The organism is Chloroflexus sp. (genome assembly GCF_034434295.1).
Taxonomy (GTDB): Bacteria; Chloroflexota; Chloroflexia; order Chloroflexales; family Chloroflexaceae; genus Chloroflexus.
This window is the reverse complement of the sequence record NZ_DAOTZQ010000077.1, coordinates 1-57,671: the sequence shown is the minus strand read 5'-3', so window position 1 is coordinate 57,671 and position 57,671 is coordinate 1. Positions and strand designations below refer to the sequence as shown.

The window sequence follows — 57,671 nt, the reverse complement described above, 5'->3', positions numbered from 1 at the left end:
GGTGCGAGGTGAAGGGTCGCGCGTATGGGATCAAGACGGTAACGAGTACATCGATGGTCTGTCCGGTCTGTTTACAGTCAATGTCGGTTATGGTCGCCGGGAAATCATTGAGGCGATCAGTGCGCAACTGAGCGAGATTGCTTACGTCAGTCCTTTCAGCTTCCCCAGTCTACCTTTAATTGACGTATCGGCGCGTCTGGCTTCGATCAGTCCCACCGGCCCCCGCTCACGAGTATTTTTGACTACCGGGGGTTCAGATGCAGTGGAGACTGCGTTAAAGCTGGCCAAAGCGTACCAGCGCCGTCGCGGGTTTGCCGACCGCACCAAGATTATTGCCCGTCGCGTGAGCTATCACGGTACCTCAATGGGTGCGCTATCGGTCAACGGTGTCACCTCCATCCGTAACGGTTTTGGTCCGCTGGTGCCGGGGGCACGTCATGCGCCACTTCCCTATCGTTTTCGCTGCGACTATTGTGCCACACACAGTGGCTGTCGTGGTGTCTGTGTCGATGAAGTCGAGCGCCTGATCGAGTTTGAAGGCCCTGAAACAATTGCCGCCATTATTATGGAACCGGTGCAAAATAGTGGCGGTGCAATTGTCTCGCCTCCGGGCTATCTACAACGCATTCGTCAGATTTGCGATCACTACGGTATCGTCATGATTGTTGATGAAGTGATCTGCGGTTTTGGCCGGGTGGGCGATTGGTTTGGTTCAACAGCGATGGGGGTCAGGCCCGACATCATCACCTGCGCCAAAGGCATCACTAGCGGCTACGCTCCGCTCGGTGCGGCCATTGTCTGTGACACGCTTGCCGATGTCTTCGTTTCCGATAATGAAGCAGATAAGTTTATGCACGGTATCACCTTTGGGGGGCACGCTGCCAGTTGTGCGGCAGCACTCGCCAACCTGGACATTATCGAACGGGAACATCTGCTGGAGCGGTCGCGCGAAATGGGAGCCTACCTGATGCAGGAGCTAACCGCTGCCGTTGGCGATCATCCCAACGTAGGCGAGGTGCGCGGGATGGGCATGTTTATGGCTGTTGAGCTGGTGCGCGATCGGGCTACCCGCGAGTCACTGGCCGAGGAGCGGTTGATGAGCTGGCTGAGTGATCAATTGAAGCAGCGCGGCCTGATCTGTCGGGCTGATGATCGGCTCGAACCGGTGATCCAACTGGCGCCGCCGTTGATCCTCACCCGTGAAGAAGCTGATCGCTGCGTCAGCATCGTCGCCGAGTCCGTCCATGTCCTCGGTCGTCGATTGGGAAGCGTCCCAACAGTCATCTCGCTCAACGTAACAACACCGGTAGAACCACCGACGGCGGTGGCGGCTGATTAGAAAGAGCAGGAAAGGTGCGATGCATCGCCACCTGCATCGCACCTTCTTTCATCCGACAACCGTTGTCTGCCGGGTGGCAACCTCTCGCGTCAACAGGCCAATCTGCTGCAATAATACCGGTGTATCTACAAACCCCAGATTGACATGGCGTACCACACCACGGGCATCGAGCACTACGGTCGCCGGTGCAGTGAGAATACCCAGTTGCGTCACGATCTGGGGATAGTCTGCGGCCTGCAAGATACAGATAGTGATCTGATCGTTTACAGCATCGGCCAGCCTGGCTAACGCCGGCGATTGTCGGAAATAACACTCACGGCAACCGGGTGTGGTAAAAGCAACCACTGCCGGCTTCCCCGTTGGCACCAATCCGGCGAAGGGTGTCTTCTGACCGAGGGATCGTACCGTGTATGCCAGCCAGTAACGCACCCCTGCCCACACCAGCAGTACCGCAAGCGTCACAACCCCAATGATCAGTAGCCGTTCAACCAGCACTCAAATACCTCACCGGTCGTCTATTTCAGAATACCCAACTGCCGCAACTGAAAGAAGATAAAGCATCCGACGCAGAAACCGAAGATCAGATTCACCGCTGCCAGCACAGCGACCAGCAGCGCCAGACTCCAGCCAACAACCTCCGCACCCAACCACAGGCTCAACGTAGCCAGCAGCAGCACGCCAGCCCCAACACCTTGCGCAAAGCGGTGAGGTGCTGCATCTTCCTCGTGCAGGTCAGGACGCAACCAGCCCAGGGGTCGCAGGATATCACGGTATAGACGCTGGAACAATGCCAGTGCAGGATGGATCACACCAAGAGCAAGGACAACCGCAAGGAACGCAATCAACCAGTGTTGATTGGTAACGAAGGCAGTCAGAACAAGCACGATGATCGCCGCCTGGTTAAAACGAAGGGCAGTGCGGTCGAAGAGAGCAGGTGGTGAGGAGAAAGCTTTCGCAGACATTGTTGACTTCCTTGCGCAATTTTTCAAGATACCTGCGATTAATCTTACATAAAGCGATAGATTTTGTCAAGATTATTGATCGCAGAAAATAAATCATGATTGGGTCAGGACTAGAATCTATTTCAAAAAACGTCTACCAGAAGTTATCTCATTCCTGACCGCCTCATCGTAACGGGCACATCCAGTATCCCCATGACCAGGAGAGTCAGCAGCGTGCCCCGCGCCGGAGCGTGCGCACGGCTGCTGCGGCAGCCATGCTGCCGCACGCCCAACCCTGCGACACGCGCATAACGAGCGGGCAAGGCAACCCATCCAGCGCGTGATGGCACGACCGGCTCTGCGCTCTGCCAACGGGCCAGGAGCCGGCGAGGCTGTCGTTGGTGATTGGCAAGCGTGCATGCGATTGTGCGACAGTCTAGGAGCACGATAGCACAGCTTTTATGAAATGAGTTCTCAAGGGGACGGCTTCCAGACTAGCCTCTATTGCGTTACACAGCACGGTGACGGTATGGAAGTTGTATCATGGTAAAGATGATGCGACCGCATATAGCGACTATTGGTAGCCGGAACCGTATTGACAGGGACAGACTACCCGGTCATAACAGGAATCATACAGGAATGACTGCGGGATTGCCTGCACCATCCTGCACGATGGATGTGGACGCTATATTTTCACACGCCACATCCCGCACCATGGGCATCACTGTGTGTCAGGAGAATACGCTGTACAGCGACCACTGTGGTATAGTGTGCATACGGATACGTGTACTGTAAGGAGAGAGAACCTGTGATCGGCCTTGAGAAAATCGGTACTCGACATATAATAAAGCGACAGAACTTACCGGTTCTGTCGCTCTTTTGGTAGCGGCGGCAGGATTCGAACCTGCGACCTTCGGGTTATGAGCCCGACGAGCTGCCACTGCTCCACGCCGCGTCAGCATCTAATACTATAGCAGATTAGAATGCCTATGTCAAGAGGTTTTTCGCTACAAAGTGTTGTTGTGCCTGCCGAAACTCCGGCTCAAATCGCCCTCATTCGTGACCTCTTCTGCGAGTATGCCGCCGGATTGCCAATCGACTTAGCGTATCAAGGTTTTGATACCGAACTGGCAAGCCTTCCCGGAGCTTATGCTCCACCGCACGGACGACTGCTACTGGCTATGGTTGATGAGACCGCAGCCGGCTGCGTGGCGCTACGTCCACTGAGCGATACCATCTGTGAGCTAAAACGGCTCTATGTGCGACCGGCGTTTCGCCACTTGGGATTAGGGCGACACCTGACAAGCTATATGCTCAATGAAGCATCTACCATTGGCTACGAGTATATGCGCCTTGATACCCTCCCTTCAATGCACAGTGCAATACACCTTTACGAGTCGCTCGGTTTCGTGCGCTGTGCGCCGTACTACCCGACACCAATCGCCGATACGGTCTTTATGGAACGGCGGCTGGCAGACAGAGCTACAGACGGTGAGTAGTCTCTGCGTTGCCAGCCACGTCAATGGAATTGTTCCTTCCATTCACCTACCGCACCGAACGGTAACCATCGGCCACTCCTCGCGGTGACAGTACCAGTTGCCAGAGCTGGCTGGCCCGTGCCATAAAGCTACCGGCGCTCATCAGCAGATAGAGGCGCCACATCCGGTAGAAGCGCTCGTTGTAACGGGTAGACAATTGTGGCCATGCCCGCTCGAAATTGGCGTGCCATGCCTTTAGCGTGGTCACATAGTTGATTCCAAAGTTATGCCAGTCTTCCAGCACAAAGAGACCCTCGAACGCTGCTGTGATCAGGCGCGGTGAGGGCAGCATCGAGTTGGGAAAGATGTAGCGCTCAATCCAGGCATCACGGCCCTGGTATGCAACGTTGGTGCCAATCGTGTGGAGCAGAAGCAGTCCATCATCGGCCAGGCAGCGCCGTGCGACCTGCATAAAGGTGCGGTAGTTGCGGTATCCAACATGCTCGAACATGCCAACGGAAATGATGCGATCAAACGTTCCGCGTGTCTGCCGGTAATCTTCTAACCTGATCTCAACCGGTAAACCGCGACATCGTTCACTCGCCAGCGCAGCCTGTTCTTTTGATACGGTGATGCCGACTACCTGTACCCCATAACGCTCAGCCAGATACTGCGCAGTACCTCCCCAACCACAGCCGATATCGAGCACGCGCATCCCTGGCTGAAGGTCGAGTTTACGGGCAATCAGGTCGAGTTTAGCCTCCTGTGCTTCATCGAGCGTGCGCACCCCACTATCCCAGTAGGCACAACTGTAAATCATACGCCGATCAAGCATCGCCTCGTAGAGATCGTTGCCAATATCGTAGTGGTGCTCTCCAATCACGAACGCACCTTTGCCACGCTGCCGATTTATAAACCGACTGTCAAACCAGAGAGGGATGCGTGCCAGCCAACCGATTGTCTGGGGTGCCTGCACACGCAACAGACGACGAATACACTCGTCAATTGCCTCACAATCCCACCAGCCGTCCATGTACGCTTCGCCCAACCCCAGTGAACCATGGAGCAGGCAGCGAAGGTATAACCGTTCATCGTGAACCTGAATGTCCCACGGTTGCGTGCCATTGACCGTAATGCCGGCAGCAGCAAGCAGTTTGAGCGCGTATGATCGCGCCAGTTTGTGCAGTCTGTCGTTCGTTGATCGAGGGATTTGCGGATTCGTTGTTATTGAAGCCAGTTCATGTTTTGCCATATGTGTTCCCCCCTGTCTAAGCTTTGCAAAACAATTGAACACACTTCATAACCTTGCTTGCCTCATATTCACCTAAAATACTATTTCATCACTTGTCACCCTCTTGAAAGAGCAGTATACTGCTTGCAAAGAAAACGATTGCACATGTGCAGGTTTACTATTATGAAACAACACGAAGCTCGTTCACATTTGCCACATCAGCTTATCCATGACGTGTACGTGCTGCTCGACGATGGTGACCGGCGGGCATTGTCACACGTCAATTTGACTCCACTCGAGTTTAATTTGTTGCTCCAGTTAGACCTTGAGCAGGGGCAACGACTGACTGATGTTGGCGCCAAACTGCTCTGTGTTAAGAGCACCATTACGCGGTTGGTGGATCGCCTCGAACGCGACGGTTTAGTCAAGCGCAATCCCGATCCTGATGATCGGCGGGCACAGCGGCTGATCCTGACGCCACGCGGGGCCGCAGTGCGTGCCGAGGCACTGGCAATGCACAATGCTGCTGTCGAACGCCGGATGGGCTTGCTCGATGAGCAGGAACAGGAGCAGTTGACGCGACTACTGCTCAAGTTGCGCGATGGATTGGCCGCCGATCTGGCTGCCCAGCAGACTGTTGAAGCTGAGTCATAATATTTGCCATACATCGTGCGCACCTTTGCCTGGGTCTGAACGGTATCTTTTATAGTACCGCGTTTTTGACAACAGGCAAAGCGATGAATCTGATTCGACTCGCAATCGGTTGGCTGGTCGGGATTGGCCTGGCAGGTTCGTTCAATGTTCCGCTGCCCTGGTGGCTGATTGTGGCTACCGTCGCGCTGGTAGGGATACCGTTTGCCCGCAGCTCTCAACGCTGGCTGGCACTCTCGGTGTTGTGCTTCGCGTTGGGAGGTGTTCGTTTTCATGTTGCTCAACCTCTGCTCGGCCCGCAGCATATCGAGCGTTGGGCCGGTACAGACCGGCTCACGCTGGTTGGTTATGTGGCAGAGGAACCCCGCCGTGATGATCGGGGTCAGCAACTTGTTCTCGAAGTCACCCATACCCGCACTTCTGAACAGTTCGTGATGACGGAAGGACGGGTGCTGGTGCGGGTACCGCCGTATCCACCCTACTATCCGGGTGACCGGCTCTGGCTGGAAGGCGAGCTGAGCAGGCCGGCTACTGCGCAGCGGGTAGGGGAATTTGACTACCGGGCCTACCTGGCACGGCGCAACATCTTCGTACTCATGCATCGTCCCACAGCGATCCGGCAACTCGACAAGCCGGTCACGAAGTGGGGGGTAAAACAAATCAGTCAGTTCCGTGAACATTGTCGGCAGATTATCTTGCGCCTCTTACCCGAACCCCAGGCAGCGCTGGCAATTGGGATTTTGCTCGGTATTCAGGCCGGGTTACCAGAAACCACCCGCACTGCTTTCGCAGCGACCGGAACATCGCATATTCTGGTTGTCTCAGGCTGGAATTTCAGCATTGCCGCAGCAGCGCTGGCAGCCCTGGCCCGATTGTTGCGCCTTCCGCCCTGGCCTGCCTTCTGGCTGAGCCTGACCATCATGTGGATATATGCCGGTTTCACCGGTGCTTCAGCAGCCGTTGTACGGGCGGCAATGATGGCGAGTCTTGCGCTCTTGGCCCGCACTGCCGAGCGGCAGAGTGAACCCTGGCGCTTGTTGCTGGCTGCATGCTGGCTGTTAACCCTGATCAATCCGCAAACCCTATGGGATTTAGGCTTCCAGTTGTCGGCGCTGGCTACGGCCAGTCTGTTCGCATTTGGTAAACCGGTTGATCACTGGCTGGATACGATACACTGGCCACGTCATCCGGTGGTTGATGCGATGCGCGAGGCACTCGGTGCAACCCTGGCTGCCCAGGTCTTAACCCTGCCACTGATGCTCTACCACTTCGGGAATCTCTCGCTCATCGCTCCGCTGGCCAACATTGTGATCGTACCGGTTGTTCCTTTTGCGATGTTACTCGGTGGTTGTGCCCTTCTCGGTGGTCTGGTCTGGCTACCGTTGGGTCAGTGGCTGGCGCTGTGTGCCTGGCTCCCACTGAGCTGGATCAACAGCGTCGCGATGTTGCTGGCAGAGCCGGCGTGGGCCGTTGTCCGTCTCCCAGCGTTTCCACTTTGGCTATTAGTAACCATGTATGTCGTGATTGCCGGTGTCTGGTGGCGATGGGTACGGGATAATGGGCAGGTAAGCGCTATGGCTGTCAGATCATCCGTGGACTGATGCTACCTGCAATACTTACGGACATGAGAGGTTTCAGCCCTTAATGCATGCGACATCCCCTGGGAGCGTGAGCCTCTGGCGCGCTCATCAGTGGCACGGGATTCCAGCCCGCGTGCAGGCATCATCTCCACCACCGTCAGGTGCTGGCCGTGGCCGCTGGTACACAGGCACGAACCTGGTGCAACGACATCTCCACGCAGGTATTGCATTTATTCCTGACCGACTCGATGATCGAAACAAGCACATCCATCATCCCCGTGACCAGGATGGGTAACGGTGTGCCACGCGCCGGATCATAAGCACGGCTGGCGCGGCAGCATGGCTGCCGCACTCCAAACCCTACGACACGCATATGATCTGCGCGTAAGGCAACCCATCCAGCACGTGATAGCACGGCTGGAGCTGCGCATTGTCACCGGGTCAATCGCCCACAACAGCATCTATGGCGATCATACCCTCTGATACACCCTTGGTTGATACCAGTTGCAGGTAATGCATAGCCCGGCGGGGGCGGTTGAGGGTGGGGCATGTTGCGTACCTGTGTCATCCTATCTCCTATCTCCTCCCCTCTCACAGTATGTTATGATAAAGAAGGTAACATTCACAGCAGAACGAGGTTTATTATGGCCCAGATTGCCCCCTACGGTAGTTGGCGCTCGCCAATCTCCGCTGAAATGCTCGTCGCCAGACAAGTGAGCCTGAACTGGCCCGCTATCGATGGTTCCGATATCTATTGGATTGAGGGTCGGCCCCAGGAGGGCGGACGCAATGTCCTGGTACGTCGCACTGCCGACGGTGTGGTCAGCGATGTTACACCACCAGACATGAATGTACGCACACTGGTGCACGAGTATGGCGGAGCCAGCTATACGGTCGATCAGGGCGAGGTGTTTTTCGTCGAATTTCGCGACCAACTGCTCTACCGCCAGCGTCCCGGCGAGCTGCCGGTTGCGGTAGGTACTCCCGATGGGCTACGCTTTGCCGAGATGCAGGTTGATCGCCGACGCAACCGCATCATTGCTATTGGCGAAGATCATCGCAGTACCGGCGAAGCCCAGAACTATCTGGTGGCAGTTGATCTGAATAGTGGCGCGATCACTCCTCTCCATACCGGACGTGATTTCGTTGCCGCACCCCGACTCAGTTCCGATGGCAACTGGCTGGCCTGGTTAGCCTGGGATCATCCCAATATGCCCTGGGATGCCGCTGAGCTGTGGGTGGCGCCTATCCTGGAGGATGGTAGTCTCGGTTCGGCTCGTCAACTGGCTGGCGGCGCTGGTGATTCGTGCTTTCAGCCAGAATGGACGACCGACGGTCATGTGCTGGTGGTCGCCGAGCGAACTGGCTGGTGGAACCTGTATCGGCTCGATCTTGCCGGCAACGCAACACCACTGTACCCGCTTGATGCCGAATTTGGTCAACCACTCTGGCAGCCGGGCATGCGTACCTATGTCCCTCTGGCTGATGGACGGATTCTGGCGACGTATTGCCGGCAGAGTCGCTGGTATATGATCATCATTGAGCGCGATGGTGGTGTCCATCCCATCGATCTGCCGGTGTCGGTCATTAACATTGTCAATGGCACCGGTGAGCGTGTGGTGTTTACCGGCAGCTCACCAACCACACCAACGACCCTGTTCCTGCTTGACCTGAGCGATCAGACGCTATTGCCGCTGCGGCGCAGTGGTGAATTGCCGGTTGACCCGGCTTATCTCTCACTGCCAGAGGTCATCAGCTTTCCAAGTACCGGTGGTCGCACTGCTTACGGCATCTTCTACCCACCGCACAACCCCGATTTTGTCGCGCCAGAAGGCGAATTGCCACCCCTGCTGGTTATGATCCACGGCGGGCCGACCGCTGCTGCTCAACCAACTCTCCGCCTATCGATCCAGTACTGGACAAGTCGGGGCATTGGGGTGTTGGATGTGAATTATGGTGGAAGTACCGGCTTTGGCCGCGCTTATCGTGAGCTACTCGATGGGGCGTGGGGGATCGTTGATGTAGAGGATTGTATTGCCGGTGCCCAATTTCTCGCTGCCACCGGGCGGGCTGATCCTAACCGACTGCTGATCACCGGAGGGAGTGCCGGTGGGTTTACTGTACTGGCCGCGCTTGCCTTCCACAAGGTCTTCCGCGCTGGTGCCAGCCATTTCGGCGTGGCCGATCTGGCAGCGTTGGCTCGCGACACGCACAAGTTCGAGTCGCGTTATCTCGACCGTCTGGTTGGTCCTTATCCAGAGCGCACAGATCTCTACGAGGCACGCTCACCGCTCACTCACGCCGATCAAATTACCAGTCCGGTGATCTTCTTTCAGGGGTTAGAAGATAAGGTTGTTCCACCAGCCCAATCGGAAATGATGTACGAGGCATTACGTTCACGGGGAGTCTACACCGAATATGTCCCCTTCCCCGGCGAACAACACGGTTTTCGTAAGGCCGAAAACATCATCACCGCCATCGAGCGCGAATTGGCCTTCTACGGCAATGTGTTGGGATTCACTCCGGCGTAGTAGTTGACACCTCTCTTATGCAACCGCAGAGCGAGATGACGGTTTCCTCATCTCGCTCCTCTTCATTGCGAACCGGTTGCGTGCTATACTTAGACCATCAATACATCAGAATTGGGAGTAGAGCCTTGAGTACGGAGCCAGCCGCCTTACTTGAGCGTGCCACAGCTATCGTTACCGCGCAATTGAACGAACTGCGCGAGCTATATCACGCTGCGCTGCATCAACACGAAGACATACGGCGGCGTGTCCAGCAACTCTCGCGTCAGCTTGACGAAGCCGTGATTCAGGAACGCTTCGCTCGTGAACGCGGCATGTCAACCGTCGCGGCAACTGCCCGCGTTAATCAGGTACGAGCGGAACACGCAGCAGCGGCAGCTACCGAAGCCGAATTACGGCGTGCCATGCGCCAGCTCGATCAGCTCATTCGTCAGATTGAGATGAGTAGCACGACGTTGACGCGCAATGCCGAAGGTGTCGCTGCCGATCCCTGGGTGCAGGCATTGCGTGCTCAGATTATCAAAGGCCGTGAAGAAGAGCGTATTCGACTGGCGCGTGAAGTTCACGATGGCCCGGCTCAGGTACTGGCAAATGCGCTGATGGGAGTAGAGGTGTGTCAGAACCTGCTCCAGGAACAACACCTCGACCGGTTAGGCTCAATTTTGAGCCAGTTGGGTGACAGTGTGCGTGAAGGGTTGCGCGAGGTGCGCAGCTTTATCGCTGACCTGCGACCGGGTAAACTCGAAGAGCAAGGGCTGGTCGCCGCACTTCATGAATATATTCGGCGCTACCGCGACACGGTGAGTAATGCCGTTCACTTTGAAGCCGACCCGCTGCCGCGACTATCAGCCGAAGCCGAGATCGTGCTCTACCGTATCGTGCAGGAAGCGCTGCAAAATGCCCGCAAACATGCTCGCGGTACTCCGGTACGGGTCACCCTTACCGCACGCAACGGCCAGTTACAGCTCATCATCCGCGATGAAGGGCCAGGGTTTGATCTGCGCGAAGTGATCCGGCGGGCTGGTCGTGAAAGCTGGGGGCTGACTAGCATGCGCGAGCGCGCTGAACTCATCGGCGCGCAACTGACAGTTACGACCCGTCACGGTGCGGGAACTGAGGTTCATGTGAAAATGCCATTATCTACTGTGCGTTAATTCGTGATTTCTATTCGTTTTACACTACGGAGAAGGCATAGAAACATGCTGCTCGGATTACAGTAATCGCAACAGCAACACCGTGTACGTATAACAGGGACCAACATCATTAAGGAGTCGTGTGTGACAGCACCGTCAAAGGTAAAGGTATTGATCATTGATGACCATCCGCTCTTCCGTCAGGGTATTCGCTGGAGTCTGGAGAGTGCTCACGATATTGAGGTCGTAGCAGAAGCCGAAAACGGTCAGGAAGCGATCAAGCTGACCGAACGGTTCTTTCCCGATGTCGTCCTGGTTGATATTAATCTGCCCGGTTTGAATGGCCTGGAAGTAGCCCGTGTGATCAAGCGACGTGAACCGCGTACCGGCATTATTGTGTTGAGTGTTTACGAAGATGAAGAGCAACTCTTTCAGGCTATCAAGGTTGGAGCAGCAGCCTTCACCTCCAAAGACATCAGTCCTGAAGAGCTTGTTCACATGATTCGCGAAGTGGCGCGCGGTCGCTACCTGATCAACGACGCTGTTCTGGCCCATCCTAACGTCGCTGCACGAGTGCTACACCAGTTCCGCGAACTGGCGGCAACCGATGAAGAAGACGGTGCAAGCCTGTTTGCACCGCTTACGTCACGCGAGATCGAAATTCTTGACTGTATTGCCCGTGGTCTCTCAAACAAAGAGATCGCCAGCGAACTAAGCATCAGTAGTCAGACGGTGAAGAACCACATTACCTCCATCCTTGCCAAACTCCAGGTCAATGATCGCACGATGGCAGTGATTGTTGCGATCAAGAAGGGATGGATCAAAATGGGGTATTCGCAATCGTCTGAGGGGTGATGGTGGGATTAGGGTTGGTCGTTGGGTTGGGGAGCATAACCGCAGCATTATAATGCTGATCTACCTGAATAACTGTTGTGCATTCGATTGTGAGTGTCAATGAGCAGCCCTGAGAGAAAATATCTGCTCAACCTGATGTAGAGCGTAAAATGTAGGGGCACGGTATGCCGTGCCCCTACTACTACAAGATACACAATGTCGATACCCATCGAACCAATGTTACAATATCCACCAGCAAACCGATGACAAAAGATACAAAGCAAACCTTCCGGTAGTATAGTTCACGTTCTGAACGTGTCGTGTACGTTTCATTCATCCGCAGCGTGACCTGTTAGAACTTATTTCAAAAAACATCGACGAGAATCTATCTCATTTCATTACTGACAGACTCTATGATCGTGACGAGCACACACAGTATTCGCGTACCCGGCAGGGTCAACGGCGTGCTACAGGCTGGATCATGAGCACGGCTGCTGTGGCAGCCATGCTGCCGCACTCCACAGTGCGCAATACGCGCATGACGAGCGGGAAGGCAACCGATTCAGCGTGTGATGGCACCGGAGATGATGTCAGCCCTCCTCGCTGCCATACCGGCAGCCTGGGAGTAGGATGCTCTTGTTGGCAATTGGCAAGCGTTCACGCGCCTGTGCGACCGCCTGGGAGCATGACAGCACAGCTTTATGAAATAAGTTCTACAATCACTACAGGGAGGCCACATGACAGTTTTGCAACCCCAGGGCTTTCTCGCCGTCCCAACCACCGGAAATGGACCTGGCGTATTGGTGCTGCATGCCTGGTGGGGCTTAAATGACACCATCAAGATGTACTGTACACAACTTGCCGGGGCCGGTTTCGTGGCCTTCGCCCCAGACCTTTATCACGGTAAGGTTACCGACAACATCGCTGAGGCGGAGACCTTTGCTCAGGCGCTCGATGCCAATCATCATCAGGTCAGGGCCGAGATCGTCCAGGCAACGCAGTTTCTTAGCGAACACGCAGCTACCCGTGGCCTGGCAGTGATTGGCTTCTCACTCGGCGCTTATTACGCGCTTGATCTTTCCGCTACGTGCCCGGAATACATTCGTTCCGTCGTCCTCTTCTACGGCACCGGTCTCGCCGATTTCAGTAACTCAAAGGCGGCCTATCTCGGTCACTTTGCCGGGAATGACCCGTTTGAACCGCAAGCCAATATCGACAGCCTGGAGGATGCCCTCAAGCAGGCAGGCCGTCCGGTGACGTTCTATCATTACAGTGGTACCGGGCACTGGTTCTGTGAACCTGATCGCGAGCAGGCATACCATCCGGCGGCAGCAAGGCTGGCCTGGGAGCGAACACTTCATTTCCTGGAGCGTGGCACGACTGATGACCGTTAAGCTGCTATCAGTGCTATCTACGCCTCGCTTGACCGGAGAGGTTGTTACGCACATCCAGCACATAGTGGTTGCGGAAGTTATCCTGCTACACGCTAACCGCCCAACACATCGCCCCTGAACCCGGAAGAGTTGCCATCCGGCAGTGTTGACTCGGTCTAAAATGGGCGAAACCTACCATGGACTGTTTACTCTCTCCAGCAGGGACGAATTGGGAAGGGGCTTACACCCGCCCCCAGCGGGAACGGGTTGGGGTGGGGCGTGTTACCATCTCTGGTAGCAGCGAACGTATTGCACGCTATCCAGACCACGAGTAGGCTACCTGATCGTGGTATACTAAAATACTGAACGCAAAAACGTACTTGAGAACACCTATGCTGGATGCCGATAATCTCGCTGCTTTGACAGTTGCCGAACTGGTTGCGCATGTTCGTGAATTGCGCAACGCAAATGCTCAATTGCGTCGCCAGTTACACCCGGCTGGCCCGCCGCTGGCTGCTCATGCCCTGACAGAAGAGCTGATGCGGCAGACCGCCTTGCTCACCCGGTTGGGAATTGAGTTTCGCGAAGATCTTGAACTGACAACACTCCTCCAGCAAGTCCTGCAAACGATCACGCTCCATCTACCCGCCGATGAAGTGACTGCGATCCTTATCGGTGCTGACCAGTCACCCGCCCATGCCCTGACGGTCTCACTTGGCGCACCGCGCCTGTTGTCCCACGAGCGCGCCACTGAACTGCTCAAACACGGGAGTGCGGGCTGGGCGTTGCGTCATGGGAGTAGCATCGTGCTGCTTGATCTGGCCAGCGATGCACAGCGGTTTCATTTGCGAGAATTGCAGAGTGGCGGTAGTCTGATCGCTACGCCGATCCATCAATCAGCGGCTACTGTCGGCGTGTTACTTATCTATCGCCTGGCAACCAACGCCTTTAGCAGTCACGACCTGATCCTGATCGAGAGCATTGCCGCGCAACTTGGAGTTGCGCTTGGAGCGGCACGTCTCTACCAGCAACATCGCCTTCGCCAGCAACACATCTTAACTTTGCTCGATTTCGGCCAGTCGTCCGGTGCCAACCTCTCACCCGGTGACGTAGCCGCTCGTTGTCACACTATCGCAACCGAAACCTTCGCTGCCCATTGGGGTCTGCTCTTTCTGCGATCTTCCTCCCAGAGTCAGCCTGAATGGATTGCGCCAACCAATCTGTCGTTAGATGTACCGGTTGCCGCCGCAAGTGGTGCCGCACAATTGACAACCGAGAGCCAGAGTGTGGTGACGATAGCTATCACTGATGACCAGACCTGCATCGCGCTCCCCTTGATCCATGATGGCAATGCCATCGGGAGTCTGGCACTGGGCTATACCAGCACTCAATCGCAACCTTCCGCGATAGACTGGAAACTGCTGGAACTCTTTGCGCGTCAGGCTGCTACCGTGTGTGCTACGCTTCAACTGGTCTCTCGTCTGCGTGAACAGACCCAGTTACTGGAAGGATTGATCGCCGAACGCACCAATCAATTACAGCGCTCACGCGATTTACTGCGCATCGTTTTTGATAGTCTACCCGAAGGGGTCGCCTTACTTGATGAAACGGAGCGGCTGGTGGCGGCCAATACTGTCTTTGCCAGTCAGATCGTCGGGCGGCATCCGCGCGATCTGGTCGGCAAAACCTATGCCTACCTGCTCCGCATGCTCGAACGGGCCGCTCCGACCACTATCGAATTACTCGCCGACACCCAAAAGGAGCGTCGCCGACTACGCCTGCGACAGGTCTTTCCTGAAGGTGAACGTTCGTATATTGTCGAACGTATGGAGATACCGCCCTCACACGGCCAGCCAGCATCACGGCTGGAATTCTGGCGGCGCGAACAGTAATCGTTTTCTGAAACTGATGATGTCTAAACGATGCCATACTTGCACACAACGACTAACGGCACCCGCATTTTAATCGAAGAACTGCCCCACACCCATTCGGTTGCGATTGGTTGCTTCATTGATATCGGTGCTCGCTACGAATCGGCAGAACTGGCCGGTGCTGCCCACTTCATTGAACATATGCTCTTCAAGGGTGCCGGTGCCTATCCAACCGCCCATGCGATTTCGCTGGCAATTGAGGGAATTGGTGGCTATCTTAACGCTTCCACCGGCTACGAGACAACCGTTTTTTATGCGAAAGTTGCCGCTATCCATTTCCAACGTGCATTGCATGTGTTGAGTGAAATGGTGCAACGGCCACTCTTTGATGCTACCGAATTAGAAAAAGAGCGGCGGGTGATTATCGAAGAGATTCGCGGCATCCAGGATAATCCGACCGAGCTTGTCCATGAATTGCTGCAACACACAATGTGGGGTGATCATCCGTTTGGTCGCGATATTGCCGGGAGTATTGCTACCGTTAGCGCAATTGCCCGCCACGAGCTGTTACAATTTTTCGCTCAGGGTTATCATGCCGGCAATCTGGTCGTGTCGGTCGCCGGCAAGATTGCCGCCGAAGAAGCCATTCCCGCCATCGAATACGCCTTTGCCGATCTCCCTACCGCGCAGCGTCCGGTGGCGATTGCTGCACCACCCTTACCGCTCCAGCCCAAACTTAGTCTGCTGACCCGTGACATCGAACAGGGTAACTTTTGCCTTGGCATGCCCGGCGTTTCGTACCACGATCCTGATCGCCGGGCGGTGCAGGCGCTGGACGCCCTGCTTGGCGGCGGTATGTCGTCGCGCTTGTTTCAGACGATCCGTGAAGAACATGGCCTCAGCTACAACATCGGTTCTTATCACAACGAATTTTCTGATACCGGTATGTGGGTTATTTATGCTGGGGTGGAGCCGGAAGCATTGCGTGACGCGGTGGCAATGACCCGCGCTATAATGCGCGATATGGCCGAAAACGGCCCTACAGAGCAAGAGCTGGCAACCGTGAAAGAACAGCTCAAGGGCAGCTTGTTACTCTCGCTCGAAGATACCTGGTCGATTGCCTCGCGCAATGCCACCAGTCTGCTGCGTTATCAAACGGTGCCGCCAGTTGAACAGATTATTGCCGAGATTGATGCGTTGAGTTTAGCCGATCTCCAGCGTGCTGCCCGCCGGTTACTTACTTCCAATCAACAATGGCTGGCGGTTGTTGGCCCATACAACGACGAAGATCGGGCTGATTTACAGATATTGCTGGAAGAGTGAGGTTGCACGGTGAAGACTGTGGCAATTGTTGGTGCCGGTGTAGCCGGACTGGCTGCGGTCCAGGCGCTGGTCGCCAATCACAGCGGGATTGTGCCGATCGTCTTTGAGAAGAGTCGGGGTGTGGGTGGCCGGGCCGCTACCCGACGCATCGACGGTTTTTGCTTCGATCACGGTGCTCAGTATGTGAAAACTCCTACGCCCGAGTTACACGCTCTCATTGTTGCCACGGGCGATGCCGTGACGATTGATCGTCCAGTCTGGACATTTACCAGCACGAACCAGATTGCACCTGGTGATCCGGCCTTCGCCGATGAACAGAAGTGGACCTGGCCGGGCGGGATTACCCGGCTGGCAAAGTATCTGGCTACCGGTGTCGAAGTGCAACTGGAAACCACTGTAGCCCGTTTGCATCGTGAGCGTGACGCCTATCGTCTCTTTGCCGACGATGGTCGTGATCTGGGTCGTTTTGCCGCCGTTCTGTTAACTGCTCCGGCCCCTCAGACAGCCACCATCCTCGCCGCCAGTCATCTTGCTGATGTCCAACCTTTGATTGAGGCACTCCAGACCGTTCAATACCGGCGTTCGATCAGTATCACGCTGGCGCTGCCCCGCCGTCCACTCGTGCCCTGGTATGCGCTGGTCAACGTAGATCGCCAGCACCCGATCAGTTGGCTGGCCTGCGAACACGATAAACCCAACCGGACACCACCCGATCACGGTCTGCTTATTGCTCAGATGAGCGATCACTGGGCTACGACGCACTGGGATGCCCTTCAGAAAGGAACCTTTTTCCCTGCTGATGTACCCCAACCAATTACTGAAGCGCTGGCTGCAATCCGTGCGCTTATCGGTGATATTGATCAACCGCTGTGGATCAATGTCCAACGCTGGCGGTATGCGCTTCCAGACACGGTAGCACCGTTAAGCGAACACGACCGTCTCATCCTCGCCGGCGATATGATGTGCGGTCAGGGGCGTGTCCATCTTGCTATCGAGAGCGGCTGGCGCGCTGCGCCACGCATCCGCGAAGTTGTATCGTGAGGGTACCTGTATGGCAACTCCGGTCTGGCCTCCTGTATTCGACGGACATAATGACGTTATTCTCGACCTTTACCGCCCTAAACCCGGTGAAGAACGCGATTTCTTTCACGCCAGTCCATACGGCCATCTCGATCTACCCCGTGCGCGGGCTGGTGGGTTTGGTGGCGGCTTTTTTGCCGTCTACGTCCCACCACCACCTGCGCCCAAACCACCACCAGAGCGCATTCCCTCGCCACCGTACCATATGCCATTGCCACCACCACTCGAACATAGCTACGCCTTACACACGACGATGGCAATGGCTGCACGCCTCTTCCGCATCGAGGCCAATTCCAACGGCCAGTTTCGCATCTGTCGTACTGCTGATGATATTACCACCTGCCTGACGAATGGTACTGTTGCAGCCGTATTCCACATTGAAGGTGCTGAAGCGATTGGCCCTGATCTCGATGAACTAGAGGTGCTCTACCAGGCGGGCTTGCGCTCGCTAGGGCCGGTCTGGAGCCGGCCTAATATCTTTGGGCACGGTGTACCGTTTGCGTTTCCCGCTTCGCCCGATACCGGCCCTGGTCTGACCGATGCCGGTAAAGCGCTGATCAAGGTGTGCAATCAACTACGCATCCTGATCGATCTCTCGCATTTGAATGAAGCCGGTTTTTGGGATGTTGCCCGGCTAAGCACGGCACCGTTGGTGGCCACGCATTCCAATGCGCATGCTATCTGTCCCAGTAGCCGGAATCTTACTGATCGGCAGCTTGATGCTATTCGCGACTCGGATGGCATGGTCGGACTGAATTTTGCCGTCACCTTTTTGCGTCCTGACGGTCACCGTGATGCTGATACACCGGTTTCGATTATGGTTCGGCATGTGCAGTATCTGGTTGAACGCTTGGGTATTGACCGGGTAGGTTTTGGTTCAGATTTCGACGGTGCCTTGATCCCGCAGGCCATTCGTGACGTAAGCGGTTTACCGGTACTCTTGCAGGCGCTGGCCGATGCCGGCTTTACACCGGCAGAACTACGCAAGCTGGCCTACGAAAACTGGTTGCGCGTATTGCGATTGACCTGGGGCGCATAACGTGATCGCATGGTGAATAGACATCAATACCAGACTATCACTGCTAAGGAGAGTATATTCCTGCTATGCAACACCTGCATCCGATTGAGCAACGAGTGCTCAGCGCTATCGACGACGATGGCTTATTGAAGGCACTGGCCAAACTGGTCAGTATCCCCAGTCTCGATGGTACTGCGGCTGAAAATGAAGCCCAAGAGGCCGTTGCTGCGTTGCTACAATCCCAATCAATGACAGTTGATCGGTGGGAAATCGATCTACCCGCTCTGTACGCTCATCCTGATTGTAGTTGGGAAGTACCGCGTGAGCGAGCGCTCGGTGTTGTCGGGATTCTGGGTGAGGATCGCGGTGGCCGCAGCCTGATCTTCAACGGCCACGTTGACGTTGTGCCGGCTGGTGACCGACGCCTGTGGCATAGTGATCCGTGGCAGGCGACCATCGTCAATGGCCGGGTCTACGGGCGTGGTGCGCTGGATATGAAGGGAGGTTTGTGCTGTGCCATCTTTGCCGCCCGGGCCATTGCGGCTGCGGGTGTTCGGCTTCGCGGTCGTCTCTTGATCCAGGGTGTGATCGGCGAAGAAGATGGCGGTCTCGGCACACTGGCAGCCATTCTGCGCGGTCACACTGCTGATGCCGCGATTGTGGCCGAGCCAACTGAATTGAAAGTCGCACCGGCTCAGGCCGGTGCACACAATTTCCGCTTAACGGTGTATGGGGCGGCGGCGCACGGCTGTGTGCGCGAAGAGGGTGTCAGTGCAATTGAAAAATTTGCACCGTTACACCAGGCTATCCTCGCACTCGAACGTACTCGCAACGAACGCTTGCGTGCAGCCGACAACAGCGGTCTCTTCTCGCGCTACCGTACCCCCAACGCCATCTGTATCGGTGTCGTGCGGGCAGGCGAATGGGCTTCTTCAGAAGCCGAGCAACTGGTCGCCGAAGGCCGTTACGGGATTGGGGTCGGCGAAGACCCGGCTGTTGCACGCGCCGAACTGGTACAGACGGTAGCCGCCGCTGCGGCCCAAGACCCGTGGCTACGAGATCATCCACCAACGCTGGAATGGTGGGGTGGACGGTTTGATCCGGCCAGTACGCCCCTGGATTCACCTATTGTCCAAACCCTTGCCGCCTGCGATCAGGCAGTGCGGGGCATACCTGCTACATTTGAAGGCATGACCTACGGTGCCGATATGCGGCTACTGGTCAATGTTGGCGGTATTCCTACCGTCCTCTACGGGCCGGGTGATGTCCGCGATGCCCACCGACCGAATGAGGCGGTCGCCATTGCCGATTTACAGACAGCTACTCGCGTCCTGGCCATCACCGCCCTTCGCTTCTGCGGTTACGATGAGGAATAGTCGATGAAAACCAGTCTCCAGATTGCCGCCGAAGCCCGGCTAGAGCCAATTGCTGCGATTGCCGAACGACTTGGCTTGCCTGCCGAGTACCTCGAACCGTATGGCCGGTACCGCGGCAAGATTGACCTCACCTTTCTTGACGATCACCACGACCAGCCATTGGGCCGTTATGTCCTGGTCAGCGCAATCACACCTACACCGCTCGGCGAAGGCAAGACCACAACTGCCATTGGCCTGGCAATGGCACTCAATCGCATTGGCAAGCGTGCTGCGGTCACCTTACGCCAATCCTCGTTAGGGCCGGTCTTTGGCATCAAAGGCGGCGGTGCCGGCGGCGGTTACAGCCAGATCGTGCCTCTTGCCGAGAGCATCCTGCATCTGAACGGCGATATTCACGCGGTGTCACAGGCGCACAATCAGTTGGCTGCGCTAACCGATAATAGCTGGTATCACGGCAATCCGCTCGATATTGATCCCAACCGGATCGAGATTCGTCGGGTTGTTGACGTGAATGATCGCTTTCTGCGCCAGGTGATGATCGGGCTGGGTGGTAAACAGAATGGCTTTCCTCGTCAGACCGGCTTCGACATCAGTGTCGCCAGCGAACTCATGGCCATTCTGGCGATGGTGAATGGTGTTGGTGCCCGGGCTGCCTTGCGCGATCTTCGCAGCCGGATCGGTCGTATGGTGGTTGCCTTCCGCCGTGACGGTACACCCATCACTGCCGAAGATGTGCGTGGCGCCGGGGCGGCGACAGTACTTATGCGCGAGGCCCTTAAACCGAACCTGATGCAGACTATCGAAAATACACCAGCCCTCATTCATGCCGGGCCGTTCGCCAACATTGCCCAGGGTAATTCATCGATCCTGGCCGATCTGATAGCGTTACGGTGTGCCGATTACGTAGTCACTGAAGCCGGCTTTGGCGTGGATATCGGAGCAGAAAAGTTCTTCAATCTGAAGTGTCGGGCCAGCGGACTCTGGCCCGATGTGGCGGTAATCGTAGCGACTGTTCGGGCGTTGAAGGCGCATAGCGGAAAGTACGACATTGTAGCTGGCAAACCGTTGCCACCAGCCTTACTGAGGGAAAATCCAGACGACGTTATCAGCGGCGGCGCCAACCTGCGCCGCCAGATCGAGAATTTGCACCAGTTCAAGGTCCCGGTGATCGTTGCTCTCAATGCATACCCGGAAGATACTCCGGCAGAGATAGACGCTGTTGCCCACGTTGCCACCACTGCCGGCGTTGCCGGCATGGCGGTGAGCAATGTCTACGCAGAAGGCAGTACCGGCGGCGTAGACCTCGCCCATCTGGTTATCGAGATTGCCGAACGACCAGGACCACGTCCGGCACAGTTTCTCTACCCGCTGGAATGGTCACTGGCCGACAAAATCACCACTATCGCGCATCGCATTTACGGCGCGGCAGCGGTAACGTTCAGCCCAACAGCAGCCGCTCAACTGGCTGCCCTTGAGGAGTCTGGTTTTGGCAATTTACCCATCTGCATGGCGAAAACGCATCTCAGCCTGAGCCACGATCCGGCCTTGCGCGGTGCACCGGAAGGCTTTACCTTCCCGATCCGCGAGGTGCGCCTCAGTGCCGGCGCCGGATTCATCCTGCCGATTGCCGGTACGACGGTCACGATGCCGGGTCTGGGCGCCCATCCAGCAGCCCATCAGATTGACATTGATGACGAGGGGAATGTTGTTGGTCTGTTTTAGTGAAGGTTGGGCTGGCGAGGGGCGGAAAGATTGTTGCCAGTTCAACCAATGTTGTGCCTGCCTGCGCCTGACATACCATACCCTCAGACGCAGGCGAACGAGGTGTATTTGACCCAACTGGTGTTTGCCGGATCATCGTCAAAGTTATCACCTTGCCAGGACGAACGGAGTGGGCTGGCAATCCACTCCTATCAATAACCAGGAGCATCAAGGTCTCAGCGACGTATGCACTCTCCCCGGTTAAAGCGGCCTCGATAAGGCAGCTACTTGCGTTAACGCACCGGCTTAGATTTGGTTTTGTCCGGCTTTGCCGGAAGCTGTTCCAGATAGGCGATGTAATCCTGGGGCAGATGATGTTCGCGGGCACCTGTGATGAGAACGTCTTTATACCAATCGTAAGCAACAGGATCATCGGTTAGTTGCGTAGACTGGTACGTTACCGCTTCGAGCGTTTCTTCATCAGGTTTCCAAACCTGAATCTTTATTCGCTGGTAACCTTTCTCGATCCTGTCTAATTGTTCTACATCGCTGTCATTCATCTCGTATAGTCGAACTTATTTCATAAAAGCTGCGCTGTCGTGCTCCTAGTCTGTCGTACAGGCGCATGAACGCTTGCCAATCATCAACGACAGCCTATCCTGCTCCCAGGCTGCCGACCATCGTCAGTTCCATCGTGCGTTGGATCAGGTCTTGCCCGCTCGTCAAGCGCTTGTCTCGAAGTTTGGAGTGCGGCAGCCATGCTGCCGCAGCAGCCGTGCTCACGATCCAGCGCGTGGCACACCGTTGACCCGGCTGGTCATTGGTCATGAGGATGCTGTGGGTGCTTGTCACGATCATAGAGTCTGTCAGTAATGAATGAGACGACTTCCAGTAGATGTTTTTTGAAATAAGTTCTACACCCTATGTCACATCGCCAGGGCTTGCTACCAGATTGGCATTGCCCGATCCGTTGGCACTGAGCTTATTGAACAGCACCTTCATTGACGCGCCAGCTTCATCACCTTGCTTGTCGCCACAGGTACAAATGCTGCTCCTGCAATAATGAGTGCCGCCAGGTAGTAACGCCAGACCCAGCCATCCTCACGAAAGACAAGCGGCTGGTAATCGGTTGTCAATGGACTTGTACCCAGGTTGACAATCGTCCAGGCGTAAGTGGCCAGGATCATTTGCACCGGGGCAAGAAAGAGCAACCTTCTTAGCCAGCGCAGGTAGCGTTCTGGCGGCATGAGTTTGGGGTGTTTTCCTGACATTTCATAGTTGCTTGCCCAGACCACCGGCATCCACATGATGAGTAAGAGTATTTCGGAAACCTTGTGGGCAAAGATGGGGCCACTCAGGTAACCAACCAGGCCCAATGCAGGAATACCCTGCTAGGCGGAGCGGAAGAAATCCCATGCCAGAAAAATGCCGCCAATGGCCAACACCATCCCCATTACCCGGTCGTTACGTGCCAGTTGCTCATCGGTCATCGGTTTGAGCAGGCGCATATCACCTCTCCAACATCACCTGCAATATATCTGTCGAAAACCTGAGTGAAAAAGGTGTACGACCTTTCTGCGCAGAATGTGAGTACAACCTACCTGCTTCACTGCCTCATGTACGTTGTAAGCTCACGATGAGTTTCACCGCGCATACTGAATGTACGTTCAGTCTGGCGTGATTGGCGCATAGCCTGCTATCCACCAATCACGTCGTCACCGTACCTGAGTGCTGAGGCGCAACACCAGCGTTTCTGCCAGGCACACTATGGAATCACACACCGGCACACGTATCCCGGTTTCAGGCTTGATTGCTCGTGGTGTCGGGGTGTAGAGTGCGGAAGCTTGACTTCCGCATCAGCCGTACTCATGCGCAAGCATATGCATATGGTGAAGCAGTGCCCCTGCTGGTGATGGTTATAACGAGCAGTCGTGTTGTGCAAGTAACCTGATCACCTGTGGAGCGGCCAGTGGTACGAGGATTGGAGGGAGTTATAAGACAGGATGAGGTCGTGCTGGTGCAGATGATAGATACATCACCTCGCTGGTCGAGAGGAGACATCCGCTCACTGCCAGTCAGGCGCATAGCAGAAATGGCAACACACATGTCGCTGTATTTCGTTTCTCTGTCATCAGGTGTGAGGGTCAATGCAGGTCTCTCTCGTCCTGGTATGCACGTTGCGGCTTGAACGTGATCGGCAAAATTTTCATAGACGAATAAACGAATTGTAAAGGTACAAACGCTCCTGTTGTGCTATGATGCAAATACTGACGTAAATCTACTCAACGCTGTGGCATTGTCTGTATGAAACGTACTTCTTTGACAATCTTCGCCATCATTATCGGTGTCCTTAGTTGGTTTACCTTCACGCCACTACCATCAACTCACGCCAGTGCATCGCATCTGAGTGCGGCCCCAACCAGCCTCTCGGCGACAGTCGAACTCGGTGATACGACCACCGTCAATCTGACGATTGCTAACGCTGACAGTAATGCCACAACCCTTTATCTGTATACCGGCTATCCCCCGCCGGTGGCACCGGCCATGATGATGGCACCACCGCACGTTCCGGTACCCTTACCGCAACAGCGTGAGCGTGTCGATCCTGATCTTCAGGCTGCGTTGCATGACGGTAAAACCCGTTTTCTCGTCTTTTTTGCTGACCGGCCCGATCTTGGCCCGGCGTTTCTCATTCGTAACTGGGAAGAGCGTGGTGAGTATGTCTACCGCACGCTCACGGCTCACGCTGAGCGGAGTCAACGTGCGGTGCGGTCAATGCTCGATGCGGCTGGTGTACGCTATAAATCACTCTGGATCGTTAATGCTTTACTGGTTGAAGGCGACGCGGCCTTAGCCAATGCTCTGGCAGCCCATACCGATGTGGCCATGTTAATGGCCGATCATCAATTGCAGATGGCACCCCCTGCGACAACTACCGCTGTTTCGTGTTCGGCGACCGCCAATAATGTCTGCTGGAATATTGCTCGCATCGGGGCGGATCGAGTCTGGCGTGAGTTCGGTGTGACCGGCAGGGGGATTACGGTTGCGAACATTGATAGTGGTGTGCAGTACACCCATCCGGCACTGGTGAATCAGTATCGTGGCAACCTTGGCAGCAACACGTTTGATCACAACTACAATTGGTTTGATCCGGTCGGAAACCAACCGGTGCCGGTGGATTCGGGGATGCATGGGACGCACGTTATGGGGACGATGGTCGCTAATCCGCCTGGTGAACCGGCCATGGGGGTGGCACCAGGAGCACGCTGGATTGCCGCTCGTGCCTGTAGTAGCACAAACTGTAATGATAGCGACATCATCGCTGCGGCCCAGTGGATGCTGGCCCCTACCGATCTTGCCGGTAATAACCCACGCCCCAGTCTGCGCCCGCACATTCTGAATAATTCCTGGTCATTCGATAGCGGGGGCAATCCGGTGTACAGTGGTTACACTACAGCCTGGCAGGCAGCCGGTATCTTTGTCGTCTTTGCTGCCGGCAATACCACCAGTAATTTCACCACTTGTAGTTCGGTAGCCTCGCCCGGCGATTACAGCAATGTGGTTGCCGTTGGCGCTACCGATCAGGATGACCTTTTAACCTATTTCAGCCGTATCGGCCCAACCACCGATGGCCGCATCAAGCCCGATCTGGTTGCACCCGGGCAGGGGATCGTTTCGACAGTTACCGATGCAAACACCTACGGGGCATTGTCAGGTACCTCGATGGCTGCACCACACGTAGCCGGTGCGGTTGCTTTGCTCTGGTCAGCGAAACCGCAACTGATTGGAGATTATGATGCAACATACGCCTTGCTCACCGGTACAGCTTTGCCATTGACCGGTGATAGCAGGTATATGGGTGCTAACCATAGTGCCTGTCGGCCAGACACGGTGCCGAACAACATCTACGGCTATGGTCGACTCGATATCTTCAACGCTGTCGCGGCGGCACGTATCACCGTGCCCTGGCTGGTGTTGCCGGAATGGTCAGCACCATCGTTAGCCAGTTATGGTAATATCGTCATTCCTATCACCCTCGATGCTCGTCGGGTAGCCGGACCTGGTGTCTATACAGCGCGCATTCTGATCTACGGTGATAATTTAACCGATCCACCATTAGTTGTTCCGGTCACGATGACGGTACCATCCCGCCCGTCACATGCCACCATCAGTGGCACAGTGATCGACAGCGAAACCGGTTATCCATTGCGCGGAGTCATTACCACGACGAACGGTGTGACTCTTTCTACCAATGCGACCGGTGGTTATAGTCTGATTGTCCCCGGCGGCGTTGCACAGCAATTGACGGCCATAGCCAGTAATTTCGCATCACAACAGCAATCCATTACACCGGATCCAGGCAGCACCGTGACGCTAAATTTTGCCCTCGATCCGCTGCGGCCAAAACTTACCGTTGTTCAGGACCTGATCACGGCCACGGTGGATTTCAACCAGACCACACCGATGACGTTATCGCTGCGTAACGATGGCAATATACCTCTCAGCTACACCTTACGCATCGATAGCGAACCTTACAGTGTCTGGCGGAGTGATGAATCGGGTGGCCCTACCGGTGGGTGGATCGATCCGCCTCTTGATGCCCAAATCCTGAACCTCTTTGATGATGACAACAGTTCGGCCATCGATCTCGGTTTTGATTTTCCGTTTGCCGGCACATATTATCGCAATATCTACATCAGTGCTAATGGCATCATTGCCTTTGCCCCGTTTAAGTATCCGTCTGACTACTTTACCCCGAGTTGCATGCCACTGATAGCAACCACGGCACCGGCTATCGTTCCGCTCCATGTGGATTTCAACAGTGCTCAGGGGGGACAGATTAGTGTTGCCCGCATCAGCAGTGGTGCATTGATTACCTGGGACAACGTGCCGCTTTTCGGCACAACCCGTACCTTGAGCGTCCAGGCACTGTTGCAACCAGATGGTACTATCCGCTTCCACTATCGGAATGTCGCCAATCTGACGAAGGATGATATGGGTGCAGCTGGTCTCCAGTTCGCCAACGGAGCACAGACCATCGCCTGCGACATTGAGAGTATTGATCAATCACAACCGCTACTGACGCTTTTCGATGGCCTGGTGATCGAGCTGCGCCCACAAGTCGATCCGCAGGCATGGCTGAGCATTAGCAATGCGGGCAGTGCCTCCGTTTCTGCCGGATCGCAGACAAATGTTCAGCTCACAGCCCGTTGGATCGGCCCTTTGCACACAACCCAACAGGCTCGTGTGCGTATTATCAGCAACGATCCACGTCAACAGGTGACTGAAGCCCGGATTCAACTCAACGAAGGTATGCCGGCACCGTACCAGGTTTTCCTTGTTCAGATTTATCGGTAGTGCAACGTTATCCCGGCATCGTTCGTCTCTTGTATCGTAGCGTGCATGCTACGATGCGCTTCAGCACGACTGCTACCATTCAGGCTCTATTCTACGTGGAGTTTCCATGAAATCCTATCAGAATGAAGTTTTTGCACCGATTGATGTTGATCATGTGCTCGAACGAGTCGCTGGTGGTAATGAAACCGAGGTCTACCGTAGTGATGATTACCGCTTTGTCGTCAAACTCAAAGGCGATGTAAGTAGTCGTGATGTAGGTGCCATGTTGCACGAAGCTCGCCAGATGAAGAGTGCGGCCCAACGCTTTGCAGGCTGTCTCGGTAGCGATCATACCATTCCTACCTATTTTGTCCTCAGCCGCGATCAAGCTGGATTTGTTCATATCCTGGCTATCCAACCCTATCTTCAACATGCCCATGTGCTGGCAGCCGTCGATTGGCGACGCATTCCAGCCGATCATCGTCATCGGATCGGGCACGATCTGCGCCGCATTATTTTCCGGGCTATCGGTTGTTTGCTTCGCACCGGTCACCTCCCCGACCTCTACGGTAGAGTGAGTTCCAGTCCTGCTGAACGTCAGCGACGTAAACAGTTGCGGTATCTGCCAGAACGAATCTGGAGCTTTCTGGTCAAACGAACTATTTTACAGTCGCAGAATCTGATGCTTACCGGCGAGAGTCCGCCACGCCTGATCCTGATCGACTACGATGAAGTGCGACGCCACACCTTGTACCGGATGATCTACTTTCTGGCGCGCCTCGTGCTCTTTGTTCGCGATTTGGTCGTTATCTGGTGGCAGTTGGAGCGAAAGCCGGAAGGAATGGGTGGTTTAAGAGCTGCCAAACAACAGGGTCGGCTGCTCCAAACTGACGTGGAATAAAAGCGATAATCTCTTCTTTCCGGGTGAGACCCACGGGAACTTATCGTAGTGTGGCGTGAAACTGGCCATTCATATCAAATCTGAAAAATATCACGCATAGCACGCGATGCAAGGCGTCCCCTTATGCTCCTCCCGCGTTGCCGTGTCTCTTGTATGAGAACGTGAACAGGTACATGCACTGTCCGTAGGGGGTAAGTTTCTGCCGCTCCTCCCTCGTTCATCGCGTCTCTTATATGGCAATGTAAACAGGTACATGCATCGTCCGTAGGGACGGGTTCAGAACTCGCCCCTACGGAATCAGTCCATCCGTATCAGGCAGGTGATACCCGCGGATTGTTGCGAAGGGTGCGAATCCTCATGATGCACCGCATATCCGGTGAAGAGAAAAAACTACCTCACCGCCAGCTCAGCTCCGACGCGAGTTTAGAACCCATTTCAAAAATGTCTACGAAAAGGTATCTTAATTCACTCCTGGTCGACTCTATGCTCGTAACGAGCACATCCAGCATCCCCGTGACGAGTAGGGTCAACGGTATACCACACGCCGGATCGTGAGCACGGCTGCTGCGGCAGCATGGCTGCCGCACTCCAAACTTCAAGACAAGCGCTTGACGAGCGGGAAAGGCAACCCGTCCAGCACGTGATGGCACAACCGGAGCTGCGCTCTGCCAACAGGCCAGGAGCCAGGTGGGCTGTCGCGTTGGTGATTGGTCAGCGTTCATGCACCTGTGCGACAGTCTGGGAATAAGATAACACAGCTTTATGAAGTAGGTTCTAGTGTTGTAACACCCGGTTTCTCCCATCATCACTTCACGTCACGGACACCACGCACCAGATCGAGCAGGGCAGCCCGGCCACCGTTATCTACATCCCATACCCACAATGTTGTTGGATAACGCTGACTTTGGATCTGTGGACCACGCGGACCGGCATCGGCGCCGTTCACCGCAGCGTAGAAGAGCTGCCCATTCCGTACCACAGTCGCGCCGATTCCACCCAGACTCTGACCAGTTGCCAGCAATTCACTGCGCTGGAGACCACGCCAGCGGTAGAGTTGATAGTCTTGCACCAGATCGCTGGCACATAGCGTTGTCAGGTACAGCAACCGTCCTTCCTGATCCCATCCTAACGGTCGTGTCCAGAAGGGTCCTTCGCGCAGCGGTTGTGGCGGGATTGGTTCTGGCGTTGCAGTTGGGATTGCAGTCGCGGTCGGCGTCGCGGTTGGCGGCTGGGGTGTGACAGTGCCGGTCGGTGTCGCGGTTGGTGTGGCAGTTGCTGTAGCTGTTGGTATAGCAGTCGGGGTGGCTGTAGGCGCCGGTAAGGTCACCCGCTGCGTACCGATCCGCTCAACCAGTTGCCCTGCGCTGTCGAGGATCAACAGATCGGCGCCTGGATCATCAGCGCGTAATGCTTCAACCGCAACGTATTCCCCATTGGGGCTGGCGATCAATGCCCCAAAGCCACGGTACCGCACTACCAGGCGCTCATCAGTCAACAGTTCAGCACCTACATCAAGAACTTCCCCGGTCGGCAGACGCAAGAAGAGCGCACTGCGGCCATCGGGAGCTTCAGCGCGGTACATCAACCGGCCCCCGCTGAGCCACTGAGGCATGAACCGGCTCCATTCGTCGAGTGCAGCCTCTAGTCGCTCCGGTTCACCACCAGTCACCGATACGGCGTAAATTGTCCACTGGGTCGGCACTGCACCGGTTTCATCAACGGCAAACGCAATCGTGGAACCATCCGGGCTGAAGACCGGATCGGCGCAACTTACCCCTACCTGAGCCAACGGTTGCGCCTCGCCTCCAGCGCGTGGCAATAGCCAGAGTGTCGAAGGAACGGCCAGCATTGCATCAGCCGGATCAAGTCCCGGTTCGGCGCGGCAGAATGCCAGATAATCACCACGCGGACTGACGGCCAGATGAGTTTCTGTTTCAGCCGAATCGGTAATATTCACCGCTCCGGCCAGCCGACGGGTCATGCCATCGCCGACGGTAGAGAGTGCCGGATCGAGTTGCCAGACATCGCCATCGAATAAAAAGTAGATCGGTTCGAGCGAGTCTGGCGCACGACCAGATGGCACCCGCAACGTGTCACTGGCTACGCCAAACGTAGCTGAGCGCGCAACGGCCACTGACAACCGGTTCTGCGCCAGCGTCACCCGAAACGGCACCGGTTCAGCGAGCGGCACCAGAATGGTTGCCCCCACGTCAGCCTGGGGATCGACCACCAGCAATGCCTGGGTGATCGTGCGGGTATTTGTAAATGCCACCGTTTGTGAAACTGGCGACGCCGCAAAGCGGTCATCACGCAACCAGCCCGCCAGTTCAATCCGCAGAGCATACGGAGCGTTGAGCATTGTAGCAGCCGGCACGATGCGGGCATCAGCTACGGTCAGACAACTGACTGTCGCGCTCAGTGGGGCCGAACCCTGGCTCAGATCAAAGATGAGGTCAAGCTGCTCAAAAGCCGGATTCCCGCTCGTTCGTACCTCTTGCAACGCTGCCGAGAAGCGACCGGTGGTCAAACCAACGGTTTGGGTGCAGTAGCCAAAGCCGGTTAATGCCGGATTCGGTGTTGGTGTTGGTGGCAATGGGGTAACCGTTGGCGTAGCAGTAGCGGTAGCCGTGGGTGTTGGGCCGAATGTCGGCGTCGCAGTGGGTGTGGCAGTTGCCGTAGCAGTAGCGGTAGCCGTTGGTGTCGCCGAAGGCGTACCGGCAATAATTGTCTCGATATTTGCGATTTGCTCTCCCTCACCAACAGGGATCAGATCGCATCCCACCATGAATATAGCGAACAGGATAACCAGCAGGTAAGGATGCACAACACGGAAACGCCCCACAAACGTCTCCTCATGCTCCACCCGATCAGCGACCGGATGCAGCGCTGATCAACAACCAAATGAGTCGTACACTACCCATTCGGTAACATCACCTTGATCCAACCCCGACGCATTGCGTAAACAACAGCCTGGGTGCGATCATTTACAGCCAGCTTGCGCAAAATCGACGAGATGTGATTCTTGACAGTCTGGTTACTGATGTCAAGCCGGGCAGCGATCTCACGATTGGTATGCCCGGCTGCTACCAGTTCCAGCACTTCCAGCTCTCGCGCTGATAGAGGTGAAAAGATGGTCTGTATCTCATCATCACCCACCATCTGCCGAAATGCTTCCAGAACTGTAGCAGCCACTTCGGGTGAAGCCAACACCAGATCGTTGATCGGGTATTCACCACGTCGCACCTGACGCAGCGTGCCAAGCAAATCGGCAAACTCAACATTTGGTGGCACACATGCCGCTACGCCGGCACGAATGGCCTTTACCACAAACACGCCACTCTGTACCGGCCCAAACAGTACGATGGCAATGTGAGGATGACTTCGCTTGATAACCCGCGCTACCTCTAACCCGTTTACACCGGGCAAATCAGTGTCCATTAGCACCAGATCGGGATCAACCTGATCCACTAACTGGATAGCCTGTTGACCATTGCTGGCTTCGCCAACCACTGAAAATCCAGGCGTTGATGATAGCGCAAGGCGCAAACCATCGCGAAAGAGAGAGACAGTATGCACAATTATCAGCGTTGTCACACTCACGGGTAACTCCTCTACCGATCTGTTGATGTCGGCTTTGTCACCGATACCATCTATCGCATACTCATTGGCATCACAATGTGAATGTACCCGTCTTGACCGACCGGCTTAAACACTGCCGGACTTTGCGCACTCTGCATTTCAAAGGCGATCTGATTGGAGTGTACTGCTGCAATCGCATCGGCCAGGAATCTGACATTGAGCGCAATAACGCCGCCTTCACCGGTCACACTGCCATCAAGGTCACTGGTATTATCACCCAACTCAGCGGCATTTGCACTGATCACAACCCGTCCCGGTGCTAATTCACTTGCCGGTTCAATCTTCAGCTTCACCACATTCTGGCTACTACCGGCGAAGAATGACGCCAGCTTGACCGCCTTCGCCAGTTCACTGCTATCAAGTACCATGCGTGTCAGGTACTGCTGCGGAATAATCCGCTCGAAATCAGGAAATCTTCCTTCTATTAAACGTGATACGACTTCAATATTTTCGGTGTGGAAGAGCACGTGGCTGCCCCCTGGCGTATAGACCATCGCCACTTCTGCGTCCGTATCACCAATAATCCGGGCTAATTCGCTCAGTGTACGTGCTGGAATCAGACAATCAACCGCATGCGCAACTGGGGCAGGCAACTGGATCGTTCGCATCGCCAGGCGAAAACCATCCGCCGCAACCAGCGTGACTTGCTGATCGCACGTGCGTACTAGCACCCCGGTCAGGATTGGACGCGACTCGTCGGTGGCAGCGGCAAATGCCACCTGGTCAATCGCCTCTTGCCATACCTCAGCCGGTAGTGATACCAGCGGCGTTTGCGCACTGACAGTTGGTAGCGAAGGAAATTCGTCAGCATCCACCCCTTTAATATTGCTCACGAAACGCCCGCACTCAACACGTAAGGTCTGGGTCTTCTGATCGAGGCTTAGGGTAACCTTATCATTTGGCAGGCCGCCAACCACATCGGTCAATAATTTGGCCGGTACGGCTACTGCACCGTCGCGAGTAATCGTAGCGCTGATCCAGCGATTAATACCTACCTCCAGATTGGTAGCCGTCAACTTCAGCCGACCTTCATCGGTGGCAAGGAGTACATTCGCCAACACTGGCAGAGTGCTCTTACCGGCGACAGCATGGCCAACTGCGGCCAGACCACGCTTTAAATCTTCCTGCATGCATGTGAGCTTCATTGTCGCTCCTTGAAAAGACAACCTCAATCACGGCATACGAACGCCGCCCTTGATCCGGGTGTGGCGCATTATAGCATATTGCGCTAACCAATGACAGCATATCAGCAGCTATTATTCCATAACGCAGCGCAATGGAGTGCATGCTGCTCCTGACTGTCAATCTGTACACAGCCAGGAATGTGATCCCTGTGCAGGCAATACCTTGCCTATCTCGCCCGGTGAGACGGTGTGATCAGGCTGCAACGTGCACAGTAGCCTCTGCACAAGGGTGTTTTTGCATGCTGTCTGGAGTATGAGCAGGTATGCCTGCGCATCACATAACCGTGCAGATGGTGTGCATTCCGGGAACAGAGACCTTGACTTTTTTCAGAGCCGTGGTACCGTTCATAAGGGAAGAGTTTTTATATTGTGATGATTGACACAGCGATGGTTAACAGAAAGGATTATTCTATGGTCGTTGCAACCCGTCGCTTTGAATTTTCGGCAGCTCATCGCTACTGGCGCGATGATTGGAGTACGGAGGAAAATGAGCGAGTTTTCGGGCCATATACTAGCCCATACGGTCATGGGCATAACTATACACTCGATGTCAGCATTACCGGCGAGCTTGATGAGCGCACCGGGATGGTGATGAATATGACCGAACTGAAGGCTATCGTGAATGAGGTGCTCGAAGAGTTTGATCACAAGCACCTCAATTACGATACACCTTACTTTCGCGATCAGGTGCCCACGACCGAGAATCTGGTGCGCGTACTCTGGCGTTTAATTGCAGCCCGCCTGCCTGCCCATGCGCACCTGAAGCATCTTCGCCTCTATGAACAGCCCGATCTGTGGGCCGAATACGATGGTGTTGGTGAAACCCAGTTTGCTCGCCTGTACACCTTTGCCGCAGCCCATCGTCTGCATGCACCAACCTTGAGTGATGAGGAGAATCTGGCTATTTATGGCAAATGCAATAATCCTAATGGTCACGGTCACAACTATACGCTAGAGGTTACTGTACAGGGGCCGATTGATCCGGCAACTGGTATGCTGGTCGATCTGGAGTGGCTTGACCACACGGTTCACTCGGTCATCGACCAATTGCATCTGCGCCACCTGGATCGCGAGATTCCGGCTTTTGCCGACCGCCCATCGACTGCCGAGAATATCATTGTCTACCTCTGGAATGAACTTGCGCCGCTCCTTGATGGTCGCCTGGCGCTCTTGCGCTTGTGGGAGACCCGCAAGAACATATTCAGCTATACTGGTCCGTCGGTCATTCCCGCCTGATGGCACGTAATCCTGGGTTTCGTCGCCGAACGCGCACGTCGCGTTGTTCGTGTCTGTAATGGAGAACACATCTATGTCTAGTAATGGTAACGGCTATCATCACCCAACTCCTGAGCTTGATGAGGAGCATTACGAGAGTTTGATCATCCCTGGCCGAGGGAAACTTGAAGGTATGTCATTTAACGCCGATCCTCGGATTGAGGAGGCGGTGCGGACAATTCTGGCTGCTATTGGTGAGGTTCCGGATCGCGAAGGCTTGCAGAAGACACCGTCACGAGTGGCCAAGATGTATGCTGAACTGACGGCAGGTTACCACATTGATCCGCAGGCGTTGATCAACGGTGCCGTCTTCAGCGTGGCCTACGATGAGATGGTATTGGTCACCAACATTGACTACTACAGTCTCTGTGAACACCACATGCTGCCATTTTTTGGTCAGGTTCACGTGGCCTATATCCCCAATGGTAAAGTTGTCGGTCTCAGCAAGATACCCCGCATCGTCGAGATGTTTGCCCGGCGCTTGCAAGTGCAGGAACGGATGACGGTGCAGATCGCAGACTTTATCAATACCACCCTTGAACCTGCCGGTGTCGCAGTCGTGGCCGAAGGCATTCATATGTGTGGCGTCATGCGCGGTGTCAAGAAGCCTAATGCCCGTATGGTAACCTCGGCAATGCGGGGTGTGTTCCGCGAAGACCCCAAGACGAGAGCCGAGTTTATGGCTCACATTAACCGGGTGCATAACCGTCAGGAATGAGACTTTCGCACGCACCTGCGCACGACAGCTATTTGCGCTTATCTGCCAGCGCCATGTTCGGGAACCCGGCAGTGTTGTTGATAAGCGTGGCTGTCGTCTACTGCAACAGGACAAGAAGATATGCGTACTATCTTGATTACCGGTGCTTCACGCGGTATCGGTGCAGCTACAGCACTTGCATTGGCCGGGCCTGACACTCGTTTAACCCTGGCGGCGCGTGATCGTACTGCCCTCGAAGCGGTTGCCCGACAGGCTACTGCGGCTGGTGCGCAGTGCCTTGTCGTACCGTGCGATGTCACCGATCCAGCCCAGGTTGCGCAAACCGTTGCTCAGGCTGCTGGAGAAGGGACACTTGATGTTGTGATTCATAGTGTAGGTGGGGCACTGGTAGCACCGCTGGCCGACATTGAACTTCTCGCCTGGGAAGAACACTTGCGGACTCAGCTCACCAGTCTCTTCCTGGTTGCGAAAGAGGCTACAGCCCGCATGAATCGCGGTAGCCTATTCATCAATATTGCCTCAGTTGCCGCTCGCCAGGCATTCCCAGGCTGGTCGGCATATGTAGCCGCCAAACACGGTGCGCTTGGCTTTATGGCTGCCATTCGTGAAGAGCTGCGCCCACGCGGTATTCGTGTCTGTTCGATCCTACCCGCTGCTACCGATACCGCGATTTGGGATGCCATACCCGGTGACTGGTCGCGTACCAATATGCTACAACCGGGCGATGTTGCTGCGGTTATTGCCGCCCTTGTTGCACTTCCACCATACGCGACGGTTGAGGATTTAACAATTGGTCATGTCGCAGGACGATTGTGAGGGATAGCTTTTGGCTGTCATACGACAGTTATCGAAAAGCTGGATGTGATGTGATGTATGGTGTATGGGCCGGTATGTTCTACGTACCCGTACTGATGCGCAACCAGTGTGGAAGTACAACTTCCGCACTTCAACCCATGTGGTAGAGGTATCTCAACGCGCCGAAAGAAGCGCTTCCGTCGCGTACTCACTGCCCGGATGAGATGCCTTCATTCTCCTGTTGTTCACCTTCTTGTTATCCATGCAACTGGTACGCCAACATCTTCTCGCAGCTCAATCTGCTGCGATCTTGACAAACCTCAGCTCTTCGACTAGAATCGAAGAGCTACATCGCCAATGTAGCTCAGTCGGTAGAGCAGCTGTTTCGTAAACAGCCGGTCGCCGGTTCGAGTCCGGCCATTGGCTCCACCCGTTTTGGCATTGCGTTACGGAGACCCATGATGATGCCTGGCATCACATGGGTCTCAGGCTTTTTTGATCTGACGAACCGGTCTATGGTAATATATACAGGCAGATAACTCGCATATCTGCCGGTGCCTGAACAGATACGGGATTGCAATGGCGGTTCTTCACGTATCCTGAAACGAGAGATGTTCTGAGCGTGCATTCGGAACATCGTATCAGAACAGGTAACGGCAACAAAATGGCTTACCCATTGCATCGACCCTGGCAAGGCTTGTGCGGATAGCCGCTCAGAGAGCATCCGCTGCTGGATTTCCACATTCCCTACCATTGAAATGACTTCACAATGGACTGGATTCGTATTCGTGGTGCGCGCACTCATAATTTAAAGCAGATCGATCTCGACATTCCTCGCGGTAAGCTTGTCGTGATTACCGGGGTTTCTGGTTCGGGAAAAAGCTCACTGGCATTCGATACCATCTTTGCTGAAGGGCAGCGTCGGTACGTCGAAAGTCTATCCGTCTATGCACGTCAGTTACTCGGCCAGCTCGAAAAGCCCGATGTCGATCTGATTGAGGGTCTATCGCCGGCAATTGCCATTGATCAAAAGGGAAGTGCTCGCAATCCACGCTCGACTGTTGGCACCGTCACCGAAATCTACGACTTTTTGCGCCTTCTGTTTGCCCGTATCGGTCAACCGCACTGTCCCCGGTGCCGTTCCCCTTTGCGTCGCTACACACCACAACAAATGGTTGACCTGATAGTCAATCTGCCGGCTGGAAGGCGCGTACTGTTACTGGCACCACTTACCGGCGAGAGTGAAAGCATATTAAGCGAGATTCGTCGTCGTGGTTTTGTACGCGCTCGTATTGACGGGACTGTCTACGATCTCGATGAACCGGTTCGCCTCGAGAAATACCGGCCACATACCATTGAGGCAATTGTTGATCGTCTCATCGTTCGCCAGACCACCGATGGTACTCCTGCTCTGGATCGGGTTCGTGTCGCTGACTCAGTCGAAACTGCACTGAAGCTGAGCGGTGGTCAGCTCATTGTACAAGTCATCGACGGCGAGGAGTATCTGCTCAGCGAGCGCTATACCTGTCCGCAACATGGTCCACTCGACCTTGGTCAACTCGAGCCGTGCGATTTTTCGTTCAATAATCCCCATGGTTCCTGTCCTACGTGTACTGGTCTTGGGGTTGTGCCAGAATTCGATCCGGCACTGGTCATACCCGACCGCAATCTGCCTCTTCTCGAAGCAATTGCACCGTGGCGGGAAGGTGATGCAAATAGCCAGCATTATTATCGCGATTTGTTGCGCTCATTCGCCAACCATTTTGGCATTGATCCAACAGCACCGGTCAGTTCGCTATCTCCCGAATGTCTGAGTGCCCTGTTGTACGGTACCCGGGGAGAGCCAATCACGCTGCATTATCACGTGAATGGACAGTCTCGCAGTTTGGAAGCTGAGTTTGAAGGGGTCATTCCCAATCTTCGGCGGCGACTAACCGGGCAACGCACGGATGGCGATCCATCGGTATTGGAACAGTACACCACACCGCGCACCTGCCCGGCCTGTATCGGCACCCGCCTGCGGGCTGAAGTGCGAGCCATTCTGATCGCTGATCACTCAATCGCCGATGTACACCAAATGACAATCGGAGAAGCGTTTGCATGGGCATCCCGACTTGTGGAACAGGTGCAACTATCCCCACGCGAGCAGACGATTGCCCGTCCAATTGTGCATGAGATTACGCAACGACTCCGCTTTTTACAAGAAGTGGGACTGGCCTACCTGACGCTGGATCGGACAACCATGACCCTCAGTGGGGGTGAGATGCAGCGTGTACGCCTGGCCACGCAGTTAGGAGCCGGTCTCTCAGGCGTGCTCTACGTTCTCGATGAACCGAGTAGCGGTTTGCATCCACGTGATCATGACCGTTTGCTGGCTACATTATTTCATTTGCGTGATCTTGGCAATAGCGTTGTTGTGGTCGAACACGACGAAGCAACAATCCGCGCTGCCGATTGGATTGTTGACATCGGGCCAGGAGCCGGCCCACGTGGTGGCGAAGTTGTGGTTAATGGCAGTCTGGCCGACTTGTTGCAAAACCCACACTCATTGACCGGACAATACCTGAGTGGACAGCGGCGCATTTGTCTACCTGCACAGCGTCGCCAGCCCAATGGCCGATGGCTGGAGCTGCGTGGCTGTCGGGCCAACAATCTCAAAAATATCGATGTCGGCATTCCACTTGGCTGCTTTGTAGCGGTCAGTGGTGTTAGCGGTAGTGGCAAGAGTAGCCTGATCGGTGACACCCTGGCCCCGCGTCTGAGCCAACTGCTGCATGGCGGCAAAATGCGGGCCGGTGAGCATGATGTGTTGCTTGGGATTGAGCATCTGGAACGGGTTGTTGTAGTCGACCAAAGCCCTATTGGGCGTACCCCCCGGTCGAATCCAGCGACATACAGCCGGATCTTTGATGCCATTCGCCAACTGTTCGCAGCTACCAATGAAGCCAAAGTCCGTGGCTACGATGCAGCTCGCTTCAGTTTCAACGTCAAAGGTGGTCGTTGCGAACATTGTGCTGGTGAAGGGTTAATTCAGGTTGAAATGCAATTTCTCCCGGATCTGTTCGTGCCCTGTGACGTTTGCCACGGAACGCGGTATAATCGAGAAACACTGGATATACGTTATCGTGGACTCAATATTGCCGAGGTACTCGACTTAACTATTGCGGAAGCACTAGACTTCTTTGCCCGTGTGCCAACCATCGCTGAACGGCTTCAGACATTGCATGACGTCGGTCTCGATTATCTCAAGCTAGGGCAACCGGCTCCTACCCTGAGTGGTGGTGAAGCCCAACGAATTAAACTTGCTGCTGAACTTAGTCGACGAAGCAATGGGCACACACTCTACATTCTTGATGAACCAACAACCGGTTTGCACCTTGCTGATATTGATCGTCTCCTGTTTATCCTGCAACATCTGGTTGATGCCGGCAATACAGTGCTGATTATTGAACATCAACTCGATCTGATCGCGGCTGCTGATTGGGTAATAGAATTAGGTCCAGAAGGGGGTGATCGCGGTGGTTATCTGATAGGTGCTGGTCCGCCAGACATCATTGCCGGTATTCCGGGTTCGCCAACAGGTGCATATTTGCGGCAGAAACTGGCTTTCTAATCAGGCAGATGCATTAATCCGAATGTAATCTCTAAACCTTGTGTCTACAGGAGCTACAACCTATAGTACAAACAGACGATGAACCCATCCGCGCCGGCAACGGCAGAAAGGACTCGTTCGATGGAGCGGATTATTCTGCGTGATCCAACCCTTATCCCTCCCTTCGCTGAGCCTGCCCGTGAATTGCGGATTCTCAACAAGCCACTCTGGCTCCTGCAGCGCGATCTGTTGAAGGTGTATGGTAAAAAAGCAATTGAAATTGACCATTTGGTCGAAGTCGCTGACATACCGGCCCACGATGAGCGTTTGATCTACCGCGACAACCTCTTTTTTAATGCGGAACTGATCAGCACCTTCATTCAGGAAGCCCGTACACGTGGCATACCGGCCCAGATTGCCTTCAAGGCGACCAATCCGGCAACCGGGCAAAAGGGTGATCCAAGTATCGAGCGTCATGCTACCCAGCTTTCCCGCCATATTCGCCGGGAAGGCGACTATTATGTTGCCGATCTCTACTATCTCCCTGCGGGGAGTAATGACCTCTCACAGGCACAACCACTCGTGATCGATACACTTAGTCACGAGATGGGCTACTACCGCATTCCAAGTTATATGGCCCACAAGGGCGATTTGACTTACCAGATCCCAATTCGGGCTTTCGTCTCCATCGAAAGCTGGCTGCATGTCTTGATGGCGAATGTTCTGATGGGCGTCTTCTCGTGGGCTGCAGCACTCGATGTCAGGATGAGCAAAGCGCGTCTGCATAATATCATGCGCTGGACAGCGGAAGACTGGCGGCTCTTCCCGGGCAAAATCGCCTTTGCGCTGAAAGCCTTGTGGGAGAAGATCAATCCGCTGGAAGAGCAGTGGCGCAATCACTTCCTGGCTTCACGTGCGCTGGTGAAGGTAGGAAAACGCTGTTCGATTGATCCAACTGCCATCATCCACGGTCCAACTGTTATCGGTGACGATGTCTACATTGGGCCGGGTGTGGTAATAGCAAACAGTTATATTGGTAACAACGTGAACATTATGCAAGGATCACAGATCATGCTCAGCGTGGTCAGTGATCGCTGCTTCCTGCCATTCAATGCCGGCCTGTTCATGACGACACTGATGGAAAACAGCATGGTTGCCCAGAACAGCACTTTGCAACTCTGTGTTGTCGGGCGCAATACCTTCATCGGTGCCAACAACGTGTTCACCGACTTCAATCTGCAAGGTGAACCGATTAAAGTCATCCACGAAGGTGTCCCAGTTGAAGTGAATATGCCAGTACTCGGTTCGGCGGTTGGGCACAACGTGAAGTTAGGGAGTGGATTTGTCATCTATCCTGGTCGCATGATAGAATCAAATGCTGTTATAATCTTTGACAACGAACAAAATCTGATCCGGAAGACCGTAGCCGGTCATGACCTGAACGACATCGATGAAGCAACCGGAGAACCGCGACGGATTATTTACCACTGGCCAAACGTCTATTATGATCCGGCTCGACCAGATGTCAATTCACCATCAGAGGGTGATTCGCCAGTACGGATGAGTTCGCTTCGTTCCAATCAGTCTACCGGAAATGGCCGTCTGCCCGACCACATCAGTGCGAGCCAGCGGTTATAACCGCCGTTTCGCGAGGAGAAATCGCTGTGAGCAAAGAACGAATCCTCGTCGTTGAGGACCAGCCAGACATCTCCAGCCTGCTGAAGATCTATTTCACTGCTCAGGGGTATGAAGTCTACACCGCCCTACGTGGTCAGCAGGCACTTGAGATTTGTAGCAAAACGCCACCAAATCTGGCCCTGCTCGATGTCAATCTCCCAGATATGGAGGGGTATGACGTTGGACGTGCTCTTCGCGCCAGTCCGCGCACCCGCCATATTCCAATCATCTTCCTGACAGCGCGTGGTGAACGACGTGATCGGCTGATCGGATTGGGTGAAGTGCAGGCCCAATATTACATCGTTAAACCCTTCGATATCGAAGAGGTTCACACGATTGTCAAGAACCAGCTCGAAGAGGCGCGTCGTCGCAATCAGTTGCATCCGGTAACCAATCTACCAACGGCTGAATTACTTAATGACCAGCTTCGCCAGCTCCTGGTAGCACCGCGCTGGGCACTGATCAATGTTCATATCAATGGGTTTGAAACGTTTACGAATGTGTACGGTGCAGTGGTTGGCGAAGATGTGCTGCGCTTCGTCGCCTTGATGTTGAACGAGGTGGTGAGTGAGCTAGGGGGTAACGAAGAATTTGTCGGCCAACAATCGGTTGGTCAATCGTTCATTATCACGACGCTGCCCGAACGAAGCCATGCTATCTGCGAACGTATCATTGCTCGCTTTGACGAAGAGATCGGTCTGCACTACAACTATCGGCATCGCAAACAGGGTTATATCGAGTTTGTTGACGACACTGGCGAAACCCGCCAGGCACCGTTAATGTCGCTCTCCATCGGGGTACTGACTCAGGATGATGGCCCGTTTGCCGACATTCGCGAGCTGAGTGAAGTGGCTGAGGAGGTGCGCCAGCGCGCACTCGTTCAGGCCCGTGAGCAAGGTAAACGCAGCTTTGCTATCTATGGTCGCTCCTGATCAGGGGTCGATATCCATTGCCAAATGTCGATCTGCGTCTCGTTTATGCATGCGAAGTAGTCCTCGGAGCAGAATAGACACGCCAGCAGGAGCGATAGTGTTACTATGAGTACGACGGTCACCGGAGCACCGACACAGGGTTGGGAGTTACTTGCCCAGTTAGCCCTGCACAGCCAACGCCCCCTCGGTCAGACCGAGCCAGTAGCGCTGTGTCATTTGATCGGTGAACTGCTCGAACGTCACCTCGGAGTTGGTGGACGCCTGACATTACTTGCCAACGAACAAGAGATCGCCAGCGTAAGCTGGGGTGAAACTCCGAGCAATGGTCACGCGCTTGAATTGCGTGACTCCTCCCAGCTCTATGGACGGTTAACGCTAGCGGCTGTTTTCGAGCCGGCATTTACCACGGCACTTGTTACGCAAATTACGACCCTGCTGGCAGTCTGGCAACGAGCGCGCTTGAGTGAGCGTATCGAGCAGTTGCGCGCATTAGGGTATGCGACGCTGGAAAATATCGGCGTCGGTGATATGAGTGTCGCGTTAGAACAGTTGTGCCGGCAGGCCTGTACACTCTTACCGGCGAAAGCTCTCGCTCTCTACTGGTTCAACTTCAACGAGCAAATGTTGATCAGAGCGGTAAGCAGCGCCGGGGATGCCATCTTCCCGCCACAACTGGCAATAGCTGATAACGAAACCATCACTCAAACGGTAACGTTTCAGACCACCCAGTACGGAACATGGCGGAGTCGTACCCAGCGTCGTGGCGCACCCTCCTCGTGGTCACTGCTGGTCGAACCGCTAACTGTCAGGGTTGAACTGGTTGGTTTGCTGTTACTTCTCGATCCCGGCTCAGAGGCGGCTTACACAATTCAATCGCTGGCACGACCATTAGCTCTGTTACTGCACGCGACGGCTCTGCAACAGCACGAAAGTCGTCATGCGCGTGAGCTGTTCGTTCTTTACGAAAATAGCCTTGAAATTGGTTCAAGCCTGGCCATCGAAGAGACAATTGCGCGGGCTACTGAAAACATGGCCGTAGCACTGAATGCCGATTTCGGGGCAGTGTATCTCTCTCTTCCTGACCAACCCGGTGTTGTTCAGACCATTACTATCTACAGCGAACGTCATTTCGAGATAGATTATCAAGATTCCATTCCCCTTACCCCTGTCTTGCAGCAGTTGAGTGAGCGGAATGAACCGACCTTGCTCTCCGACACTGCCGATGCTGCGCACACCAATCCGATAGCCGCCCACGCGCTGGCAGCCGGCTGTCACAGCGTATGGCTGGTAGCGTTACGTAGTAAAGAGCAGATGGTTGGGTTTCTGGCAATTGGATATGCTGCTGCCGGATATGTGCTTGACCAGATCGAACGCAATCTCTTGCAGGTACTGAGTGCCCAGATTGCAACCACGGTGCAAAACCGTCGGCTCTACGATGCTGCCCAGCAGCGGGCCGGTGAACTAGAGCGGTTACAACAGATTAATCAGCTTCTCGCTGCCGATCTGTCACTTGAAGAGACGCTTGAAGCAACGTTGACTGGTGCAGCGAAGCTGGTTCATTTCAGTGGTGGCAGGATCACCCTCTTTGATGAGCGTAACCAGCGTCTACGGGTTGCCTATCAGCAACATCTGTGTTGTCAGGTGGGTGATGAAAGTGATACGCTTAGCTCCTGGTTGATTCGCCATCAACGTCTGCTACGGATTGACGATCTGAGCAGGCCACCAGCCTGGCTTGGTACTCTCGATGACATTAGTGGGCTAACGCTCAGTGACAATCTCCACGCACGGAGCTATCTCGGTATCCCTTTACGCAGTGGTAACGCGCTGCTTGGTACCCTTGAACTGGTTTCGATCCAGGTAAACGATTTCAATGCCGAAGATGAACGACTGATCGGTATTTTAGCCGGTCAGTCAGCACGAGCAATTGCTAATGCTAACCGGTTTGCTCAGGTAGACAGTAGCTTACGACAACGGATTGAGCAATTACGTGCCCTGCAGCGAATCGGTAGCCAACTGGCAATCACGCTCAATCAGGATGAAATTTTGGCATTTGTGCTTGAACAGGCGTTACGAGCAACAAGTGCCAGCCATGGCCTGATTGCATTGCGCGTAACGGCGAATCACACTTACGCTGTGGCAGGTGAAGGGTTACCACGGCTGGCTGAAGATGATCTGGAAACCGAGAGCTACACCTTTGTCATCGTTGAAGTTATTGGTTATGCACCATCAATCCGTAGCCAGATGTTGGGTAGTCGGTTCGATCATGCTATTTTGACTGCTCAGGAAGCGCTTACTCGCCGTGAGATTGCGCTTAGTGACTACCTGGGCGAACATGAGCGTAGTGCTTTGCACTGCCCTACAGCCAATTCGGCACTGGCAGCACCGATTTTCTACCAGGGTAGTGTGTATGGTCTGGTGTTGCTGATGGCCGAGCAACCCCGCTATTTTGACTTTGAAGCGAGTGAATTCGTGCGGGCGTTGACTCACCAGGCGGCCATCGGGATTGGTAACGCACAGCACTACCTTGAGCTTGAGCACATGGCGAAAATGCTGCAACGCCGGGCAGATATTCTGAGCGATGTGCTTGAGATCGGTCAGGCAATGCGTGCCGATCAATCACTGGCCAGCTTGCTGGAGCAGATCGGGTACAGCATCATCGAGGCACTTGGTCTGCGCACAGTACTCTTCTGCCTGAGCCGGCTCGACGATCCAAACCGGTTGTATCTGGAGGTAGCTGCCGGTATTCCGCTGGCTGAGCAAGCCAGATTGGCCCAACACCCCATTGATCTGGCCCTGGTAACGCGCTACCTCGATCCGCGTTTCCGCCTGGGCCGAACCTATTTTGTCCCCGCAGAAGAGGCGCATAAGCTGGAGGCGGGTTTTGATACCGGTATCTTTGATTACCATCCATTCGTAGATCAACGAGGTGTTGACGAATGGCAACTTGATGATCGACTCTGTGTACCCCTCTACTCGACTGAGGGCGTGCTGCTGGGAATCATCTTTGCCAGCGACAACGAAGATCGCCGACGCCCGACTGCCCGTGATGTAGAGCCACTGGAAATTTTTGCTGATCAGGCTGCGATAGTGATCGAAAACCATCTCTTGCTGCGCGAGGCCCGTGATCGCGCCGAAGAGATGGCGGCACTCTTCCACGTTGGTGCGGCAGCCACTTCGACAACTGATCTCGATATCCTGCTTGAGCGGGTCTATCAAGAGATTGTAGCATTTCTTGGTACACCCGACTTCTTCTATCTTGTCAGCTACAACTCTGATCAGGATACTGTCCGCTTTGAACTGTTCAAACAGCACGGCGAACGTGTAGCCGGGTTTGAGAAACAAGTTGCCCCCAAAACTGGCCTAATTGCTAAAATTATTGACGAAGGCAATCCCTTACGGATCGATGATCTGTTGACCAGTGATCTACGGACGGAAGCTCGCTTTCTGATGCGTGAGGGGCAGCAAGTACGTTCGTGGCTTGGTGTGCCGCTGGTCAGTCAGGGTGCAGTTATCGGCGTGCTTTCTGTCCAGAGTGAAACGCCGGGTGCCTTCAATGATCGCACGCTACGCTTCCTGGCGGCACTAGCCAACCAACTGGCGATAGCGCTGGAAAATGCTCGTCTATTTGCTGAACGTGAACAGCGGATCGCTGAATTAAATATTATCAATCGCATCGGGCAGATCATTGCTTCGACGCTCGATCAGCGGCAAATGCTGCGTGATGTGTATAAACACATTCAGGCTTTCCTGAGCCTCGACTCGCTCGTGGCATTTCTGTACGATCCCGAACATGACGAAATGACCCTGTGTTACGAAGTTGATGAGGGGGTAGAGGAATTCACCGATCATCGTCAGCCACCGACGCCGGGAAGCCTGACCGAATACATTATCCGCACACGCCGACCATTGCAATTCGTTGATCTGGGCAAAGAACAGGAACAATCCGATTTTCGCTTCAAGCCGGTACCATTTGGCTCTGATCGCCGTTCAGCGGCATGGCTCGGTGTACCGTTGCTGATCGGTGATCAGACGGTGGTTGGTGTGCTGGTTGTGATGAGCTACACGCCTGGTATCTACCGAGAGCGTGAACGCGAATTTCTAACGACCATTGCCAATCAGCTCGCGCTTGGTGTTCAGAATGCCCGTTTGCTTGAACAGGCCCGGACTCAGGTTGAGCAGTTAGCCATTCTCAATCGGGTGGCAACCGCAACTAACGCATTGACCGATCTAAAGGCGATCTATCAAGAGATGGTCAATGCCATGGGCGCTATCACCGGCGTCGATCAGGCGCGGATGGTAATCTATGACCGCGTCAGCGGCTATGCACCGGCGGTAGCCGAGTACGTGGATAGTGGACTTCTCGATCAGATACGTATTCAACTCTTTGACAATCCATCGGTTGATTGGCTGGATCGAGAGAAGCGGCCACTCGTCTCGGAAGACGCCCAGAATGACCCGTTATTTGCACCATCGCATGGCATCTTCCGCGAACTTGATATTCGCTCTATCGGGATTATCCCAATTATCCTCAACGACGAAGTGATCGGCGCTGTCGGGTTAGATTTTGTTGGTCGAACGGGAACCTTCTCGCCGCAAATTCTGGAGCTGTGTCAGACTATTGCCAGCCAGACTAGTACAGCGATTGCGCGTGCCCGTGCGACAGCCGAGGCCCAGCAAAGCGCCGAGGCGACCCGCCAGAAGGTGCGTGAACTTTCTACCCTGCTCGATGCAGCACGCATCTTATCGTCGCTGCTGCGGCCCCAGGAAGTGCTCAATAAACTGATGGAGCTGGTGAGCCGGCAGTTGAACGTGACCACAGTCGCCCTCTGGACGATCAGTGAAGGAAATATATTGACACCAGCAGCACTCGATGGTATTCCCGTTGAGCAGGACCGCACTATGCGGGTGCCGATTGGTCAGGGGTTTACCGGACGGGTTGCCGAGACCGGGCAGCCGTTGATTATCGAGGATGTCAATTCACTGGGTGGTTCGCTCTATCCAAATTACCAGCAGCGTAACAATCTCATTTCGTTCATGGGTGTTCCGGTCATTTACCGCGAGCAAATCATCGGCGTGCTCAGTGTGATGACCAATTACCGACGGCAGTTTACCAACGATGAGATGCTGTTACTGGCAGGACTGGCAGACCAGGCTGCAATTGCACTCGAAAACGCTCGTCTCTTTGAAGAGCGTGAACAGCGAATTTCGGAATTAACGATCATCAATCGCATCAGTGCTGCCGTCAATGCTTCGCTGGATATTTATGAATTGATCGAACGCTTACATCAGGGCATTGGTGAGATCATTGACACCAGCACCTCTCTGATCGGGTTGTACGATGAATCAACCAATATGATCAGCTATCCCATTGCGTATGATCGTGGTACGAGACTCTTCCTCGAACCACGACCGCTGGGTGGTGGTACGAATGGTTGGGTTATTCGCAACCGCCGGCCATTGCTGATAGGGACGGCTGCGGCTGCGCGGTCGATGGGGCTGATTGTTGATCAGGGCCGGGTTGGTGATGATCAAGCGATTGAGGAGTCCTACCTGGTTGTCCCGATTATTTATGGTGATCAGGTACTGGGGGTCGTCAACATTCAGAGTTACTCTCAGCATGCGTTTGATGAAAATGATCTTCGCTTTGTCACAACGGTTACGAATCAGGCGGCAGTAGCCCTTAACAACGCTCGTCTCTTTAGCGAGATTCGCCAAAATGCCAGCGAAATGAGTACGTTGTTCGAGGTGTCACAGAACCTGTCGGGGACCCTCGATCCGGATACAATCCAGATGTTGCTGGCCGATGCAGCAGTTCGCTTGTTGCGGGCTGAACTGGCAGCAGTTCTGCGCCTTGATCGCCGTGGCAACATTGAACGCCAGGTACTGATTGATGGTGTTGAATTTCGGGAAGATCTGTTTATCGGTTTTCGGCGCGATGGGTTAACTGCCAGCCTTTTGCGTCGCGATCAACCGATTGCGATCAGTGATCTGGCCGATTTCGATGATGGCAACCATCATGCGCTCAAACTAGGCGTACGAAGCGCATTGGGGGTTGCCGTCGGGCCTATCGAAGAGCGGCTGGCTGTGATCTGGGTGGGGATGCGCACCCCGCACGAATGGACGCCACACCAGATTTCATTGCTGTCAATCCTGGCGAATCAGGCTAGTCAAGCGCTCAAGAGCACTCAGCTCTTTGCCCTTGAGCAAAAACGGCGGTATCAGGCCGACATGTTGCGCGAAGTAACCCAGTCGTTTACCTCGACGCTAGCACTACGCGAAATTCAAACGCTGGTGCTTACTCAGTTGCAGCGGATCGTGCGTTACGACCACGCCGCAGTGTTCTTGCGCGATGAAGGGTATGGTGATCTGCGGGTTAGCGAGGAACGTAGTTTTGGTGTTACCACCTCCCTTGTTGAGAGCATCGCATTAGAGGGTAGTGGCCTGTTCCAGGTTATGGCTATCGATCATCAACCGGTCTTGATAGCAAATACGCATCAGGACCCACGCTTCAATGAGTTGCGGCGCTTTGGATGGCAGGATGGTTCGTGGATTGGTGCGCCACTGCTGGTCGATAATGAACTGGTGGGAGTATTAACTATCAGCACAGGCGAGCCAGATGTCTACGACGAAGAGATGATGGCGGTGGTCTTCACTATCGCCAGTCAGGCCAGCCAGGCAATCCAGAATGCGCGCCTGTTTGACCAGATCAGCAACCTGGCCGCCGATCTTGATGCCCGGGTTCGTGAGCGAACTGCTGAACTGGAACAGGCGACACGGCTGCTTTCGGAGGAGAAGGAACGCCTGGAGGCGGTTAACCGAATTACGCTGGAATTGACAACGCAGCTTGACCTGAACCTGATTATTCAGCGTGCCCTGGAGTTAACATCCGAGAACCTGGGTGTGGAGCGTGGTTCGCTCATGCTACGCGATCCGTTAACTGGCGAGTTGTTCTGTCGTGCGGTATTGCATGGGCGTGGTCGGGCCGAAATTGCCAACATCCCGCTACGCTTTGCCGATGGTACTGAAGGGCTGGCCGGTTGGATCATCCAGCATCTGGAAGCAGTCAATATTCCCGATGTCAAACACGACCCGCGCTGGCTCAAAGAACCCGGACGAGCAGACGATGTGCAATCGGTGGCCGGTGTGCCGCTGCAAACCAGTGATAACGCCATTGGTGTTCTGATCCTGTCAAGTACGCAACGCCACTATTTCAGCGCTTCACAGATGAACCTGCTCGGTACGGTAGCCAGTATCATCGCTGCCGCAGTGAATAATGCGCAGCTCTACAACTTCATCAATGATCTGGCACTCCGCAACGCTGTGTTGCTCGAAGAACAGCGCGAAGAGACCTCGAAGAGCGCGGCAGTATTCCGCTCGATGACAGAGGGTGTGATTGTGCTTGACACTCGCCAGCAGATCACCCTCTTCAACCCTGCTGCCGAGCAAGTACTGGATATCCCTGCCAGCCAGGTTCTCAACCAGCCGTTGCAGCAACTGGCCAGCATTGGTGATGATGAGACCAGCCGTCGGCGTGCCCAGACAATCTACAACGGGATTGTGCAGGGTCTGCGCCGAATGCGGGAGAGCCAGGGGATTTTCAGTACATCGGTTGATCTCACCGATCCATCGCAGGTGATTGCTGTCAATATTGCACCGGTACGTGGCCCCGATGGTCAGCATTACGGGGAAGTTGTTGTTCTCCGCGACATCACCCGTGAGATTGAGGCCGATAAGGAGAAGCGGCAGTTTATTTCGGATGTCAGTCACGAATTGCGAACACCGCTTACAGCTATCAAAGGCTATGTTGATGTGCTGCTACTCACCGCCAGCCTGAATCTGACGCCGGATCAGATCAACTATCTAACGATTATTAAGAACAATACCAATCGGTTGTGCGCATTGATTGAAGACATTCTGGAGTTCTCGCGACCCGACTCGAAGAAGAAGCTCACCTTTACCCAGGTAGAGATCCCAGCGGTGATCGACGAAGTGGTGCAATCGCTGCGGCTCGAATATGAGCGTAAGGGGATGAATGTACGGATTGATGCCCCGTCAACCCTGCCACCGGTCACTGCTGATCAAAAACGTGTGAGCCAGATCATCTTCAATCTCTTCTCTAACGCGGTGAAATATACCTACGAGGGCGGTTCGATCACCGTGCGTGCCTTCCTCAATCGAGCGAACATGATGCAGATCGAGGTAGAAGACACCGGGGTCGGCATGTCTCCTGAACAATTAAAGAAGTTGTTCCGCCCATTCTATCGGGCCGACAATCCACTGCGTGATATAGCCGGTGGCACTGGTCTGGGATTGAGCATTGCCAAACAACTGGTGGAAATGCACGGTGGCGAGATTTGGGTAACGAGTGAGTTAGGAAAGGGAAGCACATTTGCTTTTGCAATTCCGCTACAGCAAGAGACAAATGGCTCGCACATCGAGGAGGTGGAGGTATGAGCGTTATCCACCTCGATAACCGCCTGGCACATTACGAAGTCTTTGGGCGTGGCCAGCCGATCATCTTTCTGCATAGCTGGATCGGTTCGTGGCGCTATTGGGTGCCAATTATGGACATTGCCTCAGAGCGCCATCGTGCTTACGCCTTTGACTTCTGGGGGTTTGGCGAAAGCGACCGCCGTGGCGCTCAATTTACTGTGCCGACGTATGTCGAGATGTTGACCCAATTTATGGATCGTCTGGGTATTGCGTGCGCTACACTGGTGGGTCACGGCATGGGGGGTATGGTCGCGATCCTCGCTGCTCATCAACATCCTGAGCGATTCAACCGTCTGCTCACCGTCTGTACGCCGTTGCACGGTCAGGTGTTAGCGCAACACATCAAGCCGGGCACACTCTCGCGATTGTTGGGGATGAATACCAGCCAGAATGGCTGGGCACGCATGGTGCGCACGTTACAGGTGGCAGATGCTGAAATTCAACAGGAGATTGAAGAAGACACGTCGAGCCTGAGTGAAAAGGTGTTGTCACAGGTTCACGAGTCGTTGTTAGAGACCGATCTTCGCCCATACATTATCTCTTTGCAAACGCCATTGCTGGCGGTCTACGGTGGGAAAGACCCGATTGTTAATGCTGCCCATGCCACATTTTTGAACGAACTGGCAGAGCGTCCAATCCAGTTGCTCGTGTTGCCTAAAGCAAGTCACTTTCCGTTTCTCGAACAGGCGAATACGTTTGGTCGCTTATTGCTCGATTTTCTGGTCTCGCAGGGGACTGCGATTGAGATCAAAGAAGAGTGGCGTCGCCGTGTCAATCAGCGGGAGTATTTGTGATATTTGGGTAGTGAAGACGGGACCAGGAGAGGTGATTCTAATACCTTCACTTGCTGATATGGCATCAGGCTGCGAATGACGCTAACACTGCTCTTCAGACCCCCAAATTTAGTGCATCATCGCCCAGACGATTAATCGTCACCGGTCAGCGCAATCTCTACACGGTGTTTTGCTAGATTGTTAGCGATGCACCGGTGCTGTCCTTCCCTTAGGACAGGCTTTCAGCCCGCCTTCATGCTTCATTTTCACCAGGGTAACGTACCGACAGGTGAAACCGCTACGCCTCGCACCTGATCGTGATCCCGGCTGGCGCGGCAGCATGGCTGCCGCACTCCACACGCTGCGCCACAGGCAATCCGGGCTGGCAACGGTATCCGCTCCAAAACGAGATTCTACCGCATGCGCATTGGGAACGCTGGCTCGGCGCTTCCGCGCTCAGGGTGGTGCTGGCGTGATGTTGTGATTACGAGCGATGGCTTCATTAAACTAGAGGTACAACGCAAGAGGGACGGGCGTCACTCCCGTCCCTCTTTACATCAACGTACAACCTGCGCAATCAGGCCAGTTCGGCAAGGCGCTCGCGCAGCCGGGCCAGGGCTGCCTGTGCGGCTTCCAGCCCTTCACGCTCGCGCTGGACGACGTGGGGAGGGGCTTTGCTGATAAAACTCTCGTTGTTTAGGCGGGCTGTGCGCCGGGCAACATCAGCTTCAGCCTGGGCCAGTTCTTTCTGCAAGCGCGCCTGTTCTGCAGCGAGATCGATCATACCGGCCAGCGGCAGGAAGCATTCCACCGAGCCGATCACAATCGAAGCCGCCTGCCGCGGTCGTTCGGCCAGTTTGCTCACGATCACCAGATCACCGGCTGCAACACGGGCCAGTCGGCTGATCAGCGCAGCCTGTGCCTGCAAAAGGTCGGCGCGGTCGCCGGCAACGACCGTCGCTGCAACCAGCCTGGCCGGTTCAACTTTGTACTCACTGCGCACGTTGCGAATCGCTACGATCAAGGATTGGACTAATGACCAATCGGTTTCTGCCGTTTCATCACGCATCGCTGCCAGTGGTGCCGGCTCTGGATACGTCGCATAACTGATTGTGCGCAGCCCAAGCCCGGCAAACGGTGTGGTCGGTTCAGGATCAGGCCGTTGATAGGCTTCGGTCAGATATTGCCAGACCTCCTCGGTGACGAATGGCATGAAGGGGTGGAGCAGGCGCAGGCTACCGTCGAGTACGGTGAACAGTACGCGCCGGGTTAATTCGTTCCGCTGTTCATCACCTTCGAGCTGCACTTTGGCAATCTCAACATACCAGTCGGCAAACTCGCCCCAGAGAAAATCGTGAATCTGGCGACCGGCTTCGCCGAAATTGTAGCCTTCCATTAGGCGATCTACCTCAGCCACCAGATGGGCATAGCGCGAGAGAATCCAGCGGTCGGCCAGGGTGTAGCCTGCGGTCTGGAGTGACTCGGCAGTTACTTTACTGGACTCGGTGCGCGGCAGATTGCCGAGCTTGCTGATGACGAAGCGGGTAATGTTCCAGATTTTATTCGCAAAATTGCGTGCCGACTCAATGCGCTGGGGGTTCAGGTTTACATCCTGACCGGGTGTACCGCTGGTCACCAGCGTATAACGCAAAGCATCGGCACCGTACTGCTCAATGATTTCGAGCGGATTGACCACATTACCGAACGACTTCGACATCTTGCGACCATGCTCATCACGCACCAGGCCGTGCAGATACACCGTGTGGAAGGGCGGCTGACCGGTGAAGTAGCAGCCCATCATCATCATGCGGGCCACCCAGAAGAAGAGAATGTCGTACCCGGTCTCCATCACGCTGGTAGGATAGAAACGACGGTAATCGTCGGTTTCGTCGGGCCAGCCGAGCGTACTGAACGGCCACAGACCTGAGCTGAACCAGGTGTCGAGAACATCGGGGTCTTGCACACCCTCCGCCGGCGGCGGCTCGTCAGGGCCGGGCACCACGATAGAGCCATCAGGCATATACCAGACCGGAATCCGATGTCCCCACCAGAGCTGACGTGAGATACACCAGTCTTCGATATTTTCGAGCCAGTGGAAATAGACCTTCTCGAAGCGTTCGGGCACGATCCGCACCCGGCCATCGCGTACCGCAGCAATCGCCAGATCGGCTAGTGGACGTGTGCGCACAAACCACTGTTCCGAGAGGAGTGGTTCGATGATCTCGCCGCCACGCTGACTGATCCCGACGTTCATCTTATGCGGCTCGGTCTTGACCAGCAGTCCTTCGCGTTCGAGATCGGCGAGGATGGCCTTACGGCATTCAAAGCGATCCAGGCCAACGTAAGGACCACCAGCCTCGTTGATCGTCGCGTCAGGATTAAGAATATTGATCATCGGCAAGTGATGGCGCTTGCCAATTTCGTAGTCGTTCTTGTCGTGGGCGGGTGTGATCTTGACGGCCCCAGAGCCGAATTCGGGGTCAACATATTCATCAGCAATAATCGGCAGTGGACGGGCGAGCGCCGGCAGAATCGCCTCTTTGCCGACCAGATGGGCATAGCGCGGATCGCCGGGAGCAACCGCTACTGCTGTATCACCCAGAATCGTCTCAGGGCGCGTGGTCGCCACCGTGATAAACTCCGTTGCGCCAGCCGCCCACTGTCCTGAACCCCAGGGTGCTGTCGGGCCGGACCAATCTGCTGTGCGCACAGGATAGCGCACGTACCAGATGGAAACGTTGCGTTCCTCGTATTCCACTTCGAGATCGCTGACCGCCGTCTGCAATTTGGGCGACCAGTTGACCAGATAGGTACCGCGATAGATCAGGCCATCGTCGTACAGTCGTTTGAAGGCGGTATGTACAGCGCGGGACAGACCGGGATCGAGGGTAAAGCGCTCGCGCGACCAATCACACGATGCCCCTAACCGACGCAACTGGCGCGTGATCTCACCCCCGTATTTCTCTTTCCATTCCCAGGTACGGCGCAAGAACTCTTCACGACCAACCGCCTGACGTGAGGTGCCTTCCCGCTCCAGCAGCTTCTCGACCTGGGTCTGAGTGGCAATCCCGGCGTGGTCGGTACCAGGCACCCAGAGCGTCTGATAGCCCTGCATGCGCCGCCAGCGGATGAGCAAGTCTTCGATGGCGACAAACATCGCGTGGCCGAGATGCAACTCACCGGTTACGTTGGGAGGCGGAATCGAGATCACAAACGGGGGACGAGGAGCATCATCACGTGGTGCGAAGAGACTATTGCCTTCCCACCATTCGTAGAGTCGCTGCTCGACGAGCCGATGCTCGTAGGCTTTATCCATCTCTAACGGACGGGCAGCAGTCGAATCGGTCATATATGCCTCAACAAATAGCAATACGATAACGTCATAATATTGTCAATATTATACCAGTCTTTGCAGGAAGACAGGAATAGACCTGGCAGGGGTTAACATGCTCTGATCTCAAGTACAATGGAAGAAGAGTAATCATTCAGGACTGACATACCCACCGAGGCGTTATGCAACAACCGCTCATCCAACTAAACAATATCACAAAAGTGTACGTGATGGGAGAAACCGAAGTCCACGCGCTGCGTGGGATTTCGCTGAGTATTCAACAAGGAGAGATGGTCGCTATTATGGGGCCATCAGGGAGTGGAAAAAGTACGCTGATGAATATCATCGGTTGTCTTGATCGGCCAACATCAGGCGAGTATTTGCTGGAGGGGGTAAACGTTGGCGAGCTAAGTGATGATGAGCTGGCGATCATTCGCAATGAGAAGATCGGGTTTGTCTTTCAGCAGTACATGTTGCTCCAGCGCACCACAGCCCTACGGAATGTTGAACTGCCGATGCTTTATGGCAGAGGACGTGCTGATCGCCAGGAACGGGCGCGACGTGCATTGGAAGCGGTAGGCATGGGAGACCGGCTCCACCACCGGCCAAACGAGTTATCCGGTGGACAGCAACAACGGGTAGCTATTGCACGGGCGTTGGTCAACGAGCCACGGATCATCATGGCTGATGAGCCAACCGGTGCTCTTGATACCCGTACCGGCGCAGAGATTATGGGCATCTTTCAGCGGTTGAATGCTGAACAAGGGATTACGGTCATTCTCGTCACCCATGAACACGACGTTGCCCAATACGCCGAGCGCATTATCAGTGTGCGCGATGGCGTGATCGCAGATGACCAGCCGGTTAAACAGCGTGCGATGGTGTAAGGGGTAAGGCGGTACATACATTAGTGCACTGCGGATGAAGAATCACCCGCAGCGCTTGCTGTGTCTTACGTGTGAATGTAGCGCTAAGCGTTGAGCTGACGACTATCTCCACTGACACTCAGATTTGCTATTTGCACCGACATCACAAGATGGGTGTGACGAGCAGGAGCCGCCCGGCTGTGTGCCCCTGTGCGCATTGGCGATTGACCGCAATCGAGCCATCTAACTATATGTGCCGGCGTGCTGCCCAAACCGTAATGACGAAGCGGCATGGTTTCTTCAGGTATTGGAGTCCTGTATCCCGAACTCACGTTATGATAGCGCAGGAATTGATTGTCGGTATGGAGATGAATGTATGGTTCAGCCAACACGATGGGGCTGGTTCGTTCTGATAGCAGTATGCGTGACCTTATCGATGATCGCACCTCCATCGCTGTACGCGGCGCATGGTGTTACCTTTTCGGTAATATCTGAACAGAAGATTGCTGGCGATCACGGGTTATCACGACTAAGCCAGGAGCCTGAGCCATCTCCTATCAGTGCCCTGTTCAATCGTTATGCCATCTGGCTACTGCTGGTGTTTTGCAGTTCGATGCTGGCATTACTCGGTGCAGCCGCGATTGTAGCACGGATGCGACGGATTGCCGGTGGTGACGATGAGAAGTAGTATTCAGCGTAACCGGCAAACCTGTGCCCTTTCAGATGGACTGGTGAAACGCTAACGGTACGTATTCCGCCACCAGCGTTCGGGTTGGCTGGGGCCACGGAACCACCCTAGATGCGATAGCCGGCCAGCATCGGCACAGCAGCGACCTACACTCGCCACGGCTCGCTCACTACCACGGCCGGCCGGTTCCGGCATTGGTTTTGGCTTACCCCGAAGTCAGACTTCAGCTCGCAGTGGGTAACTTCCCGTTCCCAGTGTGGCCAGATGCAGGCCATGATTTGCGTCACCGACAGTGGTAGCTTCTAGCCCACCGCCGTCGCACCGGCATTCAAAGGTTGGCTCGCACATCACTGGCAGCGTCCGGCTGGTGTGCAAAATCGGTGTTCCGTTGATCCCAATCACCTATGGATCGGGTAGGGTACTGTGCATGAGCATTGTGCGGAACAGGCAGGGTCACTGCCGTACACCGTAACCGACGGAACATGCGGGCGTATGTCTCTAGCCCGCGTTATGCAACCTCAGCGCCAGCAACACCTGGGTTGCCGTGTGTCTGGCGAACGCGAACAACTTGCCACCCAGCAGCGAAACCACCTGCCGGAACGTTCTGGCGAGGCTGGCCGGTGGGCTGCGATGAGCGTCATCAGGGTTGCGAGCGACGTGGGTACGGTGGGCTGGGGGTGTCCTTCTGTCCGGCAAACCTTCTGCAGGTCATGGCGCCATTTGGTGATGTTACCATACCAGCCTGGTACTCCACGTGCAAACCTATCTCGAAAAGGGCCGAAGACCAGGGCGAGCCGAAGATGTGCGCTCGCAGGATGCAGCGCAGCGTTGATCATATCATGACCGTTATGCTGCCAGATTTGATTTTACCGGTGTCGTGCCCGTTCGCATTTCAGCCTGGGTATGACCCTGAGTGATGCACATCTTTGGGAAGAGGTGGAGTAAACCGTAAAGAGACGGGGCAGCAAGCTACCTCGTCTCTTTTTCTGTTCTACTGATTGACATAACTAAAGCGCAATCACAGCGCTATGATTTCACGTGAAATGTGGCCACTAGCCTGCCGAACTGGAGTTTTGTGCCGTCACTGATTGGTGTTGGCGTCTGTGGTTCGATGCGTTGCCCGTTTACGCGGGTATGGTTAGTACTGTTGAGATCAACAATACTCCACTGATTGCCGATATGGATAAGCTTCGCGTGTTGACGGCTCACACCGCCCGATTCGCCTCCGTATGGGGTTAGATCGATTTCCGGAAAAATATTACTCACCGGGTCTTCACGCCCGATAATGTATTCGCTCTTGCCCGGTGCTAATGTGATCTCACTCCCAGCGGCCAGTACCAGACAGGCCGCTGGGGCAGGAAGGATTGAGACTGGCGTGCCAATCGGTGTTGGTGCTGCCGGATGCGCAACCGCAGCAGGCGCAGGTGTCGGGGCGTTTCCAAGGAGCGCAGCGAGTTCAGCTTCGGTTTGAGCCAGTTCAGCCCGCGCTGCATCAAGACCGGCGAGGATAAATGCAGGGACGCTGCCTGCCGGATAGCGGGCCGCCATCTGTTCGTACTGTGCGACCGTCTCCCGATGGGCAGTGATTAGCCCTTCCAGCCGGGCAACTTCAGCCGGGTCTGGGCCGCTGGGTAGTGCAGCGAGTTCAGCTTCGGTTTTGGCCAGTTCAGCCCGCGCTGCATCAAGACCGGCGAGGATAAATGCGGGGACGCTGCCTGCCGGATAGCGGGCCGCCATCTGTTCGTACTGTGCGACTGTCTCCCGATGGGCTGCCAGCAGTGCTCCAAGGCGTGCACGTTCAGCGGAGATATCAGCAACCGCCGGTGCTGATGACGTTTGGGTTCCCAGTGGATGCGGTGGCTCAGCAGGTGCGGCGGGTGGCGGTGTATCGATGGCTGGTGTTTCAGTTGCCGATGGTTCGGTATGGGTTGCTGATGGTATTTCAACAATCGTCGGCCCTTCAACCACCGGTGACGGCGCGAACACCGTCGGGGCATCGGCGGCGGCAGGTGC

Annotated in this window: 37 protein-coding genes and 2 tRNA genes (1 of these 39 running past the window's edge); 27 read left to right on the top strand and 12 right to left on the bottom strand. The window is 54.9% G+C overall.

All coding sequences use genetic code 11. The features are described from left to right. Positions 1-1,339 carry the 3' portion of an aspartate aminotransferase family protein gene (locus VAE57_RS11525; RefSeq protein WP_322822026.1) on the top strand. Its footprint begins 107 nt before the window's first position, so the window shows 1,339 of its 1,446 coding nt (coding positions 108-1,446); its start codon lies beyond the left edge, outside the window; it ends in the stop codon at positions 1,337-1,339. A gap of 48 nt (positions 1,340-1,387) precedes the next feature. On the opposite strand, the gene VAE57_RS11520 is transcribed toward VAE57_RS11525, so the two are convergent. The 3 genes from VAE57_RS11520 to VAE57_RS11510 all read right to left on the bottom strand — a co-directional run bounded on the left by VAE57_RS11520 (position 1,388) and on the right by VAE57_RS11510 (position 3,235). Continuing rightward, positions 1,388-1,834 carry a thioredoxin family protein gene (locus VAE57_RS11520; RefSeq protein ID WP_322822025.1) on the bottom strand — a complete coding sequence of 149 codons (447 nt, stop codon included), beginning with the start codon at positions 1,832-1,834 and terminating at the stop codon, positions 1,388-1,390. Between the two features lie 20 nt (positions 1,835-1,854). Then, positions 1,855-2,301, bottom strand: a complete 447-nt coding sequence (locus tag VAE57_RS11515; protein WP_322822024.1) for a DUF4395 domain-containing protein — start codon at positions 2,299-2,301, stop codon at positions 1,855-1,857. 859 nt (positions 2,302-3,160) lie between these two features. After that, a tRNA-Met gene (locus VAE57_RS11510) sits at positions 3,161-3,235 on the bottom strand. A 34-nt stretch (positions 3,236-3,269) separates the two neighbouring features. Here VAE57_RS11510 and VAE57_RS11505 point away from each other — a divergent pair. Continuing rightward, entirely contained in the window at positions 3,270-3,779 is a 510-nt protein-coding gene (locus VAE57_RS11505; RefSeq protein WP_416208446.1) for a GNAT family N-acetyltransferase, read from the top strand. Positions 3,780-3,825: 46 nt separating this feature from the next. Here the strand turns inward: VAE57_RS11505 and cfa are convergent, their stop codons facing one another. After that, positions 3,826-5,010, bottom strand: a complete 1,185-nt coding sequence (gene cfa / locus VAE57_RS11500) for a cyclopropane fatty acyl phospholipid synthase (protein WP_322822022.1) — start codon at positions 5,008-5,010, stop codon at positions 3,826-3,828. Between the two features lie 162 nt (positions 5,011-5,172). On the opposite strand from cfa, the gene VAE57_RS11495 reads away from it, so the two are divergent. The 12 genes from VAE57_RS11495 to VAE57_RS11440 all read left to right on the top strand — a co-directional run bounded on the left by VAE57_RS11495 (position 5,173) and on the right by VAE57_RS11440 (position 21,478). Continuing rightward, entirely contained in the window at positions 5,173-5,643 is a 471-nt protein-coding gene (locus VAE57_RS11495; RefSeq protein WP_012258480.1) for a MarR family winged helix-turn-helix transcriptional regulator, read from the top strand. A gap of 83 nt (positions 5,644-5,726) precedes the next feature. Then, entirely contained in the window at positions 5,727-7,241 is a 1,515-nt protein-coding gene (locus tag VAE57_RS11490) for a ComEC/Rec2 family competence protein (RefSeq protein WP_322822021.1), read from the top strand. 623 nt (positions 7,242-7,864) lie between these two features. Continuing rightward, on the top strand, positions 7,865-9,751 hold the full coding sequence (locus tag VAE57_RS11485; protein WP_322822020.1) for a S9 family peptidase: 1,887 nt from the start codon (positions 7,865-7,867) through the stop codon (positions 9,749-9,751). A 125-nt stretch (positions 9,752-9,876) separates the two neighbouring features. Then, entirely contained in the window at positions 9,877-10,902 is a 1,026-nt protein-coding gene (locus VAE57_RS11480; RefSeq protein ID WP_322822019.1) for a sensor histidine kinase, read from the top strand. 123 nt (positions 10,903-11,025) lie between these two features. Then, positions 11,026-11,736, top strand: a complete 711-nt coding sequence (locus tag VAE57_RS11475) for a response regulator transcription factor (protein WP_322822018.1) — start codon at positions 11,026-11,028, stop codon at positions 11,734-11,736. Between the two features lie 716 nt (positions 11,737-12,452). Continuing rightward, entirely contained in the window at positions 12,453-13,109 is a 657-nt protein-coding gene (locus tag VAE57_RS11470; protein WP_322822017.1) for a dienelactone hydrolase family protein, read from the top strand. 371 nt (positions 13,110-13,480) lie between these two features. After that, positions 13,481-14,980, top strand: a complete 1,500-nt coding sequence (locus VAE57_RS11465) for a GAF domain-containing protein (RefSeq protein ID WP_322822016.1) — start codon at positions 13,481-13,483, stop codon at positions 14,978-14,980. 30 nt (positions 14,981-15,010) lie between these two features. Continuing rightward, positions 15,011-16,282, top strand: coding sequence for a pitrilysin family protein (locus VAE57_RS11460; protein WP_322822015.1), 1,272 nt, complete (start codon positions 15,011-15,013; stop codon positions 16,280-16,282). 18 nt (positions 16,283-16,300) lie between these two features. Then, positions 16,301-17,323 (top strand): NAD(P)/FAD-dependent oxidoreductase, encoded by a 1,023-nt coding sequence (locus VAE57_RS11455; RefSeq protein WP_322822014.1) that lies wholly within the window; start codon positions 16,301-16,303, stop codon positions 17,321-17,323. 10 nt (positions 17,324-17,333) lie between these two features. After that, complete coding sequence (locus VAE57_RS11450; RefSeq protein WP_322822013.1) at positions 17,334-18,401, top strand: dipeptidase; 1,068 nt, start codon at positions 17,334-17,336, stop codon at positions 18,399-18,401. Between the two features lie 65 nt (positions 18,402-18,466). Further along, positions 18,467-19,756 carry an ArgE/DapE family deacylase gene (locus VAE57_RS11445; RefSeq protein WP_322822012.1) on the top strand — a complete coding sequence of 430 codons (1,290 nt, stop codon included), beginning with the start codon at positions 18,467-18,469 and terminating at the stop codon, positions 19,754-19,756. 3 nt (positions 19,757-19,759) lie between these two features. Continuing rightward, on the top strand, positions 19,760-21,478 hold the full coding sequence (locus tag VAE57_RS11440; RefSeq protein ID WP_322822011.1) for a formate--tetrahydrofolate ligase: 1,719 nt from the start codon (positions 19,760-19,762) through the stop codon (positions 21,476-21,478). A gap of 272 nt (positions 21,479-21,750) precedes the next feature. On the opposite strand, the gene VAE57_RS11435 is transcribed toward VAE57_RS11440, so the two are convergent. The 3 genes from VAE57_RS11435 to VAE57_RS11425 all read right to left on the bottom strand — a co-directional run bounded on the left by VAE57_RS11435 (position 21,751) and on the right by VAE57_RS11425 (position 22,728). After that, the gene (locus VAE57_RS11435) at positions 21,751-22,017 is read right to left on the bottom strand and encodes a gamma-glutamylcyclotransferase (RefSeq protein ID WP_322822010.1); all 267 of its coding nucleotides are present in this window, start codon (positions 22,015-22,017) and stop codon (positions 21,751-21,753) included. A 94-nt stretch (positions 22,018-22,111) separates the two neighbouring features. Then, a complete protein-coding gene (locus tag VAE57_RS11430; RefSeq protein WP_322822009.1) occupies positions 22,112-22,315 on the bottom strand; it encodes a hypothetical protein in 204 nt (67 codons plus the stop codon). A gap of 140 nt (positions 22,316-22,455) precedes the next feature. Next, a complete protein-coding gene (locus VAE57_RS11425) occupies positions 22,456-22,728 on the bottom strand; it encodes a hypothetical protein (RefSeq protein ID WP_322822008.1) in 273 nt (90 codons plus the stop codon). Positions 22,729-23,761: 1,033 nt separating this feature from the next. Between VAE57_RS11425 and VAE57_RS11420 the strand changes: the two genes are divergently transcribed. Both VAE57_RS11420 and VAE57_RS11415 read left to right on the top strand, forming a co-directional pair. After that, positions 23,762-26,815, top strand: a complete 3,054-nt coding sequence (locus tag VAE57_RS11420; protein WP_322822007.1) for a S8 family serine peptidase — start codon at positions 23,762-23,764, stop codon at positions 26,813-26,815. A gap of 106 nt (positions 26,816-26,921) precedes the next feature. Beyond that, positions 26,922-27,695 (top strand): hypothetical protein, encoded by a 774-nt coding sequence (locus tag VAE57_RS11415; protein WP_322822006.1) that lies wholly within the window; start codon positions 26,922-26,924, stop codon positions 27,693-27,695. A gap of 805 nt (positions 27,696-28,500) precedes the next feature. Here VAE57_RS11415 and VAE57_RS11410 read toward each other — a convergent pair. The 3 genes from VAE57_RS11410 to dnaN all read right to left on the bottom strand — a co-directional run bounded on the left by VAE57_RS11410 (position 28,501) and on the right by dnaN (position 32,479). Next, the gene (locus VAE57_RS11410; RefSeq protein ID WP_322822005.1) at positions 28,501-30,537 is read right to left on the bottom strand and encodes a hypothetical protein; all 2,037 of its coding nucleotides are present in this window, start codon (positions 30,535-30,537) and stop codon (positions 28,501-28,503) included. A gap of 71 nt (positions 30,538-30,608) precedes the next feature. Beyond that, complete coding sequence (locus tag VAE57_RS11405) at positions 30,609-31,295, bottom strand: response regulator transcription factor (protein WP_322822004.1); 687 nt, start codon at positions 31,293-31,295, stop codon at positions 30,609-30,611. A gap of 50 nt (positions 31,296-31,345) precedes the next feature. Next, positions 31,346-32,479 carry a DNA polymerase III subunit beta gene (gene dnaN / locus VAE57_RS11400; RefSeq protein ID WP_322822003.1) on the bottom strand — a complete coding sequence of 378 codons (1,134 nt, stop codon included), beginning with the start codon at positions 32,477-32,479 and terminating at the stop codon, positions 31,346-31,348. Between the two features lie 450 nt (positions 32,480-32,929). On the opposite strand from dnaN, the gene VAE57_RS11395 reads away from it, so the two are divergent. The 9 genes from VAE57_RS11395 (at position 32,930) to VAE57_RS11355 (ending at position 50,794) form a co-directional block, all read left to right on the top strand. After that, on the top strand, positions 32,930-33,754 hold the full coding sequence (locus VAE57_RS11395; protein ID WP_322822002.1) for a 6-carboxytetrahydropterin synthase: 825 nt from the start codon (positions 32,930-32,932) through the stop codon (positions 33,752-33,754). Between the two features lie 73 nt (positions 33,755-33,827). Beyond that, a complete protein-coding gene (gene folE, locus VAE57_RS11390) occupies positions 33,828-34,511 on the top strand; it encodes a GTP cyclohydrolase I FolE (protein WP_322822001.1) in 684 nt (227 codons plus the stop codon). A 120-nt stretch (positions 34,512-34,631) separates the two neighbouring features. Continuing rightward, positions 34,632-35,327, top strand: a complete 696-nt coding sequence (locus VAE57_RS11385; protein ID WP_322822000.1) for an SDR family NAD(P)-dependent oxidoreductase — start codon at positions 34,632-34,634, stop codon at positions 35,325-35,327. Between the two features lie 332 nt (positions 35,328-35,659). After that, a tRNA-Thr gene (locus VAE57_RS11380) sits at positions 35,660-35,735 on the top strand. 340 nt (positions 35,736-36,075) lie between these two features. Further along, the gene (gene uvrA, locus VAE57_RS11375) at positions 36,076-38,919 is read left to right on the top strand and encodes an excinuclease ABC subunit UvrA (protein ID WP_322821999.1); all 2,844 of its coding nucleotides are present in this window, start codon (positions 36,076-36,078) and stop codon (positions 38,917-38,919) included. A gap of 120 nt (positions 38,920-39,039) precedes the next feature. Further along, positions 39,040-40,536, top strand: coding sequence for a multidrug transporter (locus VAE57_RS11370; protein ID WP_322821998.1), 1,497 nt, complete (start codon positions 39,040-39,042; stop codon positions 40,534-40,536). A 26-nt stretch (positions 40,537-40,562) separates the two neighbouring features. Next, positions 40,563-41,507, top strand: a complete 945-nt coding sequence (locus VAE57_RS11365) for a response regulator (protein ID WP_322821997.1) — start codon at positions 40,563-40,565, stop codon at positions 41,505-41,507. A 105-nt stretch (positions 41,508-41,612) separates the two neighbouring features. After that, positions 41,613-49,961, top strand: coding sequence for a GAF domain-containing protein (locus tag VAE57_RS11360; RefSeq protein WP_322821996.1), 8,349 nt, complete (start codon positions 41,613-41,615; stop codon positions 49,959-49,961). Further along, positions 49,958-50,794, top strand: coding sequence for an alpha/beta hydrolase (locus tag VAE57_RS11355; RefSeq protein WP_322821995.1), 837 nt, complete (start codon positions 49,958-49,960; stop codon positions 50,792-50,794). The genes VAE57_RS11360 and VAE57_RS11355 overlap by 4 nt, the downstream gene beginning before the upstream one ends. A gap of 556 nt (positions 50,795-51,350) precedes the next feature. On the opposite strand, the gene VAE57_RS11350 is transcribed toward VAE57_RS11355, so the two are convergent. Further along, positions 51,351-54,122, bottom strand: coding sequence for a valine--tRNA ligase (locus VAE57_RS11350; protein ID WP_322821994.1), 2,772 nt, complete (start codon positions 54,120-54,122; stop codon positions 51,351-51,353). A gap of 164 nt (positions 54,123-54,286) precedes the next feature. On the opposite strand from VAE57_RS11350, the gene VAE57_RS11345 reads away from it, so the two are divergent. Beyond that, positions 54,287-54,991 (top strand): ABC transporter ATP-binding protein, encoded by a 705-nt coding sequence (locus tag VAE57_RS11345; RefSeq protein WP_322821993.1) that lies wholly within the window; start codon positions 54,287-54,289, stop codon positions 54,989-54,991. Positions 54,992-55,346: 355 nt separating this feature from the next. Beyond that, entirely contained in the window at positions 55,347-55,658 is a 312-nt protein-coding gene (locus tag VAE57_RS11340) for a hypothetical protein (RefSeq protein WP_322821992.1), read from the top strand. Positions 55,659-56,684: 1,026 nt separating this feature from the next. On the opposite strand, the gene VAE57_RS11335 is transcribed toward VAE57_RS11340, so the two are convergent. Continuing rightward, the coding region (locus VAE57_RS11335) for an FHA domain-containing protein (RefSeq protein WP_322821991.1) at positions 56,685-57,671 on the bottom strand (987 nt) is incomplete at its 5' end.

What these genes read in the sequence shown, in the direction of transcription:
- VAE57_RS11515 (WP_322822024.1), bottom strand. Translation starts at nt 2,301, where the DNA reads ATGTCTGCGAAAGCTTTCTCCTCACCACCTGCTCTCTTCGACCGCACT.
- VAE57_RS11505 (WP_416208446.1), top strand. Translation starts at nt 3,270, where the DNA reads ATGTCAAGAGGTTTTTCGCTACAAAGTGTTGTTGTGCCTGCCGAAACT.
- cfa (WP_322822022.1), bottom strand. Translation starts at nt 5,010, where the DNA reads ATGGCAAAACATGAACTGGCTTCAATAACAACGAATCCGCAAATCCCT.
- VAE57_RS11495 (WP_012258480.1), top strand. Translation starts at nt 5,173, where the DNA reads ATGAAACAACACGAAGCTCGTTCACATTTGCCACATCAGCTTATCCAT.
- VAE57_RS11490 (WP_322822021.1), top strand. Translation starts at nt 5,727, where the DNA reads ATGAATCTGATTCGACTCGCAATCGGTTGGCTGGTCGGGATTGGCCTG.
- VAE57_RS11485 (WP_322822020.1), top strand. Translation starts at nt 7,865, where the DNA reads ATGGCCCAGATTGCCCCCTACGGTAGTTGGCGCTCGCCAATCTCCGCT.
- VAE57_RS11470 (WP_322822017.1), top strand. Translation starts at nt 12,453, where the DNA reads ATGACAGTTTTGCAACCCCAGGGCTTTCTCGCCGTCCCAACCACCGGA.
- VAE57_RS11465 (WP_322822016.1), top strand. Translation starts at nt 13,481, where the DNA reads ATGCTGGATGCCGATAATCTCGCTGCTTTGACAGTTGCCGAACTGGTT.
- VAE57_RS11460 (WP_322822015.1), top strand. Translation starts at nt 15,011, where the DNA reads ATGCCATACTTGCACACAACGACTAACGGCACCCGCATTTTAATCGAA.
- VAE57_RS11450 (WP_322822013.1), top strand. Translation starts at nt 17,334, where the DNA reads ATGGCAACTCCGGTCTGGCCTCCTGTATTCGACGGACATAATGACGTT.
- VAE57_RS11445 (WP_322822012.1), top strand. Translation starts at nt 18,467, where the DNA reads ATGCAACACCTGCATCCGATTGAGCAACGAGTGCTCAGCGCTATCGAC.
- VAE57_RS11440 (WP_322822011.1), top strand. Translation starts at nt 19,760, where the DNA reads ATGAAAACCAGTCTCCAGATTGCCGCCGAAGCCCGGCTAGAGCCAATT.
- VAE57_RS11435 (WP_322822010.1), bottom strand. Translation starts at nt 22,017, where the DNA reads ATGAATGACAGCGATGTAGAACAATTAGACAGGATCGAGAAAGGTTAC.
- VAE57_RS11430 (WP_322822009.1), bottom strand. Translation starts at nt 22,315, where the DNA reads ATGATCGTGACAAGCACCCACAGCATCCTCATGACCAATGACCAGCCG.
- VAE57_RS11425 (WP_322822008.1), bottom strand. Translation starts at nt 22,728, where the DNA reads ATGTCAGGAAAACACCCCAAACTCATGCCGCCAGAACGCTACCTGCGC.
- VAE57_RS11420 (WP_322822007.1), top strand. Translation starts at nt 23,762, where the DNA reads ATGAAACGTACTTCTTTGACAATCTTCGCCATCATTATCGGTGTCCTT.
- VAE57_RS11415 (WP_322822006.1), top strand. Translation starts at nt 26,922, where the DNA reads ATGAAATCCTATCAGAATGAAGTTTTTGCACCGATTGATGTTGATCAT.
- dnaN (WP_322822003.1), bottom strand. Translation starts at nt 32,479, where the DNA reads ATGAAGCTCACATGCATGCAGGAAGATTTAAAGCGTGGTCTGGCCGCA.
- VAE57_RS11395 (WP_322822002.1), top strand. Translation starts at nt 32,930, where the DNA reads ATGGTCGTTGCAACCCGTCGCTTTGAATTTTCGGCAGCTCATCGCTAC.
- folE (WP_322822001.1), top strand. Translation starts at nt 33,828, where the DNA reads ATGTCTAGTAATGGTAACGGCTATCATCACCCAACTCCTGAGCTTGAT.
- VAE57_RS11385 (WP_322822000.1), top strand. Translation starts at nt 34,632, where the DNA reads ATGCGTACTATCTTGATTACCGGTGCTTCACGCGGTATCGGTGCAGCT.
- uvrA (WP_322821999.1), top strand. Translation starts at nt 36,076, where the DNA reads ATGGACTGGATTCGTATTCGTGGTGCGCGCACTCATAATTTAAAGCAG.
- VAE57_RS11370 (WP_322821998.1), top strand. Translation starts at nt 39,040, where the DNA reads ATGGAGCGGATTATTCTGCGTGATCCAACCCTTATCCCTCCCTTCGCT.
- VAE57_RS11360 (WP_322821996.1), top strand. Translation starts at nt 41,613, where the DNA reads ATGAGTACGACGGTCACCGGAGCACCGACACAGGGTTGGGAGTTACTT.
- VAE57_RS11355 (WP_322821995.1), top strand. Translation starts at nt 49,958, where the DNA reads ATGAGCGTTATCCACCTCGATAACCGCCTGGCACATTACGAAGTCTTT.
- VAE57_RS11350 (WP_322821994.1), bottom strand. Translation starts at nt 54,122, where the DNA reads ATGACCGATTCGACTGCTGCCCGTCCGTTAGAGATGGATAAAGCCTAC.
- VAE57_RS11345 (WP_322821993.1), top strand. Translation starts at nt 54,287, where the DNA reads ATGCAACAACCGCTCATCCAACTAAACAATATCACAAAAGTGTACGTG.
- VAE57_RS11340 (WP_322821992.1), top strand. Translation starts at nt 55,347, where the DNA reads ATGGTTCAGCCAACACGATGGGGCTGGTTCGTTCTGATAGCAGTATGC.